This is a genomic window from Paenibacillus sp. NPDC057967, assembly GCF_042887015.1.
Lineage (GTDB): Bacteria > Bacillota > Bacilli > Paenibacillales > Paenibacillaceae > Pristimantibacillus.
The window spans coordinates 279,649-333,315 of record NZ_JBHVQB010000007.1; the positions used below are offsets into that span (position 1 = coordinate 279,649).

At 46.9% G+C, this 53,667-nt stretch carries 51 protein-coding genes (1 of these 51 only partly in view); 10 read left to right on the top strand and 41 right to left on the bottom strand.

The genetic code is table 11. The features are described from left to right. From qatC to ACFVSO_RS19735, 7 genes are all read right to left on the bottom strand, one after another. A protein-coding gene (gene qatC, locus ACFVSO_RS19705) for a Qat anti-phage system QueC-like protein QatC (protein ID WP_387476707.1) crosses the window boundary here: on the bottom strand, positions 1-855 show its 5' portion. 552 nt of this gene lie to the left of the window's left edge; only the first 855 of its 1,407 coding nucleotides appear in the window; it begins with the start codon at positions 853-855; its stop codon lies off the left edge, out of view. Continuing rightward, positions 852-1,562, bottom strand: coding sequence for a hypothetical protein (locus ACFVSO_RS19710; RefSeq protein ID WP_387476709.1), 711 nt, complete (start codon positions 1,560-1,562; stop codon positions 852-854). The genes qatC and ACFVSO_RS19710 overlap by 4 nt, the downstream gene beginning before the upstream one ends. A gap of 13 nt (positions 1,563-1,575) precedes the next feature. After that, complete coding sequence (locus ACFVSO_RS19715) at positions 1,576-3,459, bottom strand: KAP family P-loop NTPase fold protein (RefSeq protein WP_387476711.1); 1,884 nt, start codon at positions 3,457-3,459, stop codon at positions 1,576-1,578. 685 nt (positions 3,460-4,144) lie between these two features. Further along, positions 4,145-5,356 (bottom strand): hypothetical protein, encoded by a 1,212-nt coding sequence (locus ACFVSO_RS19720; protein ID WP_387476713.1) that lies wholly within the window; start codon positions 5,354-5,356, stop codon positions 4,145-4,147. A 300-nt stretch (positions 5,357-5,656) separates the two neighbouring features. Continuing rightward, positions 5,657-6,910, bottom strand: coding sequence for a TnsD family Tn7-like transposition protein (locus ACFVSO_RS19725; RefSeq protein WP_387476715.1), 1,254 nt, complete (start codon positions 6,908-6,910; stop codon positions 5,657-5,659). Positions 6,911-7,212: 302 nt separating this feature from the next. Further along, positions 7,213-8,160 (bottom strand): abortive infection family protein, encoded by a 948-nt coding sequence (locus ACFVSO_RS19730; protein WP_387476717.1) that lies wholly within the window; start codon positions 8,158-8,160, stop codon positions 7,213-7,215. Positions 8,161-8,620: 460 nt separating this feature from the next. Then, on the bottom strand, positions 8,621-9,829 hold the full coding sequence (locus ACFVSO_RS19735; RefSeq protein ID WP_387476719.1) for a hypothetical protein: 1,209 nt from the start codon (positions 9,827-9,829) through the stop codon (positions 8,621-8,623). A gap of 662 nt (positions 9,830-10,491) precedes the next feature. Here ACFVSO_RS19735 and ACFVSO_RS19740 point away from each other — a divergent pair. Continuing rightward, positions 10,492-10,713: a hypothetical protein gene (locus ACFVSO_RS19740; protein WP_387476721.1), complete on the top strand. Its 222-nt coding sequence runs from the start codon at positions 10,492-10,494 to the stop codon at positions 10,711-10,713. A 15-nt stretch (positions 10,714-10,728) separates the two neighbouring features. On the opposite strand, the gene ACFVSO_RS19745 is transcribed toward ACFVSO_RS19740, so the two are convergent. Next, the gene (locus tag ACFVSO_RS19745) at positions 10,729-11,532 is read right to left on the bottom strand and encodes a TrmH family RNA methyltransferase (protein ID WP_387476723.1); all 804 of its coding nucleotides are present in this window, start codon (positions 11,530-11,532) and stop codon (positions 10,729-10,731) included. Between the two features lie 138 nt (positions 11,533-11,670). Here ACFVSO_RS19745 and sspI point away from each other — a divergent pair, with 138 nt between their 5' ends. Next, entirely contained in the window at positions 11,671-11,907 is a 237-nt protein-coding gene (sspI, locus tag ACFVSO_RS19750) for a small acid-soluble spore protein SspI (RefSeq protein WP_387476725.1), read from the top strand. On the opposite strand, the gene ACFVSO_RS19755 is transcribed toward sspI, so the two are convergent. Next, complete coding sequence (locus tag ACFVSO_RS19755; protein WP_387476727.1) at positions 11,904-13,121, bottom strand: alpha-D-ribose 1-methylphosphonate 5-triphosphate diphosphatase; 1,218 nt, start codon at positions 13,119-13,121, stop codon at positions 11,904-11,906. The genes sspI and ACFVSO_RS19755 overlap by 4 nt on opposite strands. 137 nt (positions 13,122-13,258) lie before the next feature. Next, positions 13,259-13,816: a GbsR/MarR family transcriptional regulator gene (locus ACFVSO_RS19760; RefSeq protein ID WP_387476729.1), complete on the bottom strand. Its 558-nt coding sequence runs from the start codon at positions 13,814-13,816 to the stop codon at positions 13,259-13,261. Between the two features lie 253 nt (positions 13,817-14,069). Between ACFVSO_RS19760 and ACFVSO_RS19765 the strand changes: the two genes are divergently transcribed. The 3 genes from ACFVSO_RS19765 to ACFVSO_RS19775 all read left to right on the top strand — a co-directional run bounded on the left by ACFVSO_RS19765 (position 14,070) and on the right by ACFVSO_RS19775 (position 17,082). Beyond that, positions 14,070-15,284: a quaternary amine ABC transporter ATP-binding protein gene (locus ACFVSO_RS19765; RefSeq protein ID WP_387476731.1), complete on the top strand. Its 1,215-nt coding sequence runs from the start codon at positions 14,070-14,072 to the stop codon at positions 15,282-15,284. After that, positions 15,271-16,110, top strand: coding sequence for an ABC transporter permease (locus ACFVSO_RS19770; protein ID WP_387476733.1), 840 nt, complete (start codon positions 15,271-15,273; stop codon positions 16,108-16,110). The genes ACFVSO_RS19765 and ACFVSO_RS19770 overlap by 14 nt, the downstream gene beginning before the upstream one ends. Positions 16,111-16,188: 78 nt before the next feature. Next, on the top strand, positions 16,189-17,082 hold the full coding sequence (locus ACFVSO_RS19775) for a glycine betaine ABC transporter substrate-binding protein (RefSeq protein WP_387476735.1): 894 nt from the start codon (positions 16,189-16,191) through the stop codon (positions 17,080-17,082). 88 nt (positions 17,083-17,170) lie between these two features. Here the strand turns inward: ACFVSO_RS19775 and ACFVSO_RS19780 are convergent, their stop codons facing one another. The 5 genes from ACFVSO_RS19780 to ACFVSO_RS19800 all read right to left on the bottom strand — a co-directional run bounded on the left by ACFVSO_RS19780 (position 17,171) and on the right by ACFVSO_RS19800 (position 25,889). After that, a complete protein-coding gene (locus tag ACFVSO_RS19780; RefSeq protein WP_387476737.1) occupies positions 17,171-19,282 on the bottom strand; it encodes a serine hydrolase domain-containing protein in 2,112 nt (703 codons plus the stop codon). 142 nt (positions 19,283-19,424) lie between these two features. Beyond that, the gene (locus ACFVSO_RS19785) at positions 19,425-21,329 is read right to left on the bottom strand and encodes an FAD-dependent oxidoreductase (RefSeq protein ID WP_387476739.1); all 1,905 of its coding nucleotides are present in this window, start codon (positions 21,327-21,329) and stop codon (positions 19,425-19,427) included. 186 nt (positions 21,330-21,515) lie between these two features. Further along, positions 21,516-23,102, bottom strand: coding sequence for a peptide chain release factor 3 (locus ACFVSO_RS19790; RefSeq protein WP_387476741.1), 1,587 nt, complete (start codon positions 23,100-23,102; stop codon positions 21,516-21,518). 53 nt (positions 23,103-23,155) lie between these two features. Then, the gene (gene zwf / locus ACFVSO_RS19795) at positions 23,156-24,712 is read right to left on the bottom strand and encodes a glucose-6-phosphate dehydrogenase (RefSeq protein WP_387476743.1); all 1,557 of its coding nucleotides are present in this window, start codon (positions 24,710-24,712) and stop codon (positions 23,156-23,158) included. Positions 24,713-25,001: 289 nt separating this feature from the next. Continuing rightward, on the bottom strand, positions 25,002-25,889 hold the full coding sequence (locus tag ACFVSO_RS19800; protein WP_387476745.1) for a YwmB family TATA-box binding protein: 888 nt from the start codon (positions 25,887-25,889) through the stop codon (positions 25,002-25,004). A 76-nt stretch (positions 25,890-25,965) separates the two neighbouring features. Between ACFVSO_RS19800 and ACFVSO_RS19805 the strand changes: the two genes are divergently transcribed. After that, on the top strand, positions 25,966-26,385 hold the full coding sequence (locus tag ACFVSO_RS19805; protein WP_387476747.1) for a hypothetical protein: 420 nt from the start codon (positions 25,966-25,968) through the stop codon (positions 26,383-26,385). Between the two features lie 140 nt (positions 26,386-26,525). After that, complete coding sequence (locus ACFVSO_RS19810; protein ID WP_387476749.1) at positions 26,526-27,269, top strand: hypothetical protein; 744 nt, start codon at positions 26,526-26,528, stop codon at positions 27,267-27,269. Here ACFVSO_RS19810 and ACFVSO_RS19815 read toward each other — a convergent pair. Further along, positions 27,263-28,567, bottom strand: coding sequence for a molybdopterin molybdotransferase MoeA (locus ACFVSO_RS19815; protein ID WP_387476925.1), 1,305 nt, complete (start codon positions 28,565-28,567; stop codon positions 27,263-27,265). The genes ACFVSO_RS19810 and ACFVSO_RS19815 overlap by 7 nt on opposite strands. Before the next feature lie 276 nt (positions 28,568-28,843). Here ACFVSO_RS19815 and mobB point away from each other — a divergent pair, with 276 nt between their 5' ends. After that, positions 28,844-29,389, top strand: a complete 546-nt coding sequence (gene mobB, locus ACFVSO_RS19820; RefSeq protein ID WP_387476751.1) for a molybdopterin-guanine dinucleotide biosynthesis protein B — start codon at positions 28,844-28,846, stop codon at positions 29,387-29,389. Here the strand turns inward: mobB and ACFVSO_RS19825 are convergent. The 6 genes from ACFVSO_RS19825 to ACFVSO_RS19850 all read right to left on the bottom strand — a co-directional run bounded on the left by ACFVSO_RS19825 (position 29,386) and on the right by ACFVSO_RS19850 (position 33,414). After that, positions 29,386-30,033: a response regulator gene (locus ACFVSO_RS19825; RefSeq protein ID WP_387476753.1), complete on the bottom strand. Its 648-nt coding sequence runs from the start codon at positions 30,031-30,033 to the stop codon at positions 29,386-29,388. The two genes, mobB and ACFVSO_RS19825, sit on opposite strands and share 4 nt — an antisense overlap. Before the next feature lie 30 nt (positions 30,034-30,063). After that, positions 30,064-31,062, bottom strand: coding sequence for a sensor histidine kinase (locus ACFVSO_RS19830; protein WP_387476755.1), 999 nt, complete (start codon positions 31,060-31,062; stop codon positions 30,064-30,066). A 132-nt stretch (positions 31,063-31,194) separates the two neighbouring features. Beyond that, positions 31,195-31,908 carry a PspA/IM30 family protein gene (locus tag ACFVSO_RS19835; protein WP_387476757.1) on the bottom strand — a complete coding sequence of 238 codons (714 nt, stop codon included), beginning with the start codon at positions 31,906-31,908 and terminating at the stop codon, positions 31,195-31,197. Between the two features lie 4 nt (positions 31,909-31,912). Continuing rightward, positions 31,913-32,404: a PspC domain-containing protein gene (locus ACFVSO_RS19840; protein WP_387476759.1), complete on the bottom strand. Its 492-nt coding sequence runs from the start codon at positions 32,402-32,404 to the stop codon at positions 31,913-31,915. Continuing rightward, the gene (locus tag ACFVSO_RS19845; protein WP_387476761.1) at positions 32,401-33,087 is read right to left on the bottom strand and encodes a PspA/IM30 family protein; all 687 of its coding nucleotides are present in this window, start codon (positions 33,085-33,087) and stop codon (positions 32,401-32,403) included. Before ACFVSO_RS19845 ends, ACFVSO_RS19840 begins: the two co-directional genes overlap by 4 nt. 36 nt (positions 33,088-33,123) lie before the next feature. Beyond that, on the bottom strand, positions 33,124-33,414 hold the full coding sequence (locus tag ACFVSO_RS19850; RefSeq protein WP_387476763.1) for a LiaF transmembrane domain-containing protein: 291 nt from the start codon (positions 33,412-33,414) through the stop codon (positions 33,124-33,126). A gap of 260 nt (positions 33,415-33,674) precedes the next feature. Between ACFVSO_RS19850 and ACFVSO_RS19855 the strand changes: the two genes are divergently transcribed. After that, a complete protein-coding gene (locus ACFVSO_RS19855; protein ID WP_387476765.1) occupies positions 33,675-34,241 on the top strand; it encodes a C40 family peptidase in 567 nt (188 codons plus the stop codon). Positions 34,242-34,340: 99 nt separating this feature from the next. Here the strand turns inward: ACFVSO_RS19855 and ACFVSO_RS19860 are convergent, their stop codons facing one another. The 16 genes from ACFVSO_RS19860 to ACFVSO_RS19935 all read right to left on the bottom strand — a co-directional run bounded on the left by ACFVSO_RS19860 (position 34,341) and on the right by ACFVSO_RS19935 (position 48,262). Beyond that, positions 34,341-34,568 carry a hypothetical protein gene (locus tag ACFVSO_RS19860; protein ID WP_387476767.1) on the bottom strand — a complete coding sequence of 76 codons (228 nt, stop codon included), beginning with the start codon at positions 34,566-34,568 and terminating at the stop codon, positions 34,341-34,343. Positions 34,569-34,804: 236 nt separating this feature from the next. Then, positions 34,805-35,722 (bottom strand): N-acetylmuramic acid 6-phosphate etherase, encoded by a 918-nt coding sequence (gene murQ / locus ACFVSO_RS19865; protein ID WP_387476769.1) that lies wholly within the window; start codon positions 35,720-35,722, stop codon positions 34,805-34,807. A 12-nt stretch (positions 35,723-35,734) separates the two neighbouring features. After that, positions 35,735-36,760, bottom strand: a complete 1,026-nt coding sequence (locus ACFVSO_RS19870) for an N-acetylglucosamine kinase (RefSeq protein WP_387476771.1) — start codon at positions 36,758-36,760, stop codon at positions 35,735-35,737. Beyond that, positions 36,747-37,571 (bottom strand): carbohydrate ABC transporter permease, encoded by an 825-nt coding sequence (locus ACFVSO_RS19875; protein ID WP_387476773.1) that lies wholly within the window; start codon positions 37,569-37,571, stop codon positions 36,747-36,749. Before ACFVSO_RS19875 ends, ACFVSO_RS19870 begins: the two co-directional genes overlap by 14 nt. A 14-nt stretch (positions 37,572-37,585) precedes the next feature. Then, positions 37,586-38,533 (bottom strand): carbohydrate ABC transporter permease, encoded by a 948-nt coding sequence (locus tag ACFVSO_RS19880; RefSeq protein WP_387476775.1) that lies wholly within the window; start codon positions 38,531-38,533, stop codon positions 37,586-37,588. Positions 38,534-38,553: 20 nt separating this feature from the next. Then, positions 38,554-39,393: a MurR/RpiR family transcriptional regulator gene (locus ACFVSO_RS19885; RefSeq protein ID WP_387476777.1), complete on the bottom strand. Its 840-nt coding sequence runs from the start codon at positions 39,391-39,393 to the stop codon at positions 38,554-38,556. Between the two features lie 70 nt (positions 39,394-39,463). Next, on the bottom strand, positions 39,464-40,765 hold the full coding sequence (locus ACFVSO_RS19890; RefSeq protein WP_387476779.1) for an ABC transporter substrate-binding protein: 1,302 nt from the start codon (positions 40,763-40,765) through the stop codon (positions 39,464-39,466). A 295-nt stretch (positions 40,766-41,060) separates the two neighbouring features. Next, complete coding sequence (locus ACFVSO_RS19895) at positions 41,061-42,047, bottom strand: sugar kinase (RefSeq protein WP_387476781.1); 987 nt, start codon at positions 42,045-42,047, stop codon at positions 41,061-41,063. After that, positions 42,044-42,676: a bifunctional 4-hydroxy-2-oxoglutarate aldolase/2-dehydro-3-deoxy-phosphogluconate aldolase gene (locus tag ACFVSO_RS19900; protein ID WP_387476783.1), complete on the bottom strand. Its 633-nt coding sequence runs from the start codon at positions 42,674-42,676 to the stop codon at positions 42,044-42,046. Before ACFVSO_RS19900 ends, ACFVSO_RS19895 begins: the two co-directional genes overlap by 4 nt. Beyond that, on the bottom strand, positions 42,673-43,149 hold the full coding sequence (locus ACFVSO_RS19905; RefSeq protein ID WP_387476785.1) for a RidA family protein: 477 nt from the start codon (positions 43,147-43,149) through the stop codon (positions 42,673-42,675). Before ACFVSO_RS19905 ends, ACFVSO_RS19900 begins: the two co-directional genes overlap by 4 nt. A 36-nt stretch (positions 43,150-43,185) precedes the next feature. After that, positions 43,186-43,908: an amino acid ABC transporter ATP-binding protein gene (locus ACFVSO_RS19910; protein ID WP_387476787.1), complete on the bottom strand. Its 723-nt coding sequence runs from the start codon at positions 43,906-43,908 to the stop codon at positions 43,186-43,188. Between the two features lie 29 nt (positions 43,909-43,937). Beyond that, a complete protein-coding gene (locus tag ACFVSO_RS19915; RefSeq protein ID WP_387476789.1) occupies positions 43,938-44,597 on the bottom strand; it encodes an amino acid ABC transporter permease in 660 nt (219 codons plus the stop codon). A gap of 10 nt (positions 44,598-44,607) precedes the next feature. After that, positions 44,608-45,261, bottom strand: a complete 654-nt coding sequence (locus ACFVSO_RS19920; protein ID WP_387476791.1) for an amino acid ABC transporter permease — start codon at positions 45,259-45,261, stop codon at positions 44,608-44,610. Between the two features lie 89 nt (positions 45,262-45,350). After that, on the bottom strand, positions 45,351-46,166 hold the full coding sequence (locus ACFVSO_RS19925) for a transporter substrate-binding domain-containing protein (RefSeq protein WP_387476793.1): 816 nt from the start codon (positions 46,164-46,166) through the stop codon (positions 45,351-45,353). Between the two features lie 24 nt (positions 46,167-46,190). Beyond that, on the bottom strand, positions 46,191-47,393 hold the full coding sequence (thrC, locus tag ACFVSO_RS19930; protein ID WP_387476795.1) for a threonine synthase: 1,203 nt from the start codon (positions 47,391-47,393) through the stop codon (positions 46,191-46,193). Positions 47,394-47,461: 68 nt separating this feature from the next. Beyond that, positions 47,462-48,262: an IclR family transcriptional regulator gene (locus ACFVSO_RS19935; RefSeq protein WP_387476797.1), complete on the bottom strand. Its 801-nt coding sequence runs from the start codon at positions 48,260-48,262 to the stop codon at positions 47,462-47,464. A gap of 324 nt (positions 48,263-48,586) precedes the next feature. Between ACFVSO_RS19935 and pdxR the strand changes: the two genes are divergently transcribed. Further along, a complete protein-coding gene (gene pdxR, locus ACFVSO_RS19940) occupies positions 48,587-50,035 on the top strand; it encodes a MocR-like pyridoxine biosynthesis transcription factor PdxR (RefSeq protein ID WP_387476799.1) in 1,449 nt (482 codons plus the stop codon). Between the two features lie 73 nt (positions 50,036-50,108). Here pdxR and ACFVSO_RS19945 read toward each other — a convergent pair whose 3' ends face one another. The 3 genes from ACFVSO_RS19945 to ACFVSO_RS19955 form a co-directional block, all read right to left on the bottom strand. Continuing rightward, positions 50,109-50,303, bottom strand: coding sequence for a hypothetical protein (locus ACFVSO_RS19945; protein ID WP_387476801.1), 195 nt, complete (start codon positions 50,301-50,303; stop codon positions 50,109-50,111). Between the two features lie 120 nt (positions 50,304-50,423). After that, the gene (locus tag ACFVSO_RS19950; RefSeq protein WP_387476803.1) at positions 50,424-51,743 is read right to left on the bottom strand and encodes an ATP-binding protein; all 1,320 of its coding nucleotides are present in this window, start codon (positions 51,741-51,743) and stop codon (positions 50,424-50,426) included. A 266-nt stretch (positions 51,744-52,009) separates the two neighbouring features. Then, positions 52,010-53,667, bottom strand: a 1,658-nt coding sequence (locus ACFVSO_RS19955) for an S-layer homology domain-containing protein (RefSeq protein ID WP_387476805.1), incomplete at its 5' end; no start/stop codon positions are given.

Sequence of the window (53,667 nt, forward strand, 5' to 3'; positions counted from 1 at the left end):
GAGAACCTCATTTAGCAATTTCAGAAAAAATGGGTGGGTTGTTCTGGTACTACAACTTCCACTTCTACTTTGTGTTAATGGTACATTTATGCCAATAAATCCATTTTCAGGTATATACACTGGGGTATTTTCTCCAATGATTGAAGCAACTGCGACTGCGCCTGTAATAAACAAGAATGATCTGCTTCTACTTGTACTTTCACCAGCAACACTTTTATTTATATTTAAAGGCTTACTTGGAGTAACACCAAATTGAACAAAGTCCGAATTCTGCTGTTTATAAGCTTCTTGAATTTCTTTGAAAAGTGATTGTTGCCTTCTAATGAGTAACGAGTATTCTTTAAAACCCAAGAAAAGTGGATTTTTCTTTTCTTCCATTAGCGTTAAAGCACCGCAAAATGAATCCAATCCTCCCGAAAATAATGATACACAATCAAAGGAATTTTTATTTTTAACACTATACTGATTATTAATCTTTTCGCCTCTGAATCTCTCTACCGTAGAATAGAAAGATATGTTCCAAATATCCCCACTTAAAAAAGACAGTGTTCTCTCCAGTTTAGTTTTTACGGTTAGCCATTTCTGAATCTCTAATACGGGGATATTTACGTTTAACTCTCTGCTCCATCCATCTTCAGAGAGCTTTCTGGATATCTTTTTATCAACCGTGAAGATTGCCATTCCAATTATTAAAAAATCCTCAATAATTGGAGATACATTCTCCAAACTAAACATTCGCCACAAGTTCTCTATGTCTGACTTAATATTAGACTTGTTATTTTTAGAGGACAGATTAAATGTTATACCTTGAGCCTCTACTTGTTGTTCATTTTTCACAATCCATACATCACTCATTCGGAATCACCCCACCGTTCAAAAATTCCCCATACATCTTCACACTTTCGTTCAATATACTCTCTTCCTTCTCTCCCTCTCCAATCCATATTCTTCATACCATCTCGTGTATAATTACTTGCAATTTCAAGCCTAATGAACTCCTTAATTCTCCCCTGCATTTTCAAAGCTTGTCCAATATCTTTACAAAGAGCGTTGATTTTTTCGGCAAAATTTGTGAAGAATGATACCTGAACATATTTTGTTAAAAAATCTTGTATAAACAAATCAGTCTCTAATTTAGCAAAAGCATCATCAAGTTCTTCTTTGCTTCGTACACTCCCCATCATTTCTGCCATATATTCTTGCATAGCCTGATCAGCAATCGATTGTTGAAGGGAATCTGTTCCTTCGGAAAAATAATCAATTAACCCTTCGAAAACTTTTTGTGGGCTTTGCCCTTTCAAATGACCTAAACCAACTTGATCGAGTGCTTGGTCTAACCCAATACTTCTAACAAGACCAGAAAAATTCAAAACTTTAGAGCTTGATCTTGAAATTTCTGAATTCCCTTGATTTCTATTTACTTTGCTTGCTTTTGAAAAACTTGAGACTGCCTTTCCTATAGAAGCACTACTATAACCATTTCTATTCATACTGGAAATAGCTCTTTTGCTTTCACTCCATAAATGTCCTGTTGGTGGCAAGTATCCTTTTGATGTTCCCATTGTACTCCCCCACTTAGTCTCTGATTATTCCACTCCAAAAGCTATCTTCTACAATTTTCTCCCCGATAAAGTATGCTTTCAATTCGTTATAATGCAAATCATTTTCCTTCTTAACTAAATTAAATAACAATATAGTTGCTGGAGAAATATCTACTTTTCGCAGTTTTTTGAATTCTTTCAAAAGTTCGTCTCTGTGGTTTGGAAAAAGAACATAAATTTGAACTAATATTTTCAGAATGAATTCTTTATTAGTTTGATACTTAGCGATAATACCTTTTATAACTTTTGAATGTTCGATGTTTGCGCGATTGAAAGCTTCAATATGTTGCTTTCTTAATGTATCGTGCAATCCTTCTGCACATATATCACTGATCCATTTTCTCTCCTCAGCTGTCAAGTTCAAAGTTGAGATATTCTTTTCTTTAATTGAATCTTTTGCTAAGTAAAAATATTGTCTTAAATCTTTCTCAGACAATAGGGTAGGTTCTACGATTAACCACTGTTGAACAATCGGTTGAAACCATGCACTGCTATAACGCTGTTTCAACTCCTGAATGTTTTCTGTTCCTGGATCAATAGAATACTTTTCTAAAGGGCTAAGTTCTTCAGGAATCCCTTCATTTTTAACATGCCAAGAATATAATTCTCTAAACAGATCAACATTGGTATATTCTAAAACCATCAACTTGGCCAGCATTCCTAAATCAAGTTCAAGATTTTGAATTTCAGAAAGCTTCTTTCTTATATAAAATGTGTTTAAAAAACGTTTTGCTTGCCGTGGGTTTCCTTTCAATGTACCCGAAATAACATCTGCTACTCTGCCAAAAATGTCTAACTGTAGCTCAAAATCTTCTTTGCTGTAACCCGCTTTAAAAAATATTTGGGAAATACTAACTTCTCGCTCTAATATCGAGCGAATCTCTTGTTGGCTAATAATCTCTCCTTTCACAAAAACCTTTCTATCTTTTAGTCCACGTAGTAATTGATCTAAATAAGTCTCATTTAAAAACATTTCGCAAACCAGTAGTAACAAATAATTTTTAACTTCAATATCTGATAATTCAGGTATTTTGATAGGCAACTGAACTATCTTCTCTATGTAATCTTTTGAAATATCAAGTGTAGCTTCATCTACTTTGGGATATTTTCTTTGTATCGCATAACTCATAACATCTTCATCAATTGCTATGATAAACGTTGTTCTCTTAACTGATAAAAATAATTTTATTGCTTCTATAGTCTCAATTATGCGTTCTGGACTACATCGGTCTAAATCATCAATAATAATAATGAGATTTTCCAAACCAGACTTTTTCATCATTTGTTCAAATTCTTCACGAAATTTTCTGATATTCTGTACAATATTATTTTCTGGAACCTCCTTTAAAAATTCTTTCATTTCAAGCAGTTGAGTAATCTTTTCTTCCGTTTGACTCGCATTCTTAGGAATTAACGCATTTACACCTTCTAATAAAATAGGAATTGGATTACCGAAAGCCGCACTTAAAAGCAAGGGTGTTCCCTTTTTCAGAACATGACCGCCTAACCTAAACCAATCCACCCGATCTTTTAACGTCTTGAGTTCACTACTTACTTTTTCTCGCACATTTGTATTTTCTTCTAAGGTTGTCAAAATCACTTCCATTAATGCCGTTTTTGCATCATCATAACCTTCAAACATCCAAGCATTCACAGAAATTGAAGCAAGCTTTTCATTTTTTTCGATTTCTATTTTCTTCTCAATTAAATTTAAAACAGTAGATTTCCCACTTCCCCAATTCCCAAACAACCCAATAGTCAGTGGATTTACTCTCTCACTTAATGCCATCTCATGTAATAATTCAGCATAGGGTTCAAAAGAAAGCATATCGATCTTGGAAGCATTATCTGCCCACATAAAACATCCTCTTTTCTCATTAGAAGGATTCATTTCTACGCATCTCAAAATTCAATCAATACCCAAAAGATACAAAAAGCTCCACCATTCTTATTGATTCGACAAATGGTACAAATGTCCTCCAAAAGGATAGGTATAATGTACTTAAAATTTCCGAAAACGATCCTTTTCGGCATAAATATCAACTTGATTTGTATATTCAAAACAAAAATAGAGCTGAACGTATTGGGAGAATTGTTAATTTTCATCTCTTGATTTTATTCACATTCAAAAATAGGTAAATTTGTATGCAAATAAAAAAGCCGATTGAATCCAATGGAAAATGATTGGAAACAGTTCGGCTTATAAAATAGTTGAATAATTAATCAATATCACAAGTAAAGTCAGCAAGTATCAAGTCGAAATAATTTTCAGATGTAACGCATTTCTAATGCAGGTTTATATTTTTAAAATTTTATCAAAAAACCCATATCTAATTCTCAATTGCAAAGTTTATTAATATCGCCTTGGTACGAAATGTTGATTCTTGACTGACATTTTGCACTTCCATTAGCGTTTTGACCGAGTTTTATTTGTTATGTTTTAAGTAGAACAAATCGAGCGGTAACAGAAATCAAACTGTATCCAGCTCGGTTAAATTTATTACCACTTAGTTTGTTCTATTATTCAATTTTTATAGTAACTTTTAAAATAAGTCGGTTAGTTGCTCGATGTCGGGTTCTTTAATAAAATCCTGCCCTTGCTCTTCTTTCAATCCTAATCTTATCTCTCTAAACACCTCCACAGCAGGTACACCATGTATCTCTCCATTTATAACTAACCCCATACACCTTCTAACGTGAAGTAACAATTTAAACGTTTTGTAATCTACGTCTTTCCTTAGTTCTGAATAAATAGGTATAGTATCAAACAATCGTATAAATAGTTTTGCAACCTTTTTGATTACTTCAGTAGTTATATCTACATCTTGCAACTGAGCTACTAAATCATTTAATTCATGTTCAAAATGAATCGCATGTTCAGGTAATCCATCTCTGTGGTTTTTGTTCAACAATTGTTCTGCAACCAAGTAAATCATCTCAAAAGAAATAATATCGAAAAAATCATCTTCTAATGGAAAAGCTTGATCGGGATACGGATTTAATAGTGAAAAGTCATGTTCTTCTCTCATTGTTTTACCCAAAGAGTATTCTCCGCCAGCCAAATCCCCATCTGGTTGATCATATTTCATCATCAGTTGAAGCGATAGATAATCAACCCACTTACCCTTCTTTTTATTTTTGCTGTAGTCATTATTTAAAGCCCATATAATAAAATCAATTACTTGAACACCAGAATTCTCTTTACCCACAACCTCAATATCTATTTTAGGATACTGGGCCGATAGCCAGGGATGAGTGTAAGTTGATGCATCAATGACCTCGTACAAGTTTTCATAAAACAGTCGAGCATTAGAATTTGAAAAGCTTGCTCTATGTTCGATAACGATTTTTATTTCCCTTACGAATTCAGTTGTTATTAAACTAACTAATTCTGTATTGATCCGATGTTTCTGTTCTACAGTTAAGTTGGCGTTATCTTCATGTGGTTTTAATACAACGTAGCTGACTTTAGCATTTAGCTGTTTACTAATTACACTGCATAAATGGCTATGAGCATTCTTACTATCGTCAGTCGCATGGAAATATCCTCGTGCTAATGTCCTTTTGTCCGACACTTTTGTATTTTCCTCATGAATATCAGGATCATTTTTTAGTTCCGTTAATGCCTTTTCAATGATATCATTACTCACTTCATGCTCAATAATCAACATCCCAACAGCGTAATAATCTTTCCCATCATGACTAAAAATGCTTTCATCAATATATAGAAATAATTTTTTTTTATTATTTTCCAACGTTACTCTCCTCCACGAAATTCAATTTTTTCAGCGAACTAATACAAATTCTAATCATTATTTGGTTCTTTACTTTATAAAAAAACTACCACAGTTACGATTAGAGCACATTTATTTCAATTTTCAACCCTAACCAGCTTGAACCGTTAAGATTTTTATGAAAGTCCTGATCCAATCCCACACAAGTTTATTCGGAAAAGGTATCTTTTCACCATAAATTAGAGATTTGGTCTCCGATATAAAGTGAAATGAATACCGAATCACAGTTCGGAGAAACATAGAATTTGCACAAAAAGCCGATCAATACTCAGGGGGATTCCTGAAATTCGTCGGCTCAGTGTTCAGCTCGTTATTTCTATGGGCTGTTTGTAGGAAAAAACGACTACCTAAACTAATATTGAAATTAAAGGAAATCTTATTAAGGTCATACAAACATTCCTCTGGAATTCTACTGACTCCAGCCTTCAATTTAATCCTATTCAAAGTTAGTGATTCATCGTTCGACTTCAATTCCCCGATTGCCCTCAATACTCTTCGTTTTTGAAACGCTTCAGTATCTTCTACCACCTGCTCAAGAAAGGTTCGAGAACGCGGCATCTTCTTTAAATGCTTAGGCATTAAACATTTGCTACCCATGATCTTTTGTATTCTTTCCAAAGTAATGCGGTGAGGCTTCCCTTCTTCACTCATAAACTGCTGAACAATAACAGCTACCTGGTCATAAATCTCCTGATCCCTAATTTCCCAGTCGTGACGCATAGAACCAGCCTTCGGTGGCAACTTTTCGGGCATGTGATTCATAAGGAACTCTCGGTCATATAAATAGAGCCAAGCATATACTTTGGGATTGAGCTTCCCCAGTTCTAATCTGCCTAAATGGGGATACTGGCTTCGCATTTGTAACCATGTCTCTCGCCTCTCCCCTTTTGCTTGATCTCTATATTCTTCAGTCATTGTTTTCTTCATTATTTTTCTCTTTGGCAGAGATGCTTTACTCGCATGACTATCTAACAAATCCGATGGTTCGTTAATAAATAATTCGTCCAGTGTCAGTCCTAAAAATTGCATGACCAGCAGATGACGAACAGGATGGAATCCCTTCCGATGCTTCTGGAAGATTTGCTTTAGCCAACTGCTTTCATCGTTTGCTGATGACTGGAGAATCTCCAGCAGTTCGACTCCGTAAAAATTAACAAAGTCCACTCTCAGACGTTTGTAATCAACTCTTCCCTTTTCAGAGGCATAGCCTTTCCGTATCAATTTAGCCTTGTAGTGATTGTAGAACCACTCCAGTGGATGATGGGAATATTTGAAATTAAGCAACTTCTCAATGTTGTTCACGATGCAACTGTATTGACTTAACATTTCTTTGTCAGCAATCTCTTGAACAGAATGATCAGAGCAATTATCTTGTGTCGGAGATGTAAAAACATGCTTCGTTCTTTCTCTCGTCGGAACAGAGCTTTTAGTAAGCCAAATGCCATGTTTAATGCAAATTCGAACGCCTGGGATTTGATTAATTCGTCTCCAATAGTATTCACCATGTCTCTCCATATCTAATTGATTGCAGAATACATAGTATTGGAATCGAACATGTGGCTGTATGGCTGATGACATCAAACCAATTATGATTTTTATCGACGACACCATGCTATCTCAATAAGGGCTATTGGTACGATTGGGTTTCGAAAGATGGGAAATTGCTCTTTCATCATGATCATGAGAGTACAGCTCCAAATTTCTACCATAAGGATCTTAACTCGATAATAAGAGGGATTGTTACTTTTCATCTTTTGATAGGTAAAACCCATGTTATTGAATAATTAAACAACCCACCCGTGACACGATATCTTTGACTAATTATACGTCGATACCTTCTGGTCTACATATTGAAGAATACTACGAAATAAGTTAATTACAAATTTAGCTTCGGGTTCCTTTATAATTTCTTCATTTGGATGAGAAAAAGACCTGTTGTTTCGGATTTCATTTAAGCTCTCAAGCATTTTGGCTATTGCATTAACAATTTGATTGATTGGTAAATGACTCTGGCTGTGTTCAATTAGAAATAACGGATGCTCTTGCTTTAGCTTACTCCAATAATCTTGTATCTTTGGATTACTCACCTGAATCTGTAAATCAGCTTTTTTGCATGTTTCCTTCAAGTAACCATGTAACGCAGTATGTGCTCGATCAATAGCACTCCTACAATTATGTTGGGAAATAAGTGTTTGACACTGATCAAGCGTATCTTGAACAAACTCGAAGTTATAAACCAGCTCATTGATTTCAACTAAACCTTGTCCATGTAATTGATAAATCCAACTCATTATGCTATCTAGAATTCGTTTTTTGTTTTCATATTCGGAGACGCTTATAATTTCATTTTCCAAATGATTCTCAAAAAAAGTTAATGGATATTTATCTACTATCCCTTGTAATATTTTCGCTTGGGATAATGGAGTTGCTTCACTAAGGATCTTCATAAATTTTTGTCTCGTTGTTCCTTCGTACTTATACGGATCAATATCCAACCCACAAAACATTGGATAAAATTGTGAATGGCTGGCATATGTAAAATCGCCTAAATAGCCACCTGTCCCACCTATGTATGAGAGCACAGTATTGATTTCCTTGCCAGAAAGCTTGACCATATATCCTCCTATTCTTCCACAAGTTTTCACTTTTCTAATTCCAATTCTATCATGGCGTAAGTTAAATAACTTAGATATTTTCTTCACATCTTCAAGAAACCATCTATCTGAGCCCCTCCCCCTCCAAATACCCATTATTTCACGTCCCAAGAGGCTTCCTATCGATTCCTCATCGCTTCCCAATTCCCAAGAGCAAAATAAGTTTGTCACTGAGACCAACAAATGTCCGAGAAGAACATAAAAAATCGAACAAAATCAGAGCCGAAAAAAGCAAAATAAGTTTGACGTGAAATCTTAAAAAAGCATTAGGATCGTACAGGGCTTAGGAAGAAATGAATCGGGTAAAAAACCAGGGAAATACGTCGAGGAAACAACTTGGAAAAAGCCTGAGAATGTGAGCGTTTTGCGGCATTCTTAATGTAGAGGATGCGGGGAAAGGTCTGGGAAATAAATCAATAAAAAGACAGGTTTTAGTAAAAATAGTGAGAAAAAGCCGAGCACAAATCAGGCGTAGATACCTGAAGTTCATCGGCTTACGCTCGTCTTTTATAAGCATTCTAAAAAGAATGTAGATTCCAAAGAAAATGGGTCGCATCTTGGAGGAGCCTTACTAACCCTTATAGAAATACTCTTTCAAGATATCTTGAGTCCTAATATAACTTACTTCTATTTTGTGGGCATAAGCACTTACTTCTTGGCTAAAAGTAATGACAGCACTAAACTGCTTTATAAATTCTTCCTTTTCTTCAGAATTGAAATAACAGTAAATAATATGCGGCTTCTTTTGGTTTGCGTTATAGAAAGATAACATTAGATTTCTTAAAACGTGCTGGTCGTTCTCGATGTTCATACCAAAAATAACAAAACTGTTTACTGAACTTTTTTCTATCAGATCATCCATTCTTCTTGAAAATGTCAACGTCTCTTTGTTTATATTTCCTTTGGATAAATGGTTTATTGCAGGTATTAGCGTCTTAAAAGTAAAGTAGTCACCAATCATGAGATCCGAAAAACTTACATATGCTTTGTCATATTTAAGTCGGAGACTCTGTGAGTACACATACTCCTTTCTGTCCTTAACAAATTCACCATGAAAATGATCAACAGGATTATCGACTATACTCTCCATAATATTATCATAGTTAAGTGAACATAAAGATTTGAACTCCATTAAAAACCCCTTTATTTTATCCAAATCAAGATTAGCAGAGTTACCCAATAACTCGAAATCCAATGCTTTTCCCTTTGAAAATATAGCTGTCGAAAATAGCATTCTATAATACGTAGTAAACCCGTTGAATAAAAGTTTCTCGTTAACCTCTTCTTTTTGGGGCAACAAAACAGTATTACTCTTGTCCCCAATATTTAAAATTGTTAGAAACAAATTATTTGAAGGGAATTCGTAATACTGGGGAGCTAAAGTCTTTATGGTGAAATAGAAATATATAAGAATTGTCCAGTGTTCTATATTTATATACTTCTGCCCTTTGTTTCTCCCAATAGTGCATATTTGATTCACGATGTCAATTTGGGACAACCCAAAAACGAGTCGTGTAATTTTATTTTTTCCCCACAGTTCCTCGATTAGCTGTTTATTATTATTAATTGAATCTGCAAAAATCAATGCATCATCAAAAATACTGTAGAAGTTGCGCTCAGTTATATTTCTTAAAAACCGCATGACACTATTATAATTATCCTTACATTTTTTTTCGAAATTTTTATTTGAAAACACCTCGTATTCTGAGTAACGCATCAGCTCTTTATGTGAATTATACAACCTATCGTAAATATTCCCAAAATCACTGTCAAAATTCATACTAAATCCGTTCCCACATAGAAAGGCACATCTGTTAGTCACTAAATGATCTTTAAACTCTAAGATATTTATTTCTCTCAAACCACTCAGTCCTCTCACTTCACAAATTTATCCATAACTTTTCGTGCTTGTCTAAGTATCTCCCGCATCACTATATCTTTACTTTCCCAAATTCAGCGCACCAGTGTCGATTAAGTCTTTCCGTTCTCAAATTTCCTTAATCTCACTTTCCTCAGTTTAGCCTATTTGTTATTGCTATGATCGTTCTTGGATTAGATGATTCTTGATTCCTATAAAGTCGTGTATATAGAGCAAAATTAATCAGCAATATCGTTACCTTTTAAACTGGATAAGTGCCTCGCAAATAACGCCCTGTTTCTTCCTCCATAAAGCCGCTACTTTGTAGAAGATTAAAAATAACTGTCCCCAAATCACCATCCCCACAACACGCCCCAATCCCTTACCCCACAAGGTCTCAACGCCAATTCTGGGATAAAAATTCCTGTCCCAAAGACGCTGAGAAAAAGACCTGAAAACTGGAAGGAAACTGGTTCAAATGTGAACGAAAACGACTAATAATTCGTGTCCATGAAGGGGCAAAGAGATACCTGAGTAAAGAAGGGATCAACATCTGGGTAAGAGCCTGGGAAATGCCTGAGTAAATGCCTGAATCGACTACTTTAAATTCCTCAAAAGCCTTGATTAGCCTGGGTTTCTGCCTGATTACCTATTCAGGATTTGTATGGAAAATCCCTGCTGTGGTGATGAAATTTGCTTCAAGGAAAGAGAAAAAGACTGGAACAATGGTTGGGGCAATCGTCAACCAGGTTCCAGTCTTTGGTGGTTTGGGGACAGTATTTTTGTTAGAGACAGTAAAAATATAATTGGACAGGAATTTTTTATTTGTTAAACTTCCGCTGCCGCAAAGCCTCGAACAGCAGTACCGTTGTCGCCATTGCGACGTTAAGCGACTCCGCGCCGCCCTCCATCGGGATGATGACCGATTCGTCGACGAGCGCCCGTACTTCCGGGGACAAACCCTCGGACTCGCTGCCCATCAGCAGCCATGTCGGCTGGCGCCAGTCGTAACCGTAGCAGCTATGATCGGCTTGCAAGCTGGTGCCGATCGCTTTCGCCCCAGCCGCTCTTGCTTGCGGAAGCATCTCCGTCAGGTCGCCTTGAATAATGGGAAGATGGAATAGCGAACCCATCGTCGAGCGAACCGTCTTCGGATTATAGAGATCGACACAGCCCTGCCCCAGCACAACCGCATCCGCGCCAGCGGCATCTGCGCTGCGAATTATGGTCCCGACATTGCCGGGATCACGGACCCCATCCAGCGCAATGACCAAACTTGTGGAGCCGAATAGCTTGTTCATCGGCATGTCCGGCTTGCGAAGCACGGCAAATACCGGAGGAGGCGTATCCGTGCCGGTACACTTCCCCATCACAGCTCGGGACGCACTGATCCATTCCGCATTTGACTTATCCGTCAAAGCCATGACCTCAAGCTCGGCAGGCATGCCGCGCTCTTCATCATAGACAATTTGCAGGACTGCCGCCTCAGACTTAACGGCCTCTTGTATGAGATGCACGCCTTCAATAATAAATTGACCCTCGCGGTCACGATTTTTCTTTACCATCAAGGAAGCCCAATGCTTGACCTTGTCATTCTGTGGTGAGCCAATGTATATATGATTCATCTCGCGCATCGAAAATAACCTGACCTTCCATCGTTCATTTCGTAGGTACAGTATACCATAACCTGCGCCACGGATGCCTTTCTCCGTTGCTGGGCATAGTAAGATTGCACAATTTTGAACCTTAGGAGGTACAACATCTTGCAAATCATCGATCTTCGCCAAGCGATTGTCAATCGCGTCCACGATAACACCAAAGAGCAGCTTACCGAGGTTATTGTCGATTCCGTCGATCACGACGAGAGGGCTTTACCCGGACTAGGCGTGTTGTTCGAGATGATCTGGAAGGAATCAAGCTCCTCGGAGCAAAACCAGATGGTCGAGTCGCTCCATCGCCATCTTCATCAAGTGGATGCAGGCAATCCGTCTCCGTCCTAATATCTGACATCCGCAGCATATACATGTACGCCGTCCACGATCGCATCAGTGACCCAAGGCATTCCTTGGAACCGGTCGACTACAATGAGGTCGGCGAATTTGCCCTTTTCAATCGATCCAAGCTGGTCGCTGGCGCCTAGCGCCTCAGCAGGATGCAGCGTTGCCATACGCACTGCGCCAGGAAGATCTGTTATGTGCTCATCCGCTAATTTGAACAGGGCAGCAAGCATGGATGAGGGGTGGTAGTCAGAGCATAAGATGGCTGCCGCTCCTGATCGGATCGCCTCCGAGGCACTTAGATTGTGATCATGCGAGCCTCCCCTTACGACATTGGGAGCTCCTACACAAACGGACATTCCTTGCTCCATGCCGTATATCGCGACTTCCATCGTAATCGGGAATTCGCTTACGGATACGCCATAACTCCGGTTATCATCGACCTTCTCCAAGGTATCATCATCATGAGAAGCGATAGCCATCCCTTTTTCTATGGCCAATTGGCTTAGCTTCCGCAATTGGTTCCAGTCTACGCTTTGCTGCTTCTCCATCAAATCATCGACAATTTGCCGGACCTCTTCGATGCTTACACCCTGATTTTTCATCACATAAGCCTCGAATGATCCCGGCTTGCGGTATTGACCTTGACCCGGAGAATGGTTCATGAACGATAAATAATGAATCTTGCCCTCTTCTATGAATCGTTCGATCATCGGCAGACCATCCCGGTGCGTGACTTCATAGCGCAGATGCACGCGATTGCGAATCATGGACCGCTGTTGGCTGTATCGGTGAATCAGCTCCACCATCTCCGTCAGCAAATGATCGCCTCTCAAGCTAAGACCGACTCCCAGCGACAAGGAATGATACATCGTCGTAATGCCATGAACAGGCAGCTTGCGCTCAAATTCCAGAAATGCCATATCGAGCGGAAACAGCGTATTCGGTCTCGGCTGCACTTCCTTCTCAATCGCATCACAGTGAATATCAATCATTCCAGGCATCACGTATCTCCCGACCGCTTGCAGAACCGCCGCATCCCCATTCCAGTGTTCGAACCAGTGCTTCTTGTCTTTCTCTTCAATAATCGCCGCAATTCGTCCATTCTCCACGGCAATCGAAGCCTGAATAATCCGGTCTTGCAGGACGACATTGCCATCTGCAATCAGCAATTTGCCGCCTGGACATGAACTTCCGGGATGAGAAGGCCTAAGCATGGGACTTCGCTCCTTATTTAAAGAAAATGTTAATTTTAGCATATCATAGTATTTATCCCATGCAAAATCAATCCATCCTATACCCTTCTATCCGCATAAAAAAACCGCAAGCTGATAGGCAGCTGCGGTTGTCGTTCCTAATCTTCTTTTGGAAAATACTGATAGATCTCTCCAGACTCGAATGAATCGATCAGACGGTCCAGCCATTTATAATATTTTAACGCTTCGTCGATTTTCGATTTGTCACTTTCAAGCAGTGTTCTGAAGGCTTCATCCTCATCATGCTCTGCAATAAGCGCATCGATCTCTTTCATACTGCGGCCAAGCGCGATCATGTTTTGTTCCAGGGCCTTCCTCCATTTAATAGAGAAGAAATCGGCAAAGTTCTGATGCCAATCCGGGACAACCTCATACAGATCCTTCCGCGAGCCTTTGCCCCATACTTTATTGATCATCTTCAAATCATGCAGCGTTCGCATCCCCGTGCTCATCGACGTCTTGCTCATGCCCATCGTCTGGCTCATCTCATCGAGCGTAACAGGAGTTTGATTGAAATACATATTCCCGTATAAATGGCCGATCGATAACGTGATACCGTATAAGTCCATGTTTTTGCCGATCGATTCAATGACGCGTCTTCTTGTATGCAGCAGTTTGGCCCGCTGCTCTTCCGTCAATCCCGCAAGCTCGTCCATATTGTCCCTCCAAAATCGTACGCCAAACCCCTTCAAACTTACTACAGCTATTGTAATCAATTGCCCTCAGAGATGTAAAGAAGGCAATCGGATCGAAAAACGGAGTTATACGGAGTATTCTGTACGTAAAGTTTGTAAAGTTATAACTGTACACTCCTCACGCTGGCTCACGCTCTTTGACCATAACAAAGTTATCCAACTACACTAGTAGAGTCGAATTTTTCCACGAGGGGGCACGAAAGGGGAACGTTAAATGGCGATTTTAGAAGCCAAACAGTTAACCAAGATTTTCGGAGATGATCCGAAAAAGGCCATACCGCTGCTGGAGAAAGGTTGGTCCAAAGAGAAAATATTAAAGGAATCGAAGCTGACCGTTGGCGTCAATCAAGCGGATTTCTCCATTGAATCCGGTCAGATCTTCGTCATCATGGGCTTGTCAGGCAGCGGCAAGTCAACGCTAGTCCGGCTGCTTAACCGCTTGATCGAGCCTACGACCGGACAACTGCTGTTCAACGGGAATGACGTCTTGAAGATGAACCCGGAGCAGCTGCGCCAATACCGCCGGAAGAATATCGGCATGGTATTCCAGAAGTTCGCGCTCTTCCCGCACCGGACCGTCATTCAGAACATCGAATACGGCTTGGAGATCCAGGGGATCGAGAAGAAGAAGCGGCGCGAGATGGCGATGGAGTCACTGAAGCTCGTCGGGCTATCGGGCTACGAGAACAGCTACCCGCATCAGCTCAGTGGCGGCATGCAGCAGCGTGTCGGCTTGGCGCGGGGTCTCGCGAATGATCCGGAAGTGCTGTTGATGGATGAGGCGTTCAGCGCGCTTGATCCGCTTATCCGTAAGGATATGCAGGACGAACTGCTGGAGCTTCAGACCAAAATGAAAAAAACGATCGTGTTCATTACGCATGATTTGGATGAGGCGCTGAGGATCGGAGACCAAATCGCGTTAATGAAAGACGGCAGCATCGTTCAGATCGGGTCGCCGGAAGAAATATTGATGCAGCCGGCCAACAAATATGTGGAGCGGTTCGTTGAGGACGTCGACCTGTCGAAGGTGCTAACCGCATCCCACGCGATGGAGAAGGCGGAGACGATTACGATCGATAAAGGTCCGCGCGTCGCCCTCCAATTCATGCGTGATCGAGGCGTGTCCAGCCTGTATGTCGTTGACCGTTCGATGAAGCTGCTCGGACTCGTGTCAGCTGAAGATGCGGCAGCGGCTGTGAAGGAAACGAAGGGTCTTGAGGACATCATGCAGAAGGAAGTGCCTGTCACTTCTCCGGACTCGCTATTGAATGAATTGTTTGAATTGATGGGCAACGCGAAGCTGCCTGTCGCAGTTATCGATGACACAGGACGCCTCAAAGGCGTCGTCATCAAAGGCGCTGTGCTTGCCGCACTCGCTGGCAATGGCAACTCGCTGCTGGATGGAGGTGGCTCCCATGAATCTGCCTAAAATTCCGCTCGCAAATTGGATTGAGAGCATCGAGAAGTGGCTCGAAAATAATCTGGGGCCGCTGTTCGACTTCATCGGCATGATCATCGGCGGTACTGTCAACGGGCTTGACGACGTGCTTAGAGGACTTCCGGCGCTCGTCATCATCGCTCTATTCGTCGTGCTGGCCTGGTTCCTCGGCAAGTGGAAGATGGCTCTCTTCACCGCTATCGGTCTGCTTATTATCGAGAATCTGGGCTTATGGGGCCCGACGATGCAGACCCTTGCGCTTGTCCTGACAGCCGCCATTATATCCGTCGTGATTGGCGTACCGATCGGAATCTTATGCGCCAGAAACAATGCGATGCAGAGAATCTTTACCCCCTTGTTAGACTTCATGCAAACGATGCCTGCATTCGTATATCTGCTTCCGGCCGTAACCTTCTTCCGACTCGGCGTCGTACCCGGCGTTATCTCATCCATTATATTCGCCATCCCGCCTACGATCCGCTTAACCAATCTGGGGATCAGGCAAGTACCGAGCGAGCTGGTGGAAGCGGCGGACGCTTTCGGCTCCACCCCGCTTCAGAAGCTGTTCAAGCTGCAGCTGCCTATCGCTGTGCCGACCATTATGGCAGGCATTAACCAGACGATTATGCTGTCCCTGTCCATGGTCGTTATCGCATCGATGATCGGCGCCCAAGGCGTCGGGGAATATGTCTACCGTGCGGTTACGCAAGGCCGGACAGGTGTGGGCTTCGAGGCAGGTCTTGCCATCGTCATCCTGGCCATTATATTGGACCGGCTTACGCAAAAGGTCGTTCAACGCACCGAAAAGCAATCCTGATGAAATGACGCTTACCAAGCCATCTTTTTATACCTTCGAAGCAGTATTGCTTCACAAAACTTTTTTAGGAGTGATTTGATGAAGTTGAAAAAATGGAGTTTAATCGTAGCGGTAGTAACAGCTCTAGCTTTGCTGGCAGCATGCGGAAACGGCGGATCTAACGGAGACGGTAACGGCACCGCAAAAGATCCGAAGAAGGAAATCAAGCTCGCTTATGTGGCTTGGGATTCCGAGATCGCCAGCACGAATGTCGTTAGGGAAGTATTGGAGCAGAAGCTCGGCTATAAGGTCGATATGCTGCAGGTTGACGCAGGCCCGATGTGGTCAGGCATTGCGAACGGCAGCGCTGATGCAATGGTAGCCGCATGGCTGCCAACGACTCATGAAACTTATGTGAAGGACAATGAAGGTAAATTCGAGGATCTTGGCCCGAATCTGAACGGTACGAAGCTTGGTCTTGTCGTTCCTTCCTATATGGACATTACAAGCATCGAAGACTTGAATGACGCTGTTGGCGATTCCGTTAAACACACCATAGTGGGAATTGAGCCGGGCGCTGGTCTGATGATGGCTACTGAGAAAGTTCTAGAAGAATACGGCTTGGCCGGTAACTGGAAGCTGCTCTCCAGCTCATCTGCAGCTATGACGCAAGAACTGGAGAAAGCCTATTCCAACGAAGAACCGATTATCGTAACGGGCTGGACGCCTCACTGGAAATTCGCCAAGATGGATCTGAAGTATCTGGAAGATCCTAAGGGCGTATATGGACAAGATGAGCAAATCCACACCATCGTTCGTAACGGTTTGAAAGACGATCAACCGGAAGCCTACGCATTCCTGGATGCGTTCGAATGGTCCCCTGATGATATGGCTGAAGTTATGATTCAAATCGTTGAAGGCGCATCTCCGGAAGATGCAGCCAAAGCATGGGTTGAAGCCAACTCGGACAAAGTTGACGCTTGGTTGAAATAATTCTATAACGCGTCATCCTATCAAAATGATTCAAACAAAAGAGGACACCGCAATCGCGGTGTCCTCTTTTTTGCTCTATAAGTGCCTGTTAAGCAGCTTCTTGCGCTTCAGCCGCAGGAGCCTCGGAAGGAGCAGCCTGTGCTTGCTGCAGCAGCGCAGCATAGATTTGATCTGCCGGAGAGAAGTTCAGCGAGAACAAGAATGCCGCTTCTTCCGCACGGTTCAAGATTTTACCAGACAGGAAGTCGATTGTTCCGTCTTCTCTCTGTTGTACCTCAGGTCCGTGAACTTGGAATGCAATCAATGCGCGTACAGCGTCGACAGCCCACTCATCTGTACCTTCAGCCAGCTTAATGCTTGCGAATACCTCCGGCGAGTATTGTCCGACAAGCATTCTCCACAGGATAGCTGCCGCTTCCTGACGGGTAATCGCTTGATCCGGCTTGTAGCTGCCTTTGCCATTGCCTTGAACGAGTCCGATCTCGAATGCTGCCTGCACGTAGCCAGCATTCGGATGGCCAGCCAAGTCCGTGAAAGCAGTCGGCTCCGTTTTGCTTGCCGGAACCGTGAACATCGAAAGCGCATTTTTCACAAATTCACTTCTTGTTACAGCCTGTTCTGGATAGAAGTTTTGGTTGCCTTTATTTTCGTAATAACCTAACGATTGAAGTCCATGGATGACTCGTGCGTACGGATGGTCGGCCGAGATGTCCGCATAGCCCGCCGCAGCGTCGCCTTTCTTCGCGTAGCCGAACGGATTCAGATACGGCTCTTTCATATAGAGCGCATTACCGCTCGCGTCAAGCTTGAACGCTGTGAACTGACCGGTTAGCTGATCAACAAACAGATTATCGTCCACTTGCTTCAACTCTCTCGTCCCTAGAAAAGCATCATGAATCGCGAGCTTTTCTTCGCCTTGAACGGCTGTCTTCAACACATTAAGGCGCAAGTCGGAGTAGAAGCCTGCGAACTTGGCCAGTTCGCCAGGTTTCGCCTCGTACGCATCCAGCTTAGCCGGAGCCGCATATTGCGGGAAAAAGGTCGAAATGAACTGCGGGTAGAGCAGGTTGCGCAGTGCTCCGTTTTGATTGTAGGTCAGGAATACACCTGTGTTTTGCTCAGGGATAAAAAATAAATAAGAGCTGAAGCCGCCCAAATCACCGGCTTTGGTAATCACTTTCGAGCTGCTGCCCGCGCCCGGAATCTGGAACGGAGCTTCAAAGCCGTATGTCGTGTTCGGGATAAGTTCATGAATATAGGAGCGGTAAACTCCCATCTGCTTCACGGAATCCTCAGACAGAATACGGTTCGTGCCGCCGCTTAGGAATGCCAGCATGAACTTGCTCATGTCCTCAGCCGTGGACAACATGCCGCCTTGCGGCATCACGGTTGGCGTCAAGGCATAAGGTTCGATTGGCGTATTCGCTGGTCCATAGCCGACAGCCAGGTTGTCCTTCAGCTTGCCTTCAAGCAGGAACCCGCTGCTCTCCATGCCAAGCGGCTTGAAGATATGCTTCTCTATGTAGTCGGCATACGGCTCTCCGCTTACCTTCTCTACGATCAAGCCCAATACCATGGAAGCATAATTGTCATACATGTAGGAGCTGCCCGGCTCTCTGACAACCGGAGGCACATTCGCACGGACGTAATCCTCGATTTCAACAACTTTCTCAAAATCTTGATGGATATCCTCTGGCTTCGGATCACGGATCTCAAATCCGGTTGTATGCGTCAGCAGATTCTCAATCGTAACCGGTTTGTTGAATGGATTTTGCAATGTAAAGTCGTTGATATGCTTCGTGAAATCATCCTGCAGACCAAGCTTGCCCTGCTCGGCCAGCTGCATGATCGCTGCCGCCGTAATGCTCTTGGACACAGAAGCGATACGGAAGACCGAGGTTGCGGGATCTACAGCTTTCTTGCCTTCCAGATCAGCATAGCCGTAGCCCTTCTGCGCAAGTACTTGACCATCCTTCACAATTACGACAGAAGCTCCAACATAATGAGGCTTGGTCGTCTCTGCCGCAAAGAGATCATCCAGGAACGCTGTTGCACTCGTGGCATCCAGCGTCTTGCCCGCCGCAGGCGTATCCGCTTCGGCAGCCGATGCCTGGAAGGCCGGTGTCAGAAGCGTAAGCGACAACGTTGCTGCTACGACAGATTTGAACCAGAAAGAGGATCGTACCGATAAAGTTTTCAATCTCTCACTCCATTCCTTTATTTGCTAGACTCTATCCTATCTACGAGATTGGAGCTGGAATCGTTTCATCATTTTGGCAGTAAAAAAACCGCCGGCGCTATGATTAGCGCCGACGGCTGAATTCCCGAGTTACTTTATTTTTTTAATAAACAACACCTGCTGCGAAGGAAATCGCATCCTTAATCAGCATGTACACATCGCCATTCGTCAGGTTGTTCGGGTCCTTGATCGTGGCTAGCGTAGCGTCAAGCAGCGTTCCGTTCGTCTTCAGACGCTCCAGAGCGCCTTCCTTCTGCGCGCCCTCTTCGAGCGACAGAGCGAGCGTGTATGCCGCCTGTTCCAGCGTTAGCGGCTGTTTGGCCGGTTCCTCTATGCCCCCTACAGAGGCATCTGCCGAATGAGGGAAGGCTTCAGCGAATGCTTTCTGCACGCCTTTCATATTCATTAGCATGCGCTGCGGATTGGATGCAGCGTCCAATTGGAAGTCATTCGCGTAAGCGCCTTGCGCGATGCCGATGCTTGCAGCCACTTTAAGCCCCTCATAAGCCGGATGGCTGATAAACTTGTACGGCTCCGTCTTTGGTGCTTTCAGATCCACGCCCTGCTCTGTGAGCAGCGTCCGCAGCGACTGCACCATAGCATCATCCGCAGCCAGCTGGCGAAGCGTCACTTTCTCATCCATTGCAATCTTCACAGCCGCACCGGCTGCTTGTCCCGTCGCCATGCCTAGCGGAACCACGCGCGCGCTGCCATGCGGAAGCGTATCGAAGCTCGCGGAACGGCCTACGACAAGCAGACCGTCAACCTCTTGCGGAACCAATGCTCCGAATGGAACGCCATACAGCTTCGGCGCCATCAGCACCGTGCCGCGATCCGTCTTCGCCGACGATGTGCTCTGAATATCTACCGGATAAGAACCGAATGCAATATCATCCGCATGCGTCCGCTGCTCCAGCAGATCAATCATATTCAGGCGATACATGCCCACCAAGTGGCGCGTCTCGCGAATGTACAACTCCGGAGCCAATTCGCCAAGCTCGATCGTCTCAAATTCAGGATACAGCTTCTTCGCATGCTCCAGCATAAGCGGGATTTCCTTGCGGGCAATTTCGTAAGCTTCTTCCTTCGATGCCGGGTCAAACGGGTCAACCCCAAATATTTGGACGGAGTTAACCAGCATTGTCTCATTATTTTGACGGCCGAGGTTGAAGCCACGCGAACGAATACGCTCAGGGTTCGTAGACGGGTAATCCCACATCTCAATGTAGCCCCATGCGCTCTGATCATTGGCGCCAGTACCCGGATATTCGTCGTTGTTTAAGCGATGCTTGATCTTGCCCCATACTTCAGGTGTTACATTCTTCAGTGTAAATACCGGCGTTACTGCCATCAGCAGTTTATTATCGCCGATATCTTCACGGCCGAATGTAAACTCCGCGCCTGCGGCTGCAGCAATGTCAGCGTCCTGCGTGGCATCGATAACCGCGCTTGCGCTCACATTCTGCTCCTTGCCGTCTTCCAGCGTCAGCTTGACGCCTTTCACGGCCTGTGTGCCGTCAGCTGCCTTCTCTACAATCGGCTCGATGGACTTAGCGCCCATGCGCACTTCAATCAGCTTCTCTGCTTCCACCAGCTTGTGGAATGCGTTAGCAGCTGTCGTAATATCGAAGGAATCGCCTTCGATCAGATCGAACCATTCCTTGAACAAGCCTTTATTGTAATAGTCCTTGCCGTCCGGCATGCGGTTCATGTCCAGGCTGTTCAGCCATCCGAGCGTGAATAATCCGCCCAATATCTCCCGATCCTTGCCGTCAACAAGCAGCGTCTTCAGGCCATTGCGCGCAGCGGATACCGCTGCCGTTACGCCCTCCGGGTCTGTACCGACAACAATGACGTCATATTGCTCTTGAGGTGTCTCCACTTGCGGAATCTCCGTAACACTCGTCGGCTCCGGTGTTGGTCCGGCTTTATCAGACCTTGTTGCGTACCACACAACCAAAATACATGCGGCAATGACCAAAATTCCTGCGGGTAATAACCATTTCATTTTTTGATTCTTCATAACGTTCCGTGGATGCACTCCTTTGTACTGCTCTATTTTCTGTACCTCTATCAGTCTACCAAAACATAGAGTGCCTGTGGTTAATATTTTCTTAAGAGATTTGAAGAAAACCTAAAAAAATCCTCCTACGGGGCATTTTGCTCCCGTTGGAGGATTGTTATCCTAAGCAAATTATGGAGCCGTCTCCAAGAATTTGGAGTTCGGGTTTTTGTCCATTGCTGTCCGCATCGCATATTCATTCTCGAACAAAGCGACATAGTTGCCCTTCTTATCCTTGACCAGCGTAGAGTTGATCCGGAACTTGGAGGGGTCAATCTGTTCATCCACAATCCATCTTGCGAATTGGAACGTCATCCGGTGCAGCTGGATATCGACGCCGTATTCGGCCTTCATACGATGCTCGAACACCTCGAATTGCAGATGGCCGACAACGCCCAGAATCGTCTCATCGAAGTTGCCCGTTGAGTAGAACACCTGAATGGTGCCTTCCTCCGTCAACTGGTCGAGACCCTTCTGGTATTGCTTATGCTTCAGCGCATTCTTCACCGTCACTTTGGAGAATATCTCCGGCGAGAAGGTCGGCAGCTCGTCGAATTCCACTTCCGAGCCTTGTGAGAGCGAATCTCCAATGCGGAAGATGCCGGGATCGAACAAGCCGATAATATCGCCCGGATATGCCGTCTCGACAATATCACGGTCTTGAGCCAAAAATTGCTGCGGCTGCGACAGCTTGATTTCTTTCTTGTTGCGGATATGCTTGACGGCCATGCCCCGCTCGAATCGTCCCGAGCAGATGCGCAGGAACGCAATCCGGTCACGGTGAGCCGGATTCATGTTCGCCTGAATCTTGAATACAAAACCGCTGAACTTCTCGTTCGACGGCTCTACAGGACCTGCCGTACTGTTCCGTGACGTCGGCTTTGGCGCAAGCTGGAGGAAGTTCTCCAGGAACGTCTGCACACCAAAATTATTCACGGCGCTGCCGAAGAAGATCGGCGTCAGCTCGCCCGCCTGTACCTTCTCATAATCGAACGGATCGCCCGCGACATCAAGCAGCTCCAGCTCCGAGATCAGCTGATCAGTCAAATAATCGCCCGCCATCTCGCGGATAATGGAATCGTTATAATCGCTGACCTTCCGCACCTCGATCGTAGAATGATCGTTGCCCTGGAACAGCTCAACCTGTGACTTCATGCGGTCGTAGACGCCGCATAGCTCGCGTCCCGTTCCGATCGGCCAGTTCATCGGCACCGAACGAATGCCCAGTACCTGCTCCAGCTCTTCCATCAGATCGAACGGACTTTTCCCTTCACGGTCCAACTTATTAATGAACGTGAAGATCGGAATGCCGCGCTTGCGGCAAACCTGGAACAGCTTGATCGTCTGCGCCTCGACACCCTTGGCGACGTCGATCAGCATAACCGCGCTGTCCGCTGCTGTCAGCGTACGGTACGTATCCTCGGAGAAGTCTTGGTGACCCGGGGTATCCAGAATGTTGACCCGGTGGTCCAAATAATCAAATTGCATAACGGAAGACGTAACGGAGATCCCCCGCTGCTTCTCAATCTCCATCCAGTCCGATGTTGCATGGCGGCTGGCCTTGCGCGCTTTGACGGACCCTGCAAGCCGAATGGCTCCTCCGAATAGGAGGAGCTTCTCGGTCAGGGTGGTTTTTCCTGCGTCAGGGTGGGATATGATGGCGAACGTACGCCTTCTGTCCACTTCCTGTTTAATTTCATCACTTAATGATTGACTCATGCTTGCCTTCCCTTCACTTTATGCAAGGTTTACGACAACGCATAGCTGGAATGCTATTTGCCGCTGTTCGTGATCCAAATGACATTGTCTTCTTCCTGGCCATTCACCGGCCACCAGTGGAAGCCCTCTTCATCCAGCAGCTTTCCTGCCTCTTCCGGGCCCCACGATCCTGCCGGATAGAAGGCGAGATCGCTCTTGTCTTCGCGCCATGCTTGCGCAATGCGGTCGACGAATTCCCAGGCATGGGACACTTCATCCCAGCGGGTGAAATACGTAGAATCGCCGCGTGCAGCGTCATGAATGAGACGCTCGTACGCTTCAGGCGTATTGATGCCGATCTGACAGCTTTGGCAGAACTCCATCGATACAGGCTGTACCGCATTGTCCGAGCCCGGCTTCTTGGCATTGATCTTGATATAGATGCCTTCCATCGGATTAACACGGATTACGAGCAGGTTCGGCGCCAGATCATGGCGCTGCGCGAACAGCACGTTATTAGGCATAGACTTGAATTCCACGACGACTTCCGTCGTCTTCACTGGCATCCGCTTGCCCGTACGAATGTAGAACGGAACGCCGGCCCAGCGGAAGTTGTCGACGAATACTTTCGCCGCAAAATATGTCTCGGTCGCTGATTCTGCATCTACGGAATCCTCTTGGCGGTAACCAAGCAATTCCTTGTTCCCTACTTTGCCTTCCGCATATTGTCCGCGAACGACATTCTTGCGCACGTCATCGCCGGAAGTGTAGCCTCTCAGCGAACGAAGCACTTTCACCTTCTCGTCGCGAATATCTTCGCCATGCAGGCGGCTTGGCGGCTCCATCGCAATCATCGTCAGCATCTGCAGCATATGGTTTTGTCCCATATCTCTCAGCGCGCCAGACTTGTCGTAGTAGCCACCGCGTTCTTCGACGCCTACCGTCTCCGACAGCGTGATCTGAACATTGGCAATATAGTTATTGTTCCACAATGGTTCGAAAAATGCATTCGCAAAGCGCATAACTTGAATATTCTGAACCATTTCCTTGCCAAGATAATGGTCGATGCGGAAGATTTCTTCCTCTTTGAACACCTGGTTCAATTGCTCGTTCAGCTTCTGCGCGGACGGCAGGTCGTAGCCGAACGGCTTCTCGATGACAAGGCGATGCCAGCCCTTGGACTCCAGCAGGCCCCCGTCACGAAGGTTGAAGGATACAGGTCCGAACAGGGAAGGTGCAAGCGCCAAATAGAACAAGCGATTGCCCGGAATGTCGAACTTCTGGTCCAGTTCCGTGGACAACGCGTCCAGCTCACGGAAGCCATCGACATTATTAATGTCGAGCGACATATAGACGAAGTGCTCTGTGAACCGATTCCATAGCTCGGCATCATCCGCTTTGTAGCGGCAAAATTCGTTAATGGAATCATACAGATCAGAGCGGAATTGCTCATTCGTGCGGGGACGGCGCGCAAGGCCAACAACCGCGAAGTTTTCCGACAGCTTGCCTTCTTTATATAAACTGAAAAGCGCCGGGAATAGCTTGCGCCGGGCCAAGTCGCCGGTCGCACCGAATAGATAATAAACGGCGCCATCTGGTGAGATCGAATCTACAGTCGTATTGTAAGTCATATGCCTCATTCTTTCTATGGAATTTTTATACGAATTACATGTTATGTAGTGTAGCATATTCACCCTTTTTTCGCCATTGAACGGCTCATAAAAAATAATGATAAGTTGCACAAGTTCTTCTGATTGCAGAATAATCAGATGTTTGTATCATTGCCCTCATCTCTATCTGCAGCAAAAAAGGCGTCAGTGGCGTCAAACAGGGATATTCCCGCAGCAGCACAGCGATTTTTCGTTTTCGTCGAGGACATGCCGTTTTAGCAGTAAGGGTTGCGCCCGGAAAGCTCCCGTCCTAGTAGGCAGCGGGCAGCTCGACGGCAGTCTTCTCAGCTTCTTCGACCGATTCAACAGCGCCGAATTCCCCCGTAATCAGCGGCACACCGAGCGTCAACTCTGTCATCCGCTTCTCCGTATGCTCATGAACCGCTATCTGAAGATTCGCCGTTCTCCCTTTGCCAATCGGCTTCGATGTCTGCAAGAGCGCTGAGCTGTATGTCGTGCTTTGCGTTCCGCGGTCCCGGTATTCCTCCAGCGCTTTGCCTTGCGACAGACGCTCAAGCCGTGAAGCCATCTCGGGGCTAGACACGAACCCATGCGACTTCACGCTGGCGGTTGCTGCTAGCGATACTTGTCCGATTCTTCCGGCTATTCCCTTTGCGTCGGCGAGCAGCGCATTCAACCGAACATCGCTGTCTGCATCGCGATCCAGCATCACGAGCAGGCGCGCGCCGGACTCTGTCTCCTCCACCTTATGCAGCGATAGCATGCCCCCTTGACCCGACCATTGTCCTTGCATCGTCTTCCCTTCATTCAACACGTTCCTGTCACTCGGCTTTCCATCTGAATCGGCAAATAATAAATCGGCCAAGCGCTCATAATCTCCCTCTCCGGCCACCTCTACCTGCCAGCGCAAATGCCAGTCTGCAGCTGAGGAACCACCTTGCATCGTTTCGTCGGCCCAACCCCATAGCTTGGTTAAATCATGCGAAAGCTGGTTTATAGCGGACTCGTTTTGGGTATCGGATTTAGAGAGAAGGAGCGCCAGGAGAATAAGCACCGTCAATAGAACGAGGGCGCCCGCCATGCCAAAGAAACGATTTTTACGGGCGGGCCTTCGCTTGGCGGCTTGCGCCGATGAACCAGCGCCAAGATGAAGCGCGGATTTTTCCGGAATATACATACCGTTGCCTCCTTATACACGTTCGCCCTGCGGGTGAATACACTGGTTGCAATAATACTGGCGAGGTGACGGTGATATGGAACAGATTTATCCATTGAGAGAAGAAGTGCTGTCGACGTATGGCGGGATGCCGGTGGTGGTGATCTTCAAATCAGGCTACAGGCAAATTGGAATTATACGCTCTTGCCAAAGCGGCAAGCTGGTTCTGGGCAATCCTTACGACGAGCCCGCTCATTACGGAAGAGTACCGTACAATGGCGGCTTTACTCCGACAGAGACGGACGAATCTCCAAGCAAGACCGCGGAAGAACAACCGATGTCAGCAGGCAAGAAGAACGGGAAAAAGAAAAAGGCAAAGGCGGCGGGACTGACCCATTCCACTACTAAATACGCTTCCGAGGACCATAATCCTTCCTTGTCCGCTCGCCATGAAAGCCCCAGCGACACGCTTAAGCTTGACCTGGACGACATCGCTTTTGTGTTCCTGGTCGTGTAATCGACAGAAGCCGCGCGCAAGGGGAGAACTTTCTTCCGCTTTCGCTTGCAAACGCCAAGCTTCGCCTCCGCCATTCGCCAGCCTTCTCATCTTGTTTAAGCTATGATGAGCCTAAAATATTTTTTGGGGGAGGACGGACCATGACCCTTTATACTCGGGCAATACGAGGCATTGAACGAACGATGCATTACACGAAGCTGCAGCCGGTGAACCGCTACGCGGCGTACCGGCTGACCAACTTCGAGCAAGCTTCCGTCGTGCAAAGAGAAGATTGGAATCGGATGTATAGCGATGCGGCGGATAGCGCGGCGGTATGGCTGAGGCATGCGCAAGAGGCGCAGAAGCGTCTCGACCGCATGCTTCAGGAGCTGGGCCGCGACAACGGCATACAAAACGCCTCATTCGTTCGTTCGCGGATCGATGAGCTGGTGGGAATGATGAATGAGCTGGAGAGTAGCTTCCGCTCGCATGAAGAACAGCTGCAGCCGGAAGTGTGGGAAGCGATGGAGCTGGCGCTGCGCCATCCGGCCAAGGAAGAGCTTGGCATTCGCAGAGATTCGGACGGCAAGCTGCGCTGGGATGGCTCCAGCACCGTCTCGTCGGAACGCGAAGGAGTGCAGGACAATCCTTCTAGGCGCGGTACATCTGGCCAAGAGCTGCCGGACATTCTGGAAGACAGCGGCAAGCTGCGCAGGCTGCTGCTCGGTGCAGACGGCTTTATCCAGGACTTGAAGCATGCCCTCAGCTTTGCGGAGCAGCGCCAATCCATCGATTTGCTCCGGCTCCCGTTCACGGCTGCATATCCCTACACGATATATTATGGCGCTATGCAATCCTATTGGCCGCTTCCGATGCGGGGAGTCCTCCTGAACAAATATTATTGAGGCAGAAACCATGCCTCTACAATGCGTCCCGCCTCGGCGCCGCTTGAGCCGGACGGAATGACGGCAAGCGCTTCCGCTTCCGCAATCGAAGCTGTCATGCTTGACTTGCCAAAGGCCAGCGGATCAGCGTAGACGCTGCCGTCTTCTCTGTACTGCAGCGATACGCGAAGGTAGCGGTCATGCGGACTGCCTTTCCCGATATCCCGGGCCAGCACTGCATGCAGCTTGCGGTGAAACGGAGAGGGGGCGCCCTGCATGGCGCGGAGAGCAGGCACGCCAAACAGCTCGAAGCCTACGAAGCAGGCTCCCGGATTGCCGGATAACGCCAGGACAAGCCTGCCGTCCATCCAGGCGGCCGATGTCGGGCTGCCCGGCCTCATGGATACACGATTAAACAAGAGCATATCCTGGGAAGCACCGGACTCTTGCTGCTCCCCCCCATAGTGATGCAGAGACCGAAGCAGAATCGCCATCGCATCATAATCGCCGACGGATACGCCTCCCGTCGTCACGATCATATTCGCTTCCCCGACGATGCCGCGGAGCGCCTCGCGCACCGCCTCCGGCTCATCGGGAAGCGCTCCGTACAGCAGCGGCTCGCCCCCATGCTGGCGGATCATGGCAGCGACCATCGCGCTATTGCTGTCGCGGATGAGGCCCGGCGCGAGCGGAGCCGCCACGGGGAGCAGCTCGCTCCCCGTGGCGAATACCGCGACGCGGGGGCGCCTGTATACGGGCACGTCGGCATAGCCGAACGTCCCCAGCAGCGCGATGTGGCCCGGCCGCAGCAGCTCGCCGGGCGCAGCGATAGGGCTCCCCAGGCGGAATTCCTCGCCCTGGGGAGCCACGTTCTGGCCGGGGCGGGCGGCGGCTTTCACCAGCGCCGTCCGCTCGCCCCCGGCCATGCCCTCCGCGGTCTGCTCCAGCATGACGACCGCGTCGGCCCCCCGGGGCACAGGCGCGCCGGTCATGATGCGCGCAGCTGTGCCCGGCTGTACGGCCGCCAGGGCGAGTCCGCCCGCCGCGACCGTGTCCACGACGCGCAGCGCCGCCGGGGCCTCTGGCGACGCCTGCGCCGTGTCTGCCGCGCGCACGGCATAGCCGTCGAGCCCGGCGCGCGCGAAGGGCGGCCAGTCGCTCGTCGCGAGCAGCTGCTGCGCGAGCCGGCGGCCGCCTGCTTCCGCAAGCGGCACCTGCTCGCTTGCGGTTTGGCCTGCAGCGGCAAGTACACGCCGCTGCGCCTCTTCTACCCTGATCGCGCGCCGGTTGAACCGGCCGTCGCTTCCTCCGCTCCACATGCTGTCCAAGCTAATCTCCTCCGCCACCCGGATTCCCCCACCCCTGCAATGTTCCCTTCCGTAATCCCTTCATGATTGCTCTTATTGTAGCATAGCGAGTGTACGATCTGGTCTGGATATCGTGTTCTTAAACAAAACATCGTTAGGCGGCCTCAACCTCGTATATGATACACTTGATCCACCGATACATATAAAGCTCTTACGCTAACTGAACATTTAGACGATAGCCATGAGTAATACAGATATCCTTATTTAACCACGAGGAGGTCCCTGCCCTTGCCCCATCATAGACCTTTTATTGTTCAATTGGTCGGATACAAAAACACCGGCAAGACCACCTTGGTCTGCCGGTTAACGGAAAGATATAAAAGTAAAGGGCATCGCGTCGGCACGATCAAGCATGATGCACATGACTTCCAGATCGATACGCCGGGCACCGATACCTGGCAGCACCAGGCAGCGGGTGCGGACATAACCGCCATCACCTCTGCCAGCCGTACCGCGATTCTGAAGTCGTCCGGCACCGAACTGGCCGCATTAATCGCTGCAATGGCGCAAGACGTTGACATTATTCTGATCGAAGGCTTCAAGACAGCGCCTTATCCCAAGATCGTCTGTGCCCGTGAAGCCTCGCAGCTCAGCTTGCTGCAAGCGGTCAGTCAGCCCTTAGCGGTGGTATGCTGGCCGGAGGCTATCGCAGCAGCCTGTTCCCGTGCAGCAGGAAGCCAGAGCTCTGCCCCTCTTCTGCCCGTCATCCCGATTCATGATGATGAAGCTCTGTTCACCCTGCTTGAAGATCGCAGGCTCAGCTTAACGCCTTAGTCCGCAATCCCTTGCTTATGCGCGTAGATCGCAGCTTGCGTGCGGTCCTCCACATTCAGCTTGTTGAAGATATTCGTAACGTGGAATTTAACGGTCTTCACACCGATAAAGAGCTCGTCTGCGATCTCCTGATTGGATTTTCCCTGCGCAACCCGCTTCAGCACATCCATCTCACGTTCGGTCAAATCATCATGCAAGCGCGGCTGCTCCTGCTTTGGCGCGCGGAAACGGTTCATCATCTTGGCCGCTACCTGCGACTCCAGCACGGATTGCCCCCTCGCAGCAGCGCGGATCGCTTCCGCAATCTCACTCGCACGGGAAGTTTTCAGCAAATAGCTGAACGCTCCCGCTTCGATAACCGGGTATATTTTGCTGTCATCAATAAAGCTCGTAAGAACAATGACTTTACAGTCCGGATGAGTCTCCAGCAGCTTGGCAGTCGTCTCCACGCCGTCCATACCCTCCATGACCAGATCCATCAGCACAACATCCGGCCTGTAGGACTGCGCCAATCGGATGCCGTCCACGCCATTGCTGGCTTCCCCTACAACCTCAATTCCATCCTCCGTATCGAGTACGGCCGCAAGTCCGATCCGAACCATCTCGTGATCGTCAACCAGCAACACCTTTATCGGTTCCTCCATATGTCCCGCTCCTTTCGCTATGCTTCTATCTTAACTCCCTGCCTTTTGTCCGTCCATCGGCACCCACAGATGAATCGTTGTGCCTTCTCCCGGCTGCGAGATCATCTGGAGTGAGCCGCCAAGCTCATTTACCCGTTCTTCCATCGTCAGCAAGCCATAAGACGTCTGCTTCTTCGCTTCCAGATCGAAGCCGACACCATTATCCTGCAAGGTCAAATGCACCTTATTGTCCAATCGAAGCAGCCGGATACGCATGCTGCCTGCCTTGGAGTGACGAAGCGTATTGGAGAGCGCCTCTTGGACAATCCGGAACAGATGATCCTCCGTCTGCGGCAGCAGTACAATCGATTCATCCACCTCTAATACAATTTCCATCGGCACTTTCTGCTTTAATTCTTCAACCAGCGTCGTCAAAGCCTGTCCCAGATTTTTGCCGTCCAGATGAACGGGACGAAGATGAAGCAGAAGCGCTCTCATCTCAGACTGTGCGACCGCGGCCATCTCCTCGATCAGTTGCACTTGGCGCTTCGCCCGCTCCCAGTCCCGCTCAATCGTACGGCTTACAGCTGTCGCCGTCATGGAGATCGCGAATAATTGTTGGCTGACTGCGTCATGCAGCTCGCGCGCAAGGCGCTGGCGTTCCTCCAGCACCGCCGTGAATCTCACCTTCTCGGTCCACTGCGGATCACTCTCCCGCTCGTGATCGTCATCCCCTGCGTCAGACGGATGATCGTTAAACGTTACGTTATAGCGTTTGCGCTGCTGCTCGGTAAGCCGCTTCAGCCTGGCTTTCAGCTTGGAATTTTGCAGATAACCGTTAAGCGCCGCCACCGCAAGTCCCGCACCGACTAGGCCAAGGCCTGTAATTGCCCATCTGCCCTGCAGAATGAACGGCTCGACGATATCAAGCCCCTGCAGCAAAATGATGACCAGACTTGCTATAATGAGCAGCCAAAGCAGCGTCTCCACCACGTTGCGTCTGCGTTCGGCCTTCCCTTGTTCTCCCGGTTTTTTTTCCTGATCTTGCATGCCTACAGCTCCTTATGTAGCCGGGTCATGATGCCAATAGCGCCCATGTCGACTATGCTAGCGAGTCCCCTCATAAAAGCATGAAAGAGCAGACCGGTAGCCGGTCCGCTGCTTCCATCCTTAGTATGGTCCTTATTCCGTTTCCGCTTTGCTAGGAGCCGCTCCGTTCAACTTGCTCTTGAGCGCTTCCAGTTGCTCATCCACCTTCATGCGTTTCTCAAGATCAGCCGCATTTACTGGGGAAGATGTGCTGCCGCCGCTGTAAGACGAGGAGTAAGGTGTGCGAAGCACATCCGCTTCCGCTTCCAGCTGCATGATTTTCTCTTCCATCCGGTAGAAACCGCGCGATGCTGTGCCGCTGTCGATGGTATGGTTCGAGCTCAGCTGAGCCATTTGCTTCTGAGCCTTCGCCACTTGAGCGCGGGACGCCAGCTCATTGCGCTTGTTGCGAAGCTGGTAGAACTCTTCTTTCATTCCGTGCAGCTGCCCAAGCAGCTCTTCCGCTTGACCTTTCGCCTGAGCATGAAGATCTGTGTATTCCACAACCTTCTGATCGAAGTACAGCTTCTCTTCCAGCAGCTTGCGAGTCAGTTCCTCCTGGCCTGCGCGAAGCGCTGCTTCCGCTTTGGACTCACGTTCTGCCGCATTGCGTACAGAGTCGTCCAAGCGCTGCTTCATGCGGCGCTCATTCGCCATTTGCTTGGCTACTGTTACTTCTGCTTGATGAATCTCCGATTCCATATCACGCAAGTATTGATTCAACATGACGACCGGATCTTCCAGCTTGTCCAGTACCTCGTTCATCGACGCTTTTGTCATATCCTTCATTCTTTTAAAGATTCCCATTATGTTATTCTCCCTTCTCTTGTTTCGCTAATTTTGCTTTCAGTTCTTCGATCTCGCGGCGCAATGCCTTTTTCTCCAGATCATCCATCATGCTATCGAATTGCGAGCCTGCAGCAGGCTCTTCCTTGGCGTATGAAGTGCCCCAATTGTTCGGAGGCGTATTGTTCTGATATTGGTTAAAGCCGCCGTTGTAGCCCGTGTGAGGACCATTCTGAGGACCGTTTTGAGGACCGTAGCCGCCGCCAAAGCCGCCGCCGTAGCCATTATTGTGTCCGTTGCCGTAGCCCTGTGGACCGAACGCGCCGTAGATGGGCGGTTCTTTCGGCACAACCATACCTGCGATAATGTAGATGAAGATGGCCATACCGCTCGATAGGACAGTGATGACAATGAGCAGTATCCGTATAAGTGTCGCATCCACATTCAGCATTTCACTTAGCCCGCCGCACAGGCCGAGCAATTTCTTATCCCGTCTGGAGCGATATAGCTTTTTCAAGACGACCAACCCTCCTTCTCAAGCTTGCGTTTCAACTCGGCAAGCTCGCGTTCGATCACGGACTTAACCGTATTGCCGACGCCGCCTTGGTCGAACTCTCTGCCCATTCTGCGCACATCCCGCAAGCTTCTGGCTTCCTGCTCCAGATCGCTGATGCGGTCTTCCATTTGGCGGAACATCGTGCCTGGGTGAGCTCCGTCGGATACGCCTCCCTGTACTCTGCTGTTCATGCGCTGCTGCAATCTGACGGATTCCATACGTGCTGCATAATATTCGCGCTTATCGTACACCGTCTGGTATTCGCTGCGCATCTCCCGCAATTGCTCTTCCAGATCCATCGTGTTTTGCCGGCTTTGCTCATATAACTCTCTGTACTGAGCGGAACGTTCCTCGCAGCTGGCCTTCTCATGAAGGGCAATCCGCGCCATGTTCTCTTCTCCAGCCTTGAGCGCAGTCATTGCTTGCTGCTCGCGGCGTTCCTTCTGAGCTTCAGCTTGCAGCCACTGCGACCGAAGATGGTTGCTGTGATTCGCATATTGCTGATGGAGCTTCTCCGCCTGGATGATATCCTCTCTCGTTGACCAGAGGAACTGATCAATCATCCGCACCGGATCTTCCGCTTTCTCCAATCTCTCGTTCAACGTTGCGACTGTAATGTCTCGGATTCGACGTGCAATGCTCATCTATATGTCCTCCTAACCCATTTATCTACCCTTATATTAATAGGATCTCTTGTTTTTGAACAGCGATACGCCGACTGCGATAAGTCCGATGGCCAGCAAGAGCATGAAGATTCCGCCGAGCTTGCCCAGCAGCATCACACCGCCAATCGCGATCAGGACGCCGCCGATTATTTTCTTATTGTTCATCCACCCTACTACGCCGAAGCCGATCAGGATGAATGGGAGCAAAAGTCCAAAAATCCAACCCAGATTAATATTGAATACGTTCAACACGGCCAAGCCGCCAATGACAATTAGCAGTACACCAAGTGCGCTTTTTCCATTCATGTCCAAATCTCTCTCCTTTCTTCTATTAGAATTCTTTCATTTTTGATGATTTAACCTTGTTCAGCAGCTCTTGCTTATGTACTTAGTATAGATCGTTCAAACCCTTTATAAAACGGACTTTCGGCGGTTTTTGAACTAGACTTAGGTCGAGTCGCCTCCCCGCCTTAAGAGGCGGAATTGGGCACAGGACCATATTTTGTGGGTTAAAACGGTTCCAAACCCTATGTTACGGTAGTTGTACCAACCAGGAGGTGCAAACAATGAAACAAAACATATTCGCGAAAACACTTATTGCAGGAGCCGTTACAACAGCATTGCTTGTAACAGGAATTACACCGCTTCAACATGGGGCAGATACGGCGTATGCCGCAACCGCTTCTAGCAAGTCAGCCAAGATTGAAGCAGCCATTAAGCTCGGCGGCAAGTATATGGGTACGCCTTACGAATTCGGATCGAACCGCAGCAATACGAGAACGTTCGATTGCTCCGATTTCGTCAAGCATATCTTTAAACAAGCGGCAGGCGTGACACTGCCCGGATCTTCCGCCACTCAAGCAAGCTACGTGAAGAAGCATTCCACTGTGAAGACAAGCTGGTCCAGCCTGAAGCGCGGCGATCTCGTATTCTTTATGTCCTACAAAGGCTCCGGCGCATCGAACTATTCCAAGCTCAACAAGTCGAAGCAAAAAGTAACGCATGTCGCTCTGTACTTGGGCAATGGCAAAGTATTGCACACGTATTCCAAGAAAAGCGGCGGCGTACGCGTCGACTCCATCAAAGGCACACAATGGGAACACCGCATGATCTTCGGCGGCAGCGTACTGTAGTAGCCTAATCATATTGACTGTCCGCCATCGCATTTATGATAACCTAAATTCCAAAAGAGCCGAAGGAGAGCGACTAATGCCGCTCCTTCGGCCCTTTTCTTATTTAATCGTAACGTAGCTCATCTTATCACGAGCAAGCCGTTTGCCTTCTGTCATTTTATAAGCTCTCAGATCAAGGGCGAGATAAGGCGAGCTGCTGTCATTAGCTTGCTTGTTGAGGACATATGTCTTGTCTTCACCCTTGTTCCAGTCGTTCACTACCCATACAAGCTCTTCGGAATATGAAGTAACGTTCATCCATAAAGCCATATCCTTCTGCAAAGTCATGGTTCGGCTCTTCATCTGAATACGGTAAATGATAAAGCGGATAGATCTCGAACACTCCTGTTCTTGGATTACTCCAAATATTGTAATCTCCCTAACTTATTGCACGATCATATAGAATGGGCCGCTTACTCGTCTCTTCATTTATGTACTGAGACGCAAAAACGCTGACCTATGTTGGATATAGTCAGCGTTACATGTTCTATAAAGGAGTGCATCTGTTCATACTTATCATTGAATTATTCGGAGTGTTGCTGTAACAATTCATTCATCGCTTGCCCAAAATGGTTATTGTTCATCTGTAGTATGGAAATGAGATCTTCCTTAGGCAAGCCGAATTTAATCATCAAAATAGCTAATCTTGCATCACCTTGCGCTTGCTCGCTGTAATGCTTTGCGGTCTGTTCATCAACATTTGCCGCCTTCATTACAATTCGAACGACTCTTTGACGAAGCTTGGCGTTCGTCGCCTTTACATTCACCATCAAGTTTCCGTATACCTTGCCAAGACGAATCATGACGGTAGTAGAAATCATATTAAGGATCATTTTCTGACTAGTTCCTGCCTTTAGGCGTGTAGAGCCCGTAATGACTTCCGGTCCTACAAACACTTCAATCGGACAATCCGCCAGAGAACCAATAGCCGTATCCTTATTACAAGTTACCCCGACCGTTAAAGCACCCAGCCCCCTGGCTTCTTTTAGCGCTCCAATTACATAAGGCGTACGTCCGCTTGCTGCCAGTCCGACAACAACGTCTTTGGAGGTTATTCGATGACGAATATCGCTGCTTCCCGCTTCTTCATCATCCTCTGCATTTTCAACCGCATGAAGTAAAGCGGCGTCTCCGCCTGCAATAATTGCATTTACCATATTCGAGCTGACTCCGAAAGTAGGCGGACATTCCGCAGAGTCCAGCACACCCATTCGGCCGCTTGATCCGGCGCCAATATAAAACAACCGTCCCCCTTTTTCCATTCGTTCAACAATTTGTTTAATCGCATATTCTATCGCAGGCAATTCCTTTCTAACTGCCACAGCCACCTTCTGATCCTCTTCGTTCATCGCCTGAATGATTTCGCCTATCGACATTTGGTCAAGCCCTTGGGTGTTCCCGTTGTTTTCTTCCGTAATCATCATACGATTTCCCTCATTCATCCTGTATTCCCCTTATCCATCAATCCAAGATTCTATTGCATTTTTTCTAATCTCATCATTAATCTCTATCCCGTGATCAAGCAGACCCATTATGCATGCGCCTAGTACAGGCGGAGTACGCAGTAAAATGGATTCCAAATTAACGTTATGAGCTGCCAAATGGCTATTGAATTTCGATATGAAATATTTATTTTTGAATAAACCGCCAACAAGCACAAGCCTCATAGGTGAAAGGAGCAGGCTCTGATCATGTTGCCAAACGTTTGCTTCATCCAGCTTCTTCTGAGCAGATACAATAAGTTTTCCAAGACTCGCAATTGCCTCATTAATAATGCTTATCGCTACGGAATCTCCCTGCTCTGCCTCTTGAAGTACGAGTGTAGCCAAATTCGCGATTACTTTACGCGCGTTGCTCTGCTCATAAATGAAATCAATTAACTGTATCGGCTCATGAATAGAAAAGAACTCTAATATGGCTGGCGTTAACGCCGTAGGCTCTCCAACTCCGTCCACGCTTCGCGTAACCGCTAGAAGCGCTTGTCTTCCGATGTCGAAGCCGCCTCCTTCATCACCGAGCAAATAGCCCCAGCCTCCCAAACGGATATTAAGCTTCCGCTCAGGAATCACTGCATGCACAATTGAACCGGTTCCTGCAATAAGCACCATGCCTGCTCTTCCCCATGTACCGGCCGAAAGCGCAGTCTCAGCGTCATTGTAAACGTTGACGCTTGTATGCTCAAAGAGATTGGGCTGAAGAAAATGAATCATTTTTTCTTTATCAGCAATACGATGCCCCCCTGCAAGCCCAAGCGTCACAGACACAATGTCCTTAAGTTCTGCGCCGCTCTGCCGAATCACAAGATAAATGAGCTCCAATAAGGTCTGTTCCACCTGAGCGCGGGGTCTTGATTTTACATTGCTGGATTCTCCAATTGCATAGGCTAAAATGTGACCTTGCTCGTTACACGCTGCACAGGCCGTCTTGCTTCCTCCCCCATCCATGCCGATAAAAATACGCTTTTCCTTATTTAACTGCACCAGCGGTCAGTCCTTCCATAAATTGCCTTGAAGCAAAGACGAACAATATAATAATGGGCAGAGACGCAACCGTTAACCCGGCAAACAACACACTCCAATCCGTGGAATATTCACCAAACAGAGAGGACATGCCAATCTGAATCGTTTTAACCTTTTCATTCTGTGTAAATAATAAGGGAAAGAAGAAGTCATTCCATACATTTATGAATTGAATAATCATAACCGTACTAAGTGCAGGCTTCATAAGCGGCACCATAACACGGAATAGAATACCAAGCTCGGAAGCGCCGTCAATTCTTGCGGCTTCTTCAATTTCTTTTGGTAAGGTATTAAAAAAATTAGTTAAGATAAGCAGTGCAAGGGGGATTCCTATTCCCGCGTAAATAAGAATCAAGGACCATATGGTATTAATTAAACTCAAATTTTTCATAAGCATAAATAATGGAACGACGCCAAGCTTGATTGGAATCATCATACCTAGCAGGAAATACATATATAGCGCCGAATTCCAGCGGAAGGAGTATCTCGACAAATAATAGGCGGCCAGCGAACCAAATACGAGAATCGCGAACACCGAAATCCCTGTCACCAAAATACTATTCATAAAATAAGTGCCATACGGCAATTGATTCAACAGCTTGGAATAAGAAGCAAAATTCAAACCTGTTGGCATGGATAACGGATTTTTGATAATTTCAATATTTGTTTTAAAAGAAGAAAGAACCATTAGAAGGATTGGGGCAAGCCCGGTTATTGAAAAGAAGATGATCGTTATATATTGAAAGATTCGAGTTGATTTGTTGATTTTCAATAGATTCGCCTCATTTAATGTTGAACTTGGTATTTTTTTGAGATGCTTAAAAACAAGGAAGAAAGCACACAGATAATGACGAACATAACGACAGCAAGCGCTGAACCGAGACCAATGGAAACAGAATCTCCGCCAGAGGTACCGCCAAATGCATTTCGGTAGAAATAAGTAGCTAGCGTATCCGTTGACATATAAGGTTCTCCTTGCGAGCCTTGCATCGCATACACAAGTTCAAATGCTTCAAAGGCATGAATAAACGTAAATACCGTAACGATCACAATGGAAGGAACAATAAGCGGAGCAATAATGGTACGTATAAATTTAAAGCCTTTAACCCCTTCCAATCTCGCAGCTTCGATAACCTCTGTCGGAATCGATTGCAATCCCGCTAGCAATATCAAAAGTGAGAAACCGACACCAAACCAGTTATTTACCATAATAATAGCTGTCAATGCGGTATCAGGATCGCCTAGCCATGACTTTGCCCAGCTCCCTAATCCAACTTCCCTGAGCAACGTATTCAGGACTCCTGAATTCGGATTCAAGATTAATTTCCATAAAAATCCGACAACGATAACCGATAAAAGCCTTGGCAGAAATATCGAGGCTTTAAACCACTCTGCCCCTCTGACCTTCGTGTAAATAATATAGGCTAAAATAAAGGCAATTCCATTTTGTACAATCATCTCTAAAATAAAATAGTAAGTGTTATGACCAAGGGCATTCCAGAACATATCATTATACGGCTTTTCAGTGAACAGCTTGACGAAATTGCCTAATCCAATAAAGTCGCCTCTTGTCAAGCCTTTCCAGGAGAATAAACTATAGCCAAATGCGGCCATCATCGAATATACGATAATGATGGAATAGATGATGATGGCAGGAATCGGAAACAAATGAATGATATACTTCTGCCACTGAATTCCGGATTTTTGCAAACCTGCGTTGCTTTTTGTCCCCATTGAATTGCCTCCGTGACTGATTAGTGCTTGATGGCCTCGCGAGTTCTCTCTATTGATTCGATGCTAGAGTCGTAATTTTGAATCACCATTCCTACATATAGCATATCAATGACATTTAACTGGGCGATTCTTGAAGCCATCGCGCCTTTTCTGAAGTTTTGCTCTAAAGAACTTGTAAATAATTGATAATCAGCCTGATCTGCAATTGGACTTGTTCCAAAATGCGTCAGAGATATAATTTTGGCTCCATTTTTTTTGGCTACTTTCAACGCATGCAAAACGTCATTATTGTTGCCCGAATATGAAATGCCAATAACGACATCCTGTTCATTCAAATTCGCGGCAACCACCGCTTGCATATCTCCGCTATAAGCGGTTTCGCACCATTTATTAATCCGGTTCACCTTTAATTTAAAGTCCTCCGCAATAATAGCTGAGGCTCCAACTCCAAATACCGCAATCTTTCTTGCCCGATTCATGCATTGTACGGCTGCTTCAACGATTTCCTCATCGATGACAGCCAGTGTATCCTTTAGCGACTTCATATTATTATTGGTAACCGACTCCATCACTTCTTTCATCAATTGACCAACTTGAAACGGCTGATATTCATGATTTTCTTCTCCAACCGCAGATAAATCGGCTGTGATGCGCAGCTTCATGTCTGTATATCCTTCAAATTTTAAGGATCGACATAACCGCATAATCGTAGCTTCACTTACCTCTGAAGCTGCTGCTAATTGCTGCAAAGACATACGAACGACTTCTGATGAATGTTGTAGTATAAAATCAGCAGCCTTCCTTTCCTTACTGCTTAGGCCACTTGCTGCCGCTTCAATACTTACTAGCGCGCCTTTCATAAATACTCCCCCATTAGGGTATTCAAGGGCTGAAGCGTCTTTCGGCCCTTGAATACCAAATTTACATGCCTTAATTCAAAGGCTTAAACCAGGTATCGACACTTTCTTTCACTTGTACACCAACGTCTGCAGGTTTCAGTTTCTGAAGCAGCATACCCTGAAGCGCTGTTTCCAACGCTAGCTTCGAGGATGGATTGCCTGCCGCAAAGTATACATTGAATAGATACGGCGTAACAGCGCTTTCATCATTTGCAAAGTTAGAGATTTTCTTCATTAAGGCATCTTCATTCTGTACAGCAGGCAGCGTGCTTTGCCGCAGCAAACGATTAGAAATAATGGTGCCAAACTCTTCCGTTAGAGCAAACTCAATAAATTTCTTCGCTTCTTCCTGATGCTTGGAGTTTTTATTGACAGCGAAGGAACCATCCACCCATGTTGCTACAATCGGATTGCCTTCTTTCGTTGGAATTGGAAATGCATCCAATTGCAGATCTGGATTCATACCGCGAATAACTGTAACTTCCCAATCGCCCATAATCATCATGCCCGCTTGCTCGGTTACAAGCATATTGCGCATATCATCCATAGAAATCCCTTCAAAGTTGTTCGGATAATATGGAATCAGTTCTTGTAGCAGTTGAACGGATTGGGTAAATTCTTCGGAATCAAATCCAATCTGTCCTTTCGTAATTTTATTAACAAAATCATTGCCGCCATATCCCACAGGGCCAATTCCGCCATGAACCAACGACAGGATCCAGCCTTCTTTTGCTCCGAAAGCAAAAGGCACTACATCGTTCTGCTTCAGTGTTTCCGCAACTTGAATCATTTCATCCCATGTCTTTGGCTCTGTAAGCTTTAAATCATCAAACATCTTTTTATTATATAGCACTTGAATACTATTTTTTAGAATTGGCGCTCCATATACCTTCCCATCTGAACCTTTTGCCGCAATAAGCAGTTCCTTAGGAATTTGATCCAAACCCTGTAAGCCGTCAAGCTCAACCAAATAATCTGAATCAGCAATTTGTTGGCCTGCTACATAAGGCCGCAGATGAATAATATCGGGACCTTCGCCAGTCATTAATTCTGTATTAAGTACTGTGTTGTATTCCGTATTTTTGGTTGGAGCAAATTCCACTTTAATATTTGGGTATTTCTCAGTAAATTTCTTAGCTGCTTCCTCGTAGGCAGCTTTATCCTCTGTTCTCCAGCTTCCAATTTTCAATGTGACCTGTTCTCCAGAACTTTCTGTTGCTGTATCGGTCCCTTTCCCAGGTGACGAAGTATTTCCGTTATTAGTTCCCTGCCCACAAGCTGATAATACAACTAACATCAAAACCGTCAACAATGAAGCAATTCCTTTTTTCATACAACTGCCCCCTAAATTTTAGTTAGTTATTACCACTGCCCCACAATAATGACTGCCTACATGACAATGACACCCCTTTAATAATAGAACTAATAATTATTTAATTCTGTTTATTCAAGAAGTTTTAATACTTCATAAAACGATTATATATACGAAGTTTTAATTTGTCCATTCATTCTTGCATTTTCATATAAAAAAGCCCTTAAGATTGACATCTTAAGAGCTATACAGCATGTTCATGATCGAATTAGTCAAAACCACTTCATTTTGGCTTTGATCTATATATTGAATTCTTCTATCGTGTCACTTCTACCGTACCACTTTGTAATCTCTGAACTTCCTCACAGGTTGGCATTCCCTCCCAGTCTCCGCGAAACTGTACGGCGAGCGAACCGAGTTCATTCGCCGTTCTTAACATTTGTGTCAAATGCTCCAGATGTGGCGCAATCAGATCGCCATGGTTCCTTTCCTTTAACAAAGTGGATAAAAACCCGACTGCAAAAGCATCCCCTGCGCCAACCGTATCGATGACCTGGGATACCGGGACTCCCTCGACTGCTACCGTTCCATATGGCGTATAGGCAATAGACCCTTCCGCTCCCAGCTTGATCACGACCACCTTAGGACCCATCGACAAGAACTCATTGCCCAGTTCATCCAAATCCTGCTTACCGAGCAAAAATTCAGCTTCATCAATACCAGGCAAAAAGTAGTCGCAATAAGGGATTAGTGCAGTTAATTTGCTGCGAGCTTCTTCCTCGCTCCAAAGTTTACGCCGCAAATTGGGATCGTAAGATATCATAAGCCCCATTTCTCTAGCAAGCTGCATCGCATATCGAATGGCTTCAAAAGCAGACGAACCAAGAGCCGGCGTTATGCCTGTCACATGCAAATGTCTGGCCCCTTCAAACCACTCCTTACGTACATCTTTTGGAGACAAGCCGCTGGCTGCTGAGCCTTTGCGATAATAATAAATGGAGGGATCAGCGCCGATCCCGCGGTACTCTTTAAAGAAAACAGCCGTTGGAGCTATTAAATCTTTGATGACAAACGATATATCAACGCCCTCCCCCCCCAGTGTGGATACGATCAGATCGCCGAACGGATCATTCCCCACCCTGCCAATCCAGCGCGCTTTATGGCCTAATCTGGTCAGTCCAATCGCTACATTCGATTCCGCACCCGCTATTGTCTTGGTGAACAAAGGCGCATAGCGAACCGATTCGCCTTGAAACGGCTGAAACAGAACCATGCTTTCTCCAATAGTTACGACATCCGTCATATGGACTCACCTTTGACTGCGGCCAAATATTGATTCGCTATATCGGTGATTTCCGCATATTTTCCCGCCTGGATCCATTGATGGTTAATCAATTGTCCGCCCACCCCGAGTGCGCACGCCCCAGCTTGTATATAGGCTGCCGCATTGCCGGGTTCAATTCCTCCCGTTGCAATAAGCGGTATCTGATCTAGCGGAGCTCGAACGGACTTCAAATAATCGATGCCTAGGACGGTTGCAGGAAACAATTTGACTGCTTGAGCACCGGCTTCCCAGGCAAGCACAATCTCTGTCGGAGTCATCGCGCCCGGCCAGACATGAAGCCCTTGTTCCACTCCATAACAGATCATGGCTGTATCTACATTCGCAGATATTAGAAATTCCGCGCCTGCTGCGGCTGCTTCTCTGGCTAATTGCACATTGGTTACCGTTCCGGCACCAATGTGCAATTGCGGAAGGCGTTCTCGCAGCATGGCGATACTTTGTACGGCTTGCTCACTGTTCATCGTTATCTCCATAAAACGAATACCGCCCAAGGACAAGGCCTCGGCAACAGGAAGCACCCGTTCAGGAGCAACCCCCCGAAGAATAGCCACGATTTTCTGCTGCTTTAATTGCTCGGTTAGGTTCATGGGGAGGACACCTGCTTCAACTCTACAATCATTTCAATCTCAACCGGTATATTAAAGGGGAGTTCACTCGTACCGATCGCTGACCTTGCATGTTTGCCTCGCTCGCCAAACACTTGCTCTAATAGCTCGGAAGCTCCATTGATCACATATGGCTGGTCAACAAATCCGGGAGCACTATTGACGAAGGCGAGCAGCTTTACAATTCGATGAATCTGATCCAGATCTCCCAAATGACTTTTTAAAACAGCAAGCAGGTTGATCATCGTCTGTCTGGCCGCTTCTTGACCTTGCGTAATCGTCAAGTCCTGCCCCAGCTTGCCCACATAAAGAAACTTGCCGTTCACCCGACAGTCATTACCTGAAGTAAAGACCAGGTTTCCCGTAGTCACTGCCGGAATATAGATTGCCGCAGGCGCAGGAGGCTCGGCCAATTCGATCCCTAATTGCTGCAGACGTTGTTCAATGATTCCCATACCGGTATTCCTCCTTCGCAATGTTAAACCCTATATTTATAGCACCTTGCTAAGAAACGCTTGTGTGCGTTCATTCTTGGGATTCGTGAATATTTCCTTTGGCGGCCCTTCCTCGATAATAATACCTTGGTCCATAAAAATGACACGATCAGCGACTTCACGGGCAAATCCCATCTCATGTGTCACGACAACCATGGTCATGCCTTCTTTGGCCAAATCCTTCATGACAGACAACACTTCGCCAACGATTTCCGGATCAAGCGCTGATGTCGGTTCATCGAACAGCATCACTTTCGGGTCCATTGCAAGCGCCCTGGCAATTGCAACCCGCTGCATCTGACCCCCGGACAAGCTGCTTGGATAAACGTCCGCTTTGTGACTCAGCCCGACCTTCTCCAGCAAAGACATCGCCTTCTGACGAGCCTTGTCCTTATCCATTTTCAATACCTTGATCGGTGACAATATGATGTTGTCTATGACCTTCATATGAGGAAACAGGTTGAATGATTGAAATACCATGCCCACTTCCTTGCGAACTTGATTAATATTCATCTTCGGGTCTGTCAGATCATGCCCATTAATCTTGACCGTCCCGCCTGTGATCGATTCGAGCAAGTTCAAGCAACGCAGGAACGTACTTTTTCCTGAGCCCGATGGTCCAATCACGCAGACAACTTCATTCGTACGTATATGGCAATCTATACCCTTCAGCACATCGACTTTCCCAAAACTTTTATGCAAATTTCCCACCTGAATCATAGGCTGTTCCTCCTCGGCCATCATTGACGTTACGTGTTTGTCCGCGCCATCTTTGCTTCATAATATTGTGCCAATCTGGAAAGTGCGTAGCAAATGATAAAGTAAAAGACGGCTACAGCCAGGAACGACTTTAACGGATCAACGGTTAAATTGCTGACGACTCTTCCTGCTTTGGTCAAATCAATAAATCCGATTGTTGACACGAGAGAGGAATCTTTCACCAAGGCAATAATAAAGCCGATTCCCGGCGGAACGATCACTTTCATCGCCTGCGGCACAATAATGTATCGATATTTTTGAAAATAGCTCATGCCAAGGGCATCTGCCGCTTCAAACTGTCCTTTGTGTATGGACTGAATGCAGCCTCGCACAATTTCACCCATATAGGCTCCGGCATAAACAGACAAAGCGATGACTGCTACCACTTCTTTCGATAAATCCATACCCGGTACCAGCAGAGGCAAGGCGAAATAGATAAAAAAGATAATGATCAATAATGGAATACCACGAATCAGATTAATATAAATAGCGCTGATCCACCGCGCCCATCGATTGTCCGATGTAGCACCCAATCCCAGCAACAGACCGATTACACCGCCCAAAATAATAGAGAAAAAACAAAGCACAACGGTAAACCAAGCACCTTTGGCAATAGGAACCAAATGATGCCACCCAAAATCTTCGAACATTTGTTCCCACCTACCATCTAAATAATTTCTTTTCGATTACTTTCGATAACATTGCAAATATAGATGAACTTGCATAATACAGAATAGCTCCAATCGTTAATATCTCGAAAGTTCGGAACGTTTTTGAATCAACATTCATGATTTGATAGGTCAATTCTTCCAGAGAAATGACAGAAGCCACTGACGAGAACAGAAAAAGCAGAATCAACTGGTTGGTCAACGCTGGAAAAACGCTGCGAATAGCTGGAGGCAATATGATGTGCCTAAAAATCTGTGTTGACGTCATTCCCAAGGCACACCCTGCCTCCCTTAAGCCTTTGGATACCGAATTGAACCCTGCTCTGAATATCTCCGCCGTATAGGCCGCATTATTTAAGGTAATGCCGATCATTGCCGACCAAAGCGGATTAATATTGATTCCGAGCTGACCCAGGCCAAAATAGATCAAGTACAATTGCACCAATAGCGGTGTATTTCGGATGATCTCAATATAAGCAGAACTAATTTTTCTTAATACTTTTGACTTTCCCGTTTTGGCCAAATTGACGAATACGCCTAGCACACTTCCAACAAGCATGCCGAATACGGTGATATACAAGCTAATGGCTAATCCTTTCAGCAATAGGGGGATGTACGGAAATACATCGCCAAAATAAAAAGTCATTGTCCACCCCTCGCTCCTACTTTTGGCGTGAATGAGACGATCCATTCGCCTCATTCACCCCAATAGATTTTCTATTCCGAATATTCAGATTAATAATTGACCAATTTTGGCAAATCTCTTCCGAACCATTTCTTGTACAGCTCTGCATTATCGCCTGAATTGTTAAAATCGCGAATGAAGTTGTTCAAATAATTTAACCAGATCTGATCGCCTTGCTGCACAGCCATCGCAATATAGCCGGGCTTGTACGGATCAAGCGGAAGCGCTTCCATTTCTGGGTTTTTGTCAGCAAACTCATAAACGATCGGGTTTTCCTCAATTAATGCATCGACTTTACCGGTCTTCACAGCCATAAATGCATCTGCAATCGTATCAAAACGTACAACCTCAGTATCTGGAAAATACTTCGACATGACACTATCGTTCGTGCTGCCCCGTGTCACTGAAACTTTCTTGCCAGCCAAATCATCATAGCTTGTGATCGGATTGTCCTTGCGGTATAAAGGCAACGGACCTGCTGCGGCATAAGCTTCCGTAAAAGCAATCGATTTCGCTCTTTCATTGGTCGCAGTGTATGAAGCGATAACAACGTCGACCTTGTCTGTCTGAATTAACGGTAGACGATTGGCTCCATCCGTCGAGACAAACTCAACCTTGAGCCCGCCCATGGCTTCAGCGAGTCTGTTGGCAATATCAATATCATATCCTTCAAAATTTCCTGAAGCGTTCAGAATACTCCATGGCGGATTGTCAGGCAGTACGGCCACCCTGATTTTCTTCGTTTTCATCATTTTGCTCAAATGACTTTCAGCAACCTCTCCGCTTCCTCCAGACGTGCATCCTGCCAAAGCAAAGGCCATGACAAGCAACGGCAGTAAAAATAACTTTGCAAACCTTTTAGTCATTTTTCATTCCCCCTGGTGTTTTAATTATATCGTCAACAGCTTCTTCAGCTGCTCCGAACTGTTATCGACGATCGGCGCTTCTTCTACAGGGCCAAGGTTATTCATATCCTTTAATCCATGTCCTGTAAGAATAGCGACTACAACATCGCCACTGCTGATTTGCCCCTCATGCAGGCTCTTCGCTACCCCGGCAATTGCTGCTGCTGCTGAAGGCTCAACGAACAACCCCTCATCCTTGGCCAACCATTGCTTAGCCTCCAATATCCGTGCATCGCTGACATCGATAGCGAAGCCATTGGACTTCCTGATCACATCAAGGGTGAAAGCACCATCTTTCGTATAGCCCACAAGCCCATCAGCAATTCCTCCGGCGATCGTGTTGGGAGCGGGTTCTGAGCCCACTATCGTGCTCCCTGACAGAAAGGCCTTGACAATCGGATTGTTTCCTTCCGCCTGAACGCCTACCATTCGAGGCAAACTTACCTTCCCATCTGTTTGCTGATAATCGACAAATCCTTTATAGGTGCCAACGAGCAAGGGTCCTGCTCCAATCGGCACATAGATGGCATCCGGCGATTCTTTCATCTGCTCGAATATTTCATATCCGACCATTTTATCGCCTTCAACCGTGTAGGGATTGTAAAATGTGGTTGTCAGATTGTACAGCTCCCCGGACTGGGACAGCTCTTTAGCTAATCCAAAACTATTGCTATATGGCCCCTGTACCCGAATGACCTTCGCCCCATAAGCTAGAGTTTGCATAATTTTCTCTCCGGGCGTTGAGGCAGGCACCAGTATAATGGCCTCCAGGCCCGCCCGGGCCGCGTAAGCGGCCACGGAGGCCGCAGCGTTGCCGCTGGAAGCGACAACGACTTTGCGATACCCGAATTCAACCGCTTTTGCAACCCCGATGGCAATCGGACGATCCTTGAACGACCCGGTAGGATTCGTAAATTCGCATTTCAACAATAACCTGCGAAGACCCAATCGTTTCGCCAACTGACCCGCTTCAATCAAGCTGGTATTGCCTTCTCCCAGACTGATCGCCGTCTCCCGACGAATGGGCATCCATTCGTATGACTGACTTAACGGAAGCTGAGTCTTGTCCTGTAATTGTGCATGATCGTAATATACTTCGAGAATTCCCCCGCACTTAGGACACTCATAGATCGGATTGAGTGAAAGTCTGCAATCACATTGTATACAACGCAGACCTGATGCTGGCATAACGACCCCACCCTTATCTTCATTATTATTTCATCAACAGTTGGCACACTTATGTCTACAGGGCTGATCTAGCTTCGCAAACGCATACTGGGAACATAGCCCATCCTTCTGGATATTTGTTCGCCGCTCTCAACCACTTTGGACAGGATGATCTCTTTACTCGATTGAACCTGGTTTGTTGGCCCTGCACAACTGATCGCCCCAACCACTCTTCCGGAATAATTGAAAATCGGTACAGCATAACAGGAAAGCCCAATCTCCCCTTCTTCATTATCCGTAGCCCATCCTCGCAGACGAGTGCGGCTCATTTCCTCATGAAACAATTGTCGATCGGTAATGGTGTTGATCGTTTTTCCTTCCATGCCTTTATCCTCAAGAATGCGATCCAGCTCTTCCATCGAGAATGTGGAAGCGATTGCTTTGCCGAGGCCTGTACTATGAAGTGGACGCCGCGATCCCAGTTGAGCCGAAGTGCGGATCGAATTCGTCCCTTCTACTTTGTAAAGATATACAATCTCTCCTTCGTTATAGACGGCCAAAAAAGCGGTTTCCCCGGTCATTGTGGAGATTTCCCTCAAATAAGGAGCAGCGGCGTCGACAATTTCAATGTTGATCAAGCCAGTAACCCCGATCTCGATCAGTTTCAAACCGAGTGCGTATTTTTCTGTATTCGGCTCCCATTCTACGTATCCCCGTAATCTTAATGTTTCCAAAATTCGATGGACTGTGCTTTTGGGTAACTCGACCTTCTGTACGATTTCCGCCAAGGATATGCTGCTCTTGCAGTTCGCCAGCAATTCAAGCAGGATTAATGCACGCTCCACACTTGAGTTTGTTTGAGCCTCTCCATCTTGCTTAACAGACACCATCTTCTCCCCCTTTCAATAAAACGCTTTCATTAACGATTAAAAAATAGTTGCATGCTGGGCATACAGTTCCTCACGATGAATATTGTCCTAAATTAGGATAACGGGACATCGTTCCATTATTATGATGTAAGTTCATAATAACGGGATGCCATTTCACTTGTCAATGGAAATGTTTTCAATCAAAAAACAGGCTTCTTAATGGCAGTTGCTGCTGGCCATCATGAACCTGTTTGATCTATTCCCCCCGGCGATTGTGTTCCGCCCCATCAATGGTATCATAACAATCATATGGACTATTCTTAATGGATTGAGGGAACCTAAACGATGTGGAAACCTGACCGACAGAGCAAAAAACCGCTATATGCCCAAATAGCGGATCATCTGGAACAGCGCATATCCTACGGCGAGTTTCCGCCCGGCAGTCTGCTGCCTTCCGAGCGCAAATTGGCAGAGCAGTTGGACGTGAACCGGAGCACCGTCATTCTAGCCTTCTCCGAGCTTCGCTCTATGGGCATTATTGAAGGGAGATCCGGCAGCGGAACACGGGTCACTATGACCAAATGGGGAGCGACGCCCAAACATACGCCGAATTGGAAACGATATGCGGAAGGGGGCAATTTTTTACCCAATCTGCCGTTCATGAGGAGGATTCGGGAAGCGCTGGCGCAATCTCCATCCCTGATTGATTTCGCCAGCGGAGAGCTGTCTGCGGATCTAGCGCCAAGCGAAGAAATATCAAGCCTGATGAGTCGCCATGAGTATACCGCCTATCTGGGCTACGACCATCCTCAAGGCTACGTTCCGCTCAGAGAGGTGCTGGTCCCCTATCTGGGCAAGCATCGGCAGATCCATACGACCGAATCATCCATCCTGATCACATCAGGTTCACAGCAATCCCTATATCTCATTACCCAATGCCTGTTGTCCCCAGGTGACGCCGTGGCAATCGAGGACCCGTCTTATTCTTACTCTCTTCCGATGTTCCAATCCGCCGGCCTCAGGCTGTTCCGTCTGCCCGTTGACCGGGATGGCGTATGCCCAGAGGATATACGCACCTTGTATAGACGGCATCGGATCAAGATGGTCTTCCTGAATCCGAACTACCAGAATCCTACGGGTACCGTACTCGGCATGGAGCGCCGCAAGCGTCTGCTGGAGCTGGCGAGCGAGCTCGCGCTTCCCATCGTGGAGGATGACCCCTTCAGCCTCACTTCATATGCAGGCATGCCGCCAGCACCGCTGAAATCCATGGATTCGACCGGTTCCGTGCTCTATATCGGGTCTTTTTCCAAGATTGCGGCATCCGGTCTGCGCGTAGGCTGGATGGTTGCGCCGAATGCCATAGTAGAGAGGCTGGCGGATGCCAGACAGCAGATGGACTTTGGCTTAAGTGTTATTCCTCAGCAGGTCGCCGCCCAGTTTTTGAAATCCGATTATTTCGAGCCTCATCTGGCGCGGCTGCGGATGCAATTGCAATTCAAACGTGACTTGCTGATCGCTGCTCTGGAAAGGGAGCTTCCGGGTATGATTTCCTTCACAGCGCCGGAGGGTGGATTACATCTGTGGTGCAAGCTGGCACCGGAGGTCCATGACGGCAAGCTGCTGGAGGAATCCATCCGCAGAGGCGTAGTATTCGTGCCGGGCAGCGTATATGGCTCCGATTCCGGCTATGTCCGTTTCACTTTCGCCCGGGCCAAAGCCGATGAAATCAACTCCGGCATATCCCGATTCGCAGAAGCGCTGCGTGCCTTGCTTGCGGAAACGAATCCCTAAATCGAACTAACCGCCGGGCTCTTAGCCCGGCGGTTTCATATATCGGAGCGTGGCCTCCATCTTAAGCCTGCTCTTATAGCCATATTAAGATAGCCGCTACGATAATAATACCGACAACGTAGATGACGCCAAGTCGCAGCCATTTGCGCCCGGTCTGCTGGGAGTAGCGCGGGTCCTCTACCTTGTTGCTTGCAGAGCGGCCGATCCATATGGTCGAGATCAATCCAACTGCCATAACCAGAATAATAATGAGGTACAACCATTCCATAATTATCACCTGCCTATGAATGATTATACTGCCATTATAAAGAGACCTTACCCTTCGCACACCCGCCATTGCAGGATTGTTTCTACCATCCATTTGGAGAACCGAAAAGACTGCCCTACATTATACAAGCGGAAGCTCAACATGTACTTCCGTTCCAGCATAAAGCTTGCTTCTTACATCGATACTGCCCTCAAAATGATCCGTCAGCTTCTTGACCATAAACAACCCGATTCCTTGACCGCTTTTGTCCGTATTCATCTTCTCATATTTGCGGAACAGCTTCTCCAGCTGTTCATTCGTCATGCCGACGCCTTTATCTCTAACATCGAATTGCAGCATCCCTTCCCGGACATTGGCATGCACCGATACGGATGAACCTTCGTGGCTGTATTTGATCGCATTGCTAATGAGATTGGACACAATGAGCTTGAAGCCGATACTGCTACCATAGATCTGCGCCTCCTGCACGTCAATCTCGGCGTGGCATTCCACACCTTGCGTGCGTGCCTTTGTCGTCATCATGTGCAGCACCTCATCCAGAAGCGGCTTCACGTTGACCGCTTCCTTCTGCCACAGCGTATCTGTCGAGAGAAGTTGCTCCGTATTAATAATATGGGCGATTTCATGATCGATTACGTCCACATAGTCGACAATCGCTTGCAGCTTGCGCATATGATCTTCGCCCATCTCTGTTCGCGGATTAAGCATGAGCATCGCATACGCCCGAATTACCGTAAGCGGATTGCGAACCTCATGCGATACGGCATGGGCAAAATCAAGCTTTTGCTTATACAGATCCATCTCCGACTGCATCTCCATATGAACGGCAGGAGACGGAATGATGACCGATCGTTTGCTATCCCGGTAAAACATAGAGGGAGCGAGAGAATCATCTGTCATAAAATATTCATGCGATCGCATCATCTCATTCTGAACATGAGCGGGTATCGTCTTGGCGTCATAAGCACATACCCCCAGCATCTGAGCGTTCAGTATGGAAGAATCACAGCGGTCCTCATACATCAGAAGCTGTTCCTCCATGTTTCTGTTCTCATCCCACGGCAAGTGGCCCCAAGACCGGATTGCTCTGGGATTTTGCTGCAAAGGGGCAAACAGTTTCGCAAAGTTGTTCATCACATCGGACACAAGCAGCTTGCCGTGCTCATAATAAAAGTCGATATGATTGACATAATGAATCCGTTCCAAGGCTTCGCTTCCAACGCGACTGGCGAGTGAATGTAACACTTCCAGGTAATTCGGTTCGCTATCGATGAATACGACATGTTCGTCTTGAATAAGTCCGTTGATGAGAAATGATGTGGCGTTTTTAATATAGGCATCATGATCCGTATAATAATAGAGAATATGTGCTCCATTGGTCACGTCGACTTGATCCATCAGAGATATCGTATTAGGGATCATCTCAAACTTCCTTCGCATTTAATGTTGTTATTCTCCTATCTCATTCTACGTGTGGACACTCTTCCCTTTATTGCCAACCAAAAAGACATAAAAAGATTGAAAAATTCATATTTATTTCTATTTATTTCAATAAAATGAAATTATATTGTGGAGATTTTATTGCTTTAGTTCTCTATTGCAATTCCTGCTGGTCGTCATAATGAGAATAGAAGAAGAAGCAGGCATGAGGAGGACCCGTAGTCCTCCGCACCTGCTTCTTGCCAACTTTCGTATTGCCGAATGACTTAATCGGTTTCGTTGTCTGTGTACAGCCTCATCAACAGCGCAATTGATTCCGAGCGCGTGATGTTCGCTTGCGGCATATACTGGTTCGCGCCGCGACCGCCGATTATCCCTTCAAGGCGGAGTGCCTCGATCGCTGCCTTGGCCCATGACGGAATGCTGCTATCATCCGCAAAACCGGTGCTTGCCGCGCTGCCTTTACCAATGCCAAGCGCTCTGGCAATGATGACGGCAGCTTCAGCTCGAGTGATGGATTGGTTCGGACGGAAGGTACCGTCATCATACCCTTGTACCCATCCCAGCTCCAGCGCTTGAGCGGTTGCATGCTCCGCCCATGAGCCTATCGATGCTTGATCCGTAAATTCATGAGTGGTGCCGCTCCACTTAGGTTGCAGCAGCTTCACCAGCATGACGATAAACTCTGCACGGGTAACGGATTGATTCGGCCGGAAGGTTTGATCTGGATAACCATTCACCAGTCCCAAGGCCACCGCTTGCTTAATCTGATTCTCAGCCCAATGTCCTGCGATATCAATCAGTTCCTTGAGCGGCGGCTCTGGCTCGGATGCTTTGCGCTGAATGTTCAGTCTGTATACGCGCTCTGTTCCATCTTCCGCAATGATGGTAATAGTAAATTTGTTTTCACCTGTTTGCAGCTTCCATAGTTTTCCGTTAATCTCTTTGCCATCCTGGAGCACCGTTGCCTTCGCTCCTTGATGCGCGAACTCGAAGGTAATCTCCAGTTCCTCCGCTTCTGTCTCGATGGTGTAATCGGATATGGACGCCGAGAAAGCAGGAACAAGCTCGATACGGCTGTTGCCGGCCATAATGATTAATTGCTTAAGTTGGTTATTGCTGGACCGCTCCGGCTCAGCAGACGGGCCGCCTGGATTGGTTGGTCCAGGCTTGATGACAGAATCATCATAGACAGCCATGGCCTGCTGCAAAACAGATGCAGCTGCGTCTATCGCTACCTGCAGGGAGTCGGTCTTATCTACTTCCGCTTCAGCCGTAACTATAGCCATTGTCAGCGCGGTTCGAGCACTTGCTGGGTATGTTCCGGGACGCGTACCTTCTCTGGTATCCGCTAAACGCTTCTTCGCTGTCTGAATTTGTTCAAGAAGAACTGTTTTGTCCGCCAATGTGACAACTTCAACGGATAAGCCTATGCTCTCTCCCGCGTCATTATATGCTTTTACCATAAACGTATAGCGAACGCCAGAACCGAGACGGTCGACAAGATAGCTGTTCTCTTGTCCGGCTGCGATTTCGGCCAACGGTTCTGGATCGTTATTCAAATAAATGCGATAACCCGTTACACCGGAGTCAGCCTTTGCTTCCGGCCAAGTAAGCTTCAGGGCTGTATCTGTCACTTCCGATACCTTGGCTTCGCCGCTCGTCCATATCGGTGCGTCGGGCTGAGGCACCTCCGAAGCTCGGTACGTTGTGAGCGCAGCGTTCAGATCGGTTCGTGCTTGTTCTACTTGGGCAGCCGTCGCCTGCGCGTTTGAAGCTATAGCTTTTGCTGCCGTGATCGCTTGGCTCAATGCTGCTCTAGCACTTGCCGGGTATTGGCCTTGGTTGGTTCCTTCCTCTGTCGAGGACAGTTCCGCTTCGGCTTCCGCAATAACTGCGTTCAGCGAGTCTTTACCCGCTTCCG

Excerpts from the sequence above, each read along its gene's own strand:
- ACFVSO_RS19925 (WP_387476793.1), bottom strand. The coding sequence starts at position 46,166 with ATGACTAAAAGGTTTGCAAAGTTATTTTTACTGCCGTTGCTTGTCATG.
- ACFVSO_RS19800 (WP_387476745.1), bottom strand. The coding sequence starts at position 25,889 with ATGTATATTCCGGAAAAATCCGCGCTTCATCTTGGCGCTGGTTCATCG.
- ACFVSO_RS19805 (WP_387476747.1), top strand. The coding sequence starts at position 25,966 with ATGGAACAGATTTATCCATTGAGAGAAGAAGTGCTGTCGACGTATGGC.
- ACFVSO_RS19810 (WP_387476749.1), top strand. The coding sequence starts at position 26,526 with ATGACCCTTTATACTCGGGCAATACGAGGCATTGAACGAACGATGCAT.
- ACFVSO_RS19725 (WP_387476715.1), bottom strand. The coding sequence starts at position 6,910 with ATGGAGAGACATGGTGAATACTATTGGAGACGAATTAATCAAATCCCA.
- ACFVSO_RS19855 (WP_387476765.1), top strand. The coding sequence starts at position 33,675 with ATGAAACAAAACATATTCGCGAAAACACTTATTGCAGGAGCCGTTACA.
- ACFVSO_RS19905 (WP_387476785.1), bottom strand. The coding sequence starts at position 43,149 with ATGGGAATCATTGAACAACGTCTGCAGCAATTAGGGATCGAATTGGCC.
- ACFVSO_RS19760 (WP_387476729.1), bottom strand. The coding sequence starts at position 13,816 with ATGGACGAGCTTGCGGGATTGACGGAAGAGCAGCGGGCCAAACTGCTG.
- thrC (WP_387476795.1), bottom strand. The coding sequence starts at position 47,393 with ATGCCAGCATCAGGTCTGCGTTGTATACAATGTGATTGCAGACTTTCA.
- ACFVSO_RS19945 (WP_387476801.1), bottom strand. The coding sequence starts at position 50,303 with ATGGAATGGTTGTACCTCATTATTATTCTGGTTATGGCAGTTGGATTG.
- ACFVSO_RS19775 (WP_387476735.1), top strand. The coding sequence starts at position 16,189 with ATGAAGTTGAAAAAATGGAGTTTAATCGTAGCGGTAGTAACAGCTCTA.
- ACFVSO_RS19880 (WP_387476775.1), bottom strand. The coding sequence starts at position 38,533 with ATGGGGACAAAAAGCAACGCAGGTTTGCAAAAATCCGGAATTCAGTGG.
- ACFVSO_RS19890 (WP_387476779.1), bottom strand. The coding sequence starts at position 40,765 with ATGAAAAAAGGAATTGCTTCATTGTTGACGGTTTTGATGTTAGTTGTA.
- zwf (WP_387476743.1), bottom strand. The coding sequence starts at position 24,712 with ATGACTTACAATACGACTGTAGATTCGATCTCACCAGATGGCGCCGTT.
- ACFVSO_RS19935 (WP_387476797.1), bottom strand. The coding sequence starts at position 48,262 with ATGGTGTCTGTTAAGCAAGATGGAGAGGCTCAAACAAACTCAAGTGTG.
- ACFVSO_RS19920 (WP_387476791.1), bottom strand. The coding sequence starts at position 45,261 with ATGACTTTTTATTTTGGCGATGTATTTCCGTACATCCCCCTATTGCTG.
- ACFVSO_RS19770 (WP_387476733.1), top strand. The coding sequence starts at position 15,271 with ATGAATCTGCCTAAAATTCCGCTCGCAAATTGGATTGAGAGCATCGAG.
- ACFVSO_RS19715 (WP_387476711.1), bottom strand. The coding sequence starts at position 3,459 with ATGTGGGCAGATAATGCTTCCAAGATCGATATGCTTTCTTTTGAACCC.
- ACFVSO_RS19735 (WP_387476719.1), bottom strand. The coding sequence starts at position 9,829 with ATGAATTTTGACAGTGATTTTGGGAATATTTACGATAGGTTGTATAAT.
- ACFVSO_RS19845 (WP_387476761.1), bottom strand. The coding sequence starts at position 33,087 with ATGAGCATTGCACGTCGAATCCGAGACATTACAGTCGCAACGTTGAAC.
- ACFVSO_RS19815 (WP_387476925.1), bottom strand. The coding sequence starts at position 28,567 with ATGTGGAGCGGAGGAAGCGACGGCCGGTTCAACCGGCGCGCGATCAGG.
- murQ (WP_387476769.1), bottom strand. The coding sequence starts at position 35,722 with ATGAATGAGGGAAATCGTATGATGATTACGGAAGAAAACAACGGGAAC.
- pdxR (WP_387476799.1), top strand. The coding sequence starts at position 48,587 with ATGTGGAAACCTGACCGACAGAGCAAAAAACCGCTATATGCCCAAATA.
- ACFVSO_RS19895 (WP_387476781.1), bottom strand. The coding sequence starts at position 42,047 with ATGACGGATGTCGTAACTATTGGAGAAAGCATGGTTCTGTTTCAGCCG.
- ACFVSO_RS19860 (WP_387476767.1), bottom strand. The coding sequence starts at position 34,568 with ATGACTTTGCAGAAGGATATGGCTTTATGGATGAACGTTACTTCATAT.
- ACFVSO_RS19850 (WP_387476763.1), bottom strand. The coding sequence starts at position 33,414 with ATGAATGGAAAAAGCGCACTTGGTGTACTGCTAATTGTCATTGGCGGC.
- ACFVSO_RS19830 (WP_387476755.1), bottom strand. The coding sequence starts at position 31,062 with ATGCAAGATCAGGAAAAAAAACCGGGAGAACAAGGGAAGGCCGAACGC.
- ACFVSO_RS19745 (WP_387476723.1), bottom strand. The coding sequence starts at position 11,532 with ATGAATCATATATACATTGGCTCACCACAGAATGACAAGGTCAAGCAT.
- ACFVSO_RS19885 (WP_387476777.1), bottom strand. The coding sequence starts at position 39,393 with ATGAAAGGCGCGCTAGTAAGTATTGAAGCGGCAGCAAGTGGCCTAAGC.
- ACFVSO_RS19785 (WP_387476739.1), bottom strand. The coding sequence starts at position 21,329 with ATGAAATGGTTATTACCCGCAGGAATTTTGGTCATTGCCGCATGTATT.
- ACFVSO_RS19835 (WP_387476757.1), bottom strand. The coding sequence starts at position 31,908 with ATGGGAATCTTTAAAAGAATGAAGGATATGACAAAAGCGTCGATGAAC.
- ACFVSO_RS19910 (WP_387476787.1), bottom strand. The coding sequence starts at position 43,908 with ATGATTCAGGTGGGAAATTTGCATAAAAGTTTTGGGAAAGTCGATGTG.
- ACFVSO_RS19825 (WP_387476753.1), bottom strand. The coding sequence starts at position 30,033 with ATGGAGGAACCGATAAAGGTGTTGCTGGTTGACGATCACGAGATGGTT.
- ACFVSO_RS19710 (WP_387476709.1), bottom strand. The coding sequence starts at position 1,562 with ATGGGAACATCAAAAGGATACTTGCCACCAACAGGACATTTATGGAGT.
- ACFVSO_RS19900 (WP_387476783.1), bottom strand. The coding sequence starts at position 42,676 with ATGAACCTAACCGAGCAATTAAAGCAGCAGAAAATCGTGGCTATTCTT.
- ACFVSO_RS19755 (WP_387476727.1), bottom strand. The coding sequence starts at position 13,121 with ATGCTTAGGCCTTCTCATCCCGGAAGTTCATGTCCAGGCGGCAAATTG.
- ACFVSO_RS19950 (WP_387476803.1), bottom strand. The coding sequence starts at position 51,743 with ATGCGAAGGAAGTTTGAGATGATCCCTAATACGATATCTCTGATGGAT.
- ACFVSO_RS19765 (WP_387476731.1), top strand. The coding sequence starts at position 14,070 with ATGGCGATTTTAGAAGCCAAACAGTTAACCAAGATTTTCGGAGATGAT.
- ACFVSO_RS19740 (WP_387476721.1), top strand. The coding sequence starts at position 10,492 with ATGCCTGAATCGACTACTTTAAATTCCTCAAAAGCCTTGATTAGCCTG.
- ACFVSO_RS19790 (WP_387476741.1), bottom strand. The coding sequence starts at position 23,102 with ATGAGTCAATCATTAAGTGATGAAATTAAACAGGAAGTGGACAGAAGG.
- ACFVSO_RS19915 (WP_387476789.1), bottom strand. The coding sequence starts at position 44,597 with ATGTTCGAAGATTTTGGGTGGCATCATTTGGTTCCTATTGCCAAAGGT.